Raw genomic sequence first — 56,415 nt, 5'->3', positions numbered from 1 at the left:
GTCGGCTTGGTCTTCAGCTCGCCCGCCGAGGCGATATAGGGCACCAGGGTCAGGTGCACGAAGGCGGTGTTCTTGCGGCCGGCGCGCAGGCTCAGCTGGCGTGCCGCTTCCAGGAAGGGCAGCGACTCGATATCGCCCACGGTGCCGCCGATTTCGCACAGGGCCACGTCGTAGCCTTCCGCGCCGCGGCGGATGTAGTCCTGGATTTCATTGGTGATATGCGGGATCACCTGCACGGTCTTGCCCAGGTACTCGCCGCGGCGCTCCTTGCGGATCACCGATTCGTAGATCTGGCCGGTGGTGAAGTTGTTCACCTTTTTCATGCGGGTGGAGATGAAGCGCTCGTAGTGGCCGAGGTCGAGGTCGGTCTCTGCGCCGTCATCGGTAACAAAGACTTCACCGTGCTGCATCGGGCTCATCGTGCCGGGATCGACGTTGATGTAAGGGTCCAGCTTGAGCATGGTGACTTTGAGGCCGCGCGATTCGAGGATCGCGGCGAGGGAGGCGGCGGCTATCCCTTTACCAAGGGAAGACACAACGCCACCGGTGACGAAGACATATTTGGTCATTGCGGGTCGGTGCCGAACGGCACGTGCGGGAAATTGAAATTATAGCGCAAATTGCGCGTTTCTTCATCAGTAAGGCTGGAAATACCCTGATATGGCTACCATCGGCCGGGCCCGCCTGAATAAAACTGCAATATTGCTTTCAGTGTGGGTCAGCGTACAGAGCCGGCCCGGTCGCGGCCGGACAATGGTATTTTTTCAACGGGAGGTCAAAATGAGCTACGAAGAACGCGATGCCTACGGCATGTATGTGGACCGGGGCCACAAGGGCCCCGGCCCTGAACTGATGGGCGCCGATACGCTGATCGGCGACCATGTGCACAACCTGAAGAACGAACACCTGGGCGAGATCAAGGAGATCATGCTGGACATGCGCAGCGGCAAAATCGCCTACGCGGTGATGTCGAGCGGCGGCGTGTTCTCGCTGGGCGAGCGGCTGTTCGCCGTACCTTGGGAGGCCTTGACGCTGGACACCGTGAACAAGCGCTTCACGCTCAACATCGACAAGGAGCGCATCGACAACGCGCCCGGCTTCGACACCGAGCACTGGCCCAACATGGCCAACCAGGCCTGGGCCACCGAAATCCACAGCTACTACGGCACCAGCGCGCGCTAACGGCGCCGCCCTGCCGCCCCCGCCTGCGCGCCCGCCTTGCCGGGCGCGTTGTCATGTGGCCGGCGGCGCCAGCCGCATCGGCACATAAGCGATGCCATGCTGCTCGACGCGCGGGCCGGTGGCGGCAAAGCCGAAGTGTTCGTACATCGGCACGCCGTAGATGGACGCGTTGACCGTCATGGGCTGCCCCGCCGCCGCCGCGCGCGCGGTGTCCCACAGTTGCCGCGCCAGGCCCCGGCCGTGATAGCGCTGCGCCACGTACAGATGGAACAGGTGCGTGCCGTGGCGCAGGGCCACCACGCCGGCCAGGTCGCCGTCCAGCCAGCCGGTCCAGTACTGGTATTGCTCGCCGATCACATAGCGTTCGATGGCGCCCTGCGACATGCTCATCATGAACTGCTCCGCGCCGGCGCCGTCCGGCGCCAGGGTCATGAACGGCATCAGCCCGTTAATCAGCGCGCTGATGGCTACCGCATCTTCCCGCAGCGCTTTTCGCATGAACATTTTTCCCATGCCGCATTGTGCCAGAATCGGTATAGTGAAGGCATCCACACAGCGACCAGGAGGAAGCATGCAGAACGACTACAGCGTCATTGCGCAGTTCCTGATTCCGACCGAGGCGCACCTGGTGTGTGGCTGCCTGGTGGCGGCGGGCGTGCCGGCCGTGGTGTGCGACGACCAGCTGGTGCAGGCCAATCTGCTGTGGGCGCCGGCCATCGGCGGCGCGCGCATCCTGGTGCCGGAGGAATTCATGTACAAGGCGCGCGCGGCGCTGGCTGCGTATGAACGCGGCGAGTACGCGCTGGCCGAAGATGCGGACGTGGGCGCGCCGCGCTAGGCTGCGCGGCTAGCAGAAGTCGCGGCTGACGGTGGGCAGGCTGCCCAGCAGGTGGCTCATGTCCACCAGCCGCTTGGCCACCAGGTGGCGCACGATACCTTCCTGCTGCCACACGCCGTACACACCCAGCAATTGCGCGCCCAACACTTCCTTGCGCTGCTGCTCCACCAGCGACGGCCAGATGATCACGTTCACATTGCCCGTCTCGTCCTCTATCGTGATGAACAGCACGCCCTTGGCCGTGCCTGGCCGCTGCCGCACGGTGACGATACCGCAGCCGCGCGCCAGTTGGCCGTTGCGGTAGGTGTTCAGCGTGGATGCCGGCATGAAGCGGTGCTCGAGCAAGGTGGCGCGCAGCAGCGCCAGCGGGTGGCGGCGCAGGGTCAGTCCCTGCGCGCGGTAGTCGCCGACGATGTCGTCGCCTTCGCTGGGCGGGCGCAGCTGCGGGGTTTCCTCGTCCGGCTCGGTGGGCCGCAGCAAGTCCTTGTCGGGCACGGCGCCGGCCGCTTCCCACAAGGCCTGGCGCCGGTTGCCGGCCAGGCCTTCGAGCGCATTGGCGCCGGCCAGCACTTGCAGGTCGTGCCGGTCCAGGTCGGCGCGCCGGGCCAGGTCGGCCACGCCGGCAAAGGCGCGCACGGCACGGGCCTGCTCGATGCGCTCGGCGCTGTCGGGGCGCATGCCGCGCAACACGGAAAAGCCCAGCCGCACCGCCGGCTGGCCGCGCGCACCGGCAGCCTCTTCCAGGGCCGAGTCCCAGCAACTGACGGCGACGTCAACCGGGCGCACGACCACGCCGTGGCGCCGGGCGTCCTGCACCAGCTGCGACGGACCGTAAAAGCCCAGCGGCTGACTGTTGAGCAAGGCGCACAGGAAGGCGGCCGGTTCGTGGCACTTGACCCAGGAACTGGCATAGGTCAGCAGTGCGAAACTGGCCGCGTGCGATTCGGGGAAGCCGTATTCGCCGAAGCCCTGGATCTGCTGGCAGATGGCTTCGGCGAACGCCTTGTCGTATTTATTGTGCACCATGCCTTCGACGATCTTCTTCTGGTATTTTTCGATGTCGCCCTTGCGCTTCCAGGCCGCCATGGCGCGCCGCAGCTGGTCGGCCTCGCCCGGCGTGAAGTCGGCGGCGATCATGGCAATCTGCATCACCTGCTCCTGGAAGATGGGCACGCCCAAGGTGCGCTCCAGCGCCTCCTTCAGGCGCGGCTGGTATTCGACCAGGCCGGGATCCATGCGGCGCTGCAGATAGGGATGGACCATGCCGCCCTGGATCGGCCCCGGCCGCACCAGCGCCACCTCCACCACCAGGTCGTAAAACTTGCGCGGCTTCAGGCGCGGCAGCATGCTCATCTGCGCGCGCGACTCGATCTGGAACACGCCGACCGTGTCGGCCTCGCACATCATGTCGTAGGTCTGCGGGTCTTCGCGCGGGATGTCCTGCAGGCGGAACGGCATGCCGCGCCGCTCGCCGATCAAGTCCAGCGAACGGCGCAAGGCGGACAGCATGCCCAGCGCCAGCACATCCACCTTCAGCAGGCCCAGTTCCTCCAGGTCGTCCTTGTCCCACTGGATCACGCTGCGGTCCTCCATGCTGGCGTTTTCGATGGGCACCAGGCGCGACAGCTTGTCCTGCGCGATGACGAAACCGCCCACGTGCTGCGACAGGTGGCGCGGCATGCCGAGGAACTGGTAGGCCAGTGTGGCCCACTGGTGCGCCAGCTTCGATGCCGGGTCCAGCCCGCTTTCCCCCAGCCGCCCCAGCAAGTCCTGCTTGCTGTCGAACCAGCGGTGCGACTTGGCCACTTTCTCGACGATGGCCAGGTCCACGCCCAGCGCTTTGCCGGCATCGCGCAGCGCACTTTTCGGCCGGTAGCAGATCACCGTGGCGGCCAGCGCGGCGCGGTGGCGGCCGTACTTGGCATAGATGTACTGGATCACTTCCTCGCGCCGCTGGTGCTCGAAGTCCACGTCGATGTCGGGCGGCTCGGCGCGTTCGCGCGAAATGAAGCGCCCCATCAGCAGCTTGCTGTGCGCGGGATCGACCTCGGTCACCCCCAGGCAGTAGCACACCGCAGAATTGGCGGCCGAGCCGCGCCCCTGGCACAGGATGCCCAGCGCACGGGCATGGCGCACGATGTCGTACACGGTGAGGAAATAGAACTCGTAGCCCAGCTCGGCGATCAGTTCCAGCTCGTCCTCGACCTGCTTTTGCACCGCTTCCGGCATGCCTTGCGGGTAGCGGTTCTGCGCGCTGATATAGGTTTCCTGGCGCAGGTAGCTGGCCGGCGTATGGCCATCAGGCACCAGCTCGTTCGGGTATTCGTAGCGCAGTTCGTTCAGGGAAAAGGTGCACTGCGCGGCAATGCGCACGGTCTCGTCCAGCGCGGCGCGCGGATACAGGTTGGCCAGCCGCAGCCGCGAGCGCAGATGCTGCTCGGCGTTCTGCGCCAGCTCGTAGCCGCACTCCCCCACCGGGCGGCCCACGCGCACCGCCGTCAGCGTGTCGAGCAGCGGCTTGCGCGAGCGCACGTGCATGCGCACATTGCCCACCGCGGTGACCGGCAAACCATGCTGCCAGGCCACCTCGCCTATGCTCATGCGGTGCGCCTCGTCGAAGGCATGCTGCAGCAGAGTCAGGCCGATCCAGGCGCGGCCGGGAAACTGGGCCGCCATCCAGGCCGCCTGGAGGTGCAGCGTGTCCACGTCCTCCGGCTGGTCGGACGGGTAGCGCGGCAGCAGGATCAGCAGGCAGTCGGGCAAGCCCTGCAGGTGCGCCTGGGCCGGCGGCGGCGCGGCGATGTCGTCCAGGTAGAGTTTGTAGCTGCCTTTGGCCACGCCTTCCCGCATGCGCGCGAGGGTAATCAGCTCGGACAGGTTGCCGTAGCCGTCGCGGTTGCTTGCCAGCGCCAGCAGCGACAAGCCCGGCGCGCCATCGGCCTTGCTCAAATGGAAATGGCTGCCGATCAGCAGCGGGAATGGCGGCTCGCCCTCCGGCATGGCCCGCCTGGCCGCCCCGTGCGCCCGCACCACGCCCGCCAGCGAGCACTCGTCGGTGATCGCCAGCGCGGCATAGTCCAGCTGCAAGGCGCGCTCGACCAGCTCCTCGGCATGGGAAGCGCCTTGCAAGAATGAAAAGTTCGTCAGGCAAAACAACTCCGCATAGGCTGGCAAGCTGCTGGCTGGCGACGGATTAGGGGGCGGCATGATTAAAATGATACTGTATATAAACACAGTATTGTACGCGCATCGTGCAGGCATGGACAGGGTCGGCTATGCTATCCGGCCCTGCAACTTTCCGGCTACCCCATGCGTACCGTTTACGAACTGAAATGCTTCGGCAGCCGCCCCGGCGAGGGCAACGCGGCGCTGGTAGTGCTGGGCGATGCGTCCAGCGTAGCCGAACGGCAGGCGTTTGCACGCGCACAGAACCGCAGCGCGTGCGTGTTCGTCGATGCGCTCGACGCAAACGCGGCCGGGCCGGCCGATGACGCCGAGTATGTGCTGGACTATTTCTACCCGCACATGCGCAGCCCGCTGTGCCTGCATGCCACGCTGGCGGCGGCGCGCGTGCTGCTGCGCCAGCACGGCAGGCCACTGGCGGTGCGCACCGCCCTGCGCGGGCAACTGCTGCGCTTGTCCGAAGGCGCGCCGGGCGCGGCAAGCGGGCGCGCGACCGGCGTGTTCGTGCGCCTGCAGCGCCAGGGCGCTCCGGACGTGGCCATCGCACCGGAGTTGCCGGGCGCCCTGCTCGGCCAAGCGGCGCCGGGCGTGCCGCTGAAGCTGGCATCGGCCCCGGCCATTGCCTCGGTCGGCAGCCCCAAGCTCCTGCTGGAGATGAGCAGCACGACGGCCCTGCAGTCGCTGCGCCCGGACCTGGCGCGCATTGCGGCCTGGGGCAAGGAGCACGGAGTGAGCGGTTGCTACGCCTGGGCGCGGCGCGCCGACGGCACGTTCGAAGGGCGCAACTTCAACCATCTGGACCCGGCCCTGGAAGACAGCGCCACCGGCGTGGCGGCCGGCGCGCTGACGGTACACCTGGGCCGCGCCATCACCCTGCACCAGGGCGCCCACCTGGGCCAGCCCTGCTTGCTGCGCACCGAACTGGATGGCGAACACATACTAATCGGCGGCGGCGCCGAATTTTTGCCGCCCATCTGAGCAAAAACACTGTCGCATACACCATTTTTTGCCGAGCACAATAGAAAATAGTGTATGTGTGCAAAATTGAAACAACTTACAGTTCGTAACTTTCAGATGGCTGCGCCGACCTATAAAATCAGCGAAAACTTTCATCTGGAGAAACACGTGCCTACTATTTCCGCACTCCGCCGCGCCGTCCTCGTCAGCTTGTACGGCACCGCCGCGCTGGCGGCCATGGCGCCGGCCGCCTACGCCCAGACCGCCGACGCCAGCGCCGCCCCGATCCAGTCCGTCAACGTGGTCGGTTCGCGCCGCGCCACCAGTTCCGCCACCGACACCGTGGTGCCGGTCGACGTGATCCCGATGAACAAGGTGGCCGAACAGGGCGCCCAGTTTGACCTGTCGCAAACGCTGACCTATATCTCGCCCTCGTTCAACTCCACCCGCCAGACCGGCGCGGACGGCGCCGACCTGGTCGATTCGGCCGCGCTGCGCGGCCTGAGCTCGGACCAGACCCTGGTGCTGATCAACGGCAAGCGCCGCCACACGGCCGCGCTGGTGAACATCTTCGGCGCACGCAACCGCGGCGCCACCGGCACCGACATGAACACCATCCCCACCATGGCCATCAAGGACGTGCAGATCCTGCGCGACGGCGCCGCCGCCCAGTACGGCTCGGACGCGATCGCCGGTGTGATGGACATCGGACTGAAGAAGAGCCTCGGCTGCGAATCGTCGGTCGGCTACAGCCAGTATTCGAAAGGCGACGGCAAGAACTACATGGCCTCGGCCTACTGCGGCTTCGCCATGGCCGGCGGCTCGGTCGGCATCACCGGCGAATACCTGGACCGCGGCCGCTCCAACCGCGCCGAACCAGGCAATCCGCGCACCATCGGCGATTCCAAGTCCGAGAACCAGACCGTGCTGCTGAACGGCGAAATCCCGGCCGGCGCGGGTGGCAAGCTCTACTTCACGGCCGGCCTGCAGCAGCGCGACGCCTCCAGCGGCGCCTGGGCGCGCGACGGCGTCGACGACGTGCCGACCCGCAACTCTGCCGCCATGTACCCGAACGGCTTCGTGCCCTTCATCAACGGCGACCTGGATGACCGCTACGGCATCCTCGGCTACCGCAGCAAGGTCGGCGAGTGGACCACCGACATCTCGCAGACCTACGGCTACAACCGCCTGAAGTACAACATCAGCAACACCCTGAACGCCTCGATCGCCAACCTGCCGGCCAACAAGGGCATCAGCGCCAGCCAGTTCGACGCGGGCGGCTTCTCCTTCCAGCAACTGACCACCAACGCCGACGCCAGCCGCTACTTCGACGGCGTGATGGGCGACGGCATGAACGTCGCTTTCGGCGCCGAGTACCGCCGCGAGACCTACAAGATCTTCGCCGGCGAGCCGGGTTCCTACATCGACGCCGACGGCGCCGGCGGCGGCAATGCCGGCAGCCAGGGCTTCCCCGGCTTCCAGCCGTCCGACGCCACCAACGCCAGCCGCCATAGCAGCGCGCTGTACCTGGACCTGGAAGCGGACCTGAACAAGAAGACCAAGCTGCAAGGCGCGGTGCGCTACGAGAAGTTCAGCGACTTCGGCTCCACCGTCACCGGCAAGCTGGCCGGCTCCTACAGCCTGGCCGACGGCATGCTGCTGCGCGGTTCGGCCAGCACCGGCTTCCGCGCGCCGTCGCTGCAGCAGGCGCACTTCTCGTCCACCTACACCGACTTCGTGGGCGGCAAGCCGACCGACATCTCGATCACCCCGGCCGTGGGCGCGGTGGGCCAGCTGGCCGGCCTGCCGCCGCTGAAGGAAGAGAAGTCGCGCAGCTTCACGCTGGGCGCGACCTGGACCCCGAGCGATGCGCTGTCGGTGACGGCCGACCTGTACCACATCAAGATCAAGGACCGCATCGTGCTGTCCGGCCTGTTCGACGAGAGCAACTATCCTGCCCTGGCCGCCAAGCTGGCCACCTTGGGCGTGGGCGGCGCGCAATTCTTCGTCAACTCGGTCGACACCAAGACCCAGGGCCTGGACCTGACCGCGTCGCACCGCGGCGCCATCGCCGGCAACAAGCTGACCACCTTCCTGGCCATGAACTTCGGCAAGACCGAAGTGGACGCCATCCACGCCCCGGCCGCGCTGTCGGGCTACGAGGACGTGCTGCTGTCCGAGCGCGAGCGCCTGTTCCTGGAACAGGGCGGCCCGCGCCGCAAGGCCACCCTGGGCTTCAACCTGAGCACCGGCCCGCTGGAGACGGACTTCAAGATCATCCACTTCGGTCCGCAGACCCTGGGCACCTGGAGCGGCACCGCCTCCGGCGTGGCCAACCAGCGCTACGCCGCCAAGACCTCGGCCGACCTGGGCTTCACCTACAGCTTCAACAAGAACACCAAGCTGACCTTCGGCGCGAGCAACATCTTCAACGTGCATCCGAGCGAACAGGACCCGAACGAAACCGACAACGGCTTCAAGTACGAAAGCGTGCAGTTCGGCCTGAACGGCACCTCCTACTTCGGCCGCCTGTGGGTCAAATTCTAAGCTGACTCCGCTTAGCCGAAACGCCCGCCGCAGCCATGCGCCGGGCGTTTTTTTGCGCCTTGCGCTTGATCCAGCGCAGCATCGCGGCACATAGGCCGGTGCTACAATCAAAGCTCCACGCAGGAGGCTATATGGCTACCCTCACCCTCGACATCCCGGATGATTTGCATACGGAACTGCTCAACGCAGCACGGGAACGCGACATTCCACTGCGCGACTTCCTGTTGACCGCGATTGGCGAAGAAATCGACCGTGAAAAAAACCGCCAAGAGGCGGAGCAATGTTATGCGGAGTACGTTCGCACTGGCAAAGTAAGTTCGCTGGCTGAAGTAAAAGAACACTTTGCTAGGCGAATAGCTGAACTGACGAAAAAAACCGGTACGCAAAGACTGTAGGCCCAACATGGCTCAGGTCGTTCTCATGCCAACGGCGGAGAGCAACGTGGAGCAGATCTTTGAATATTTCGCCAGTTCCAGCGTACAGCGCTCCGCCCACAAGATCACGGAACTCACAAACAAGCTAAGCATTCTTGAACATGCCCCGCTGCTAGGCCGCCCGTTACCCACTGGGCAACGAGAGCTATTGATTGGCGATCGCCGCCACACTTATGCCGTTCGATATCAATATGACCAGGCGCGCGATACAGTATTTGTCCTTAGCATTCGCAGCAGCAGCCAAAATGTAAGCTGAATTACAGCGCTGAAATCTCGTCGCTCATGTTGACGATGGCCTGGGCGTTGTACTGGTCGGCGAAGAAGGGGTCGCCGAACAGGGTGCCGGCTTCGGCCTTGTGGCGCAGGTAGGTCAGCACCTGGCCGCGCTGCAGCGCGTAGCGGTCGTCCGAGATGTGGCGGTATTCGGCGCGGATGCCTTGCGTGTAGTGGCGGTACACCTCGTCCGCCTGGCCCAGGATCGCCAGGTCCACGCTGAGCATGGTTTCCTTCAGCGGGTGCGCCACGCCGGCGCTCTGGAAGTGGTCGGTGGCGCGTATCAGCGCGGCCACGTCGTCCGCGATGTCCGGCCCCAGGCCGCTGGCCAGCCATTGCCGGGCGCTGGCCTCCTCGTTCGATACGCCGGACCCGGCATGGTCGTACACCGCGTCGTGGAACCAGAAGGCGGCGCGCACGATGTCGGCGTCGCGCTTCGAGGGGCCGACGTTGGCGCTCCAGGTGCGGATCTCGGCCAGGCCGTGCACCAGGTGGTCCAGGTTGTGGTAGGCGCGGCCGGGGCCGCCGTACGCGCCGGGTCCGGTCAGCCGCTCGAACCACGCGTCGGCGTTGGCGGCGGCGGCCGGGCCGGCGGCAGCGCCCTGCCACAGCGCGTCCCACTCCTTGCGCAGCCAGCTGATGATCCAGGCCTTGTAGGCCGGCGCCGGCACGAAATTCTTCATGGTCCAGTTCCAGCCCACCGGCCCCTCCAGCGCTTTCACAAAGCTGGAGCTGACCGAGCCGAGGTCGCGCGGCGGCATCACGAACAGCGTCTTGGCGCCGCCGATCACGTCCACATTGGTTTGCTGGATCAGGTTTTCATAGTCGAAGTCGGCGGTGGTGCGGATGCCGCGCATGAGGTAGTCGATGCCGTGCTTCTTGGCCACGCGCGCGGTGTAGTCGCTTTTCACGATCTGCACCTGCACGTTGTCCCAGCCGCGCTCGGCGCAGCTCTCGGCGATGATGGCCTTGCGTTGCTCGGCCGAGAACTTGGGCTGCTTGGTGGAGTTCTCCGACAGGAACACCACCACCTCGTCCGCGATGGCGCGCGCCTCCCCGATCACCCACATATGTCCGTTGGTGATCGGGTCCAGGGTGCCCGAAAAGCCGATTTTCTTCATGCGCCGCTCCACTGCCGAGGTAAAACGACATTCTAGCCGGGCGCGGCCTTTCCGGCTGAGGGAAACTAAACTTTTGGAAACTCAACTTTTACTTGCAGCCCGCCCAGGCGCTCGGATTGCCCCAGCACCAGCGCGGCTCCGTGGCGCTCGGCGATGGCCTTGATGATGGCCAGCCCCAGCCCGCTGCCGCCGGCCGAGCTGCCGGGCACGCGGTAGAAGCGGCTGAACACGCGCTCGCGCTCCTCGGGCGAAATGCCGGGGCCGCTGTCCTCGACGCACAGCACCGGCCCGCGCCCGGGTTCGGATGGCCGGATCACTTCCAGGTCCACCGTGCCGCCGGGCGGCGTGTACTTGATGGCGTTGTCGATCAGGTTGCGCAGCAGGATCAGCAGCGCGTCGCCCTGCCCCGCCACGCTGACCTCGTCGGCGCGCGGCAAGCCCAGGTCGATCTCGCGCGCCTGCGCCGCGCCGGCCAGGTCGCCCATGGTGCGCTTGGCCAGGTCGGCCAGGTTGACATTGTCGAACTTCTGCTCGGCGCCGCCGGACTCCTGCCGCGCCAGCACCAGCAATTGCTCCACCAGCCGCGTGGCGCGCTCGATGCCGGCCGTCAGCCGCCCCACCGCCACGGCGCGCGCGGCGGCGTCCTCGGCGCGGTCCAGGCTCAGCACCTGCAGCTTGAGCGCGGCCAGCGGCGAACGCAGCTCGTGCGCGGCATCCGCCACGAAGTGCTGCTGCGCGTCGAAGGCGGTGCGCACGCGGCCGAACAGCAGGTTCAGCTCGTGCACCAGCGGTTTCACCTCGTCCGGCAAGTCGTTCTCGGACACCGGCGACAAGTCGTCGGCCTGGCGCGCCGCCACCTGCTTGCGCACGCGCGACACCGGCGCCAGCGAGCCGCTGACCACCCACCACACCACCAGCATCAGCAGCGGCGCCATCAGCGCGATGGGCGCCACGGTGCGCAGCGCCAGCGCGCCGGCCATGCGCTGGCGCACCGCCATGTCCTGCGCGATCTGCACGGTCTGGTTGCTGGTCTGCACCGAAAAGATGCGGTAGGTGGCGCCGCGCACGCGCACATTGGAAAAGCCCAGCACGGCGCGCTGCGGCAGCTCGGCGCGCGACAGCGAACGGAATACCTGCACGCCGTCCGGGGTCCACACTTGCACCACCATGTCGTCGTTGCCGGGGTCGGCAGCCGGGCCGTTGGCGTGGTTGGCCAGCGGCGCGCCGGAGCGCAGCGACAGCGCCATCTGCTGCATGTGGTAGTCGAAGATCTCGTCGGCGTCGCTGCGCGCGCTGCGGTAGGCGATCAGCGCCTGCGCCATGGCCGCCAGCACGATGGCCGCCAGCAGGAACCACAGCAGCCGCGCCCGCAGCGAGTGCGACACGGAGCGCGTGACGGTCTTCGTCACCGACTGCGACATCGATGAAACCGAGACCTTCATGCCTTGGGCACCATATAGCCGAGGCCGCGCACGTTCTGGATCAGCTCGCTGCCCAGCTTCTTGCGCAAGCCGTGGATATACACTTCCACCGCGTTGCTGTTCACTTCATCCTTCCAGCTGTACAGCTTTTCCTCCAGCTGGGCGCGCGACAGCACGATGCCGGGACGCGCGATCAGCGCCTCCAGCACCGCCCATTCGCGCGCCGACAGGCTCACGTTCTGGCCATTGGCGATCACTTCGCGGGTTTGCGGGTTGATCATCACATCCTTGTGCTCGAACACCGGGTCGGCGCGGCCTGCCGAACGGCGCAGCAGCGCGCGGATGCGCGCCAGCAGCTCGTCCAGGTCGTAGGGTTTCAGCACGTAGTCGTCGGCGCCGGCGTCCAGGCCGGCGATGCGCTGGTCCACCGCGTCGCGCGCGGTGGCCACCAGCACCGGCGTGATCTCCTTGCGCGCGCGCATCGAGCGCAGCACTTCCAGGCCGTCCTTGCGCGGCAAGCCCAGGTCCAGCAGCACCAGGTCGTAGGTCTGGGTCTGCAGGGCGGTGTCGGCCATGTCGCCGTCCTTGACCCAGTCGACCGCGTAGTGCTCGGCCCGCAGCAGGTCGAGCACTACCTCGCCGATCATCGTGTCGTCTTCCACCAGCAGCAGGCGCATGGCATGTCCTTTTTGTTGATTGTTGATTATTTAGCCGATCCGCACCGGAATGAAGATCTTCTCATCCCCGCGCTGGATCAGCAAGGCCACCGACTTGTCGGACTTGGCCATCACGTCGCGCACCTGCTCGACGGTGTTGACCGCGCGCCCGTTTACCGACAGCAGCACGTCGCCCGGCTGCACGCCGGCGTAAGCCGCCGCGCCGCCCGCGCCTTCGATCAGCAGGCCGGAGCCGATGCCGGACTGGCGCTTCTCGACCGGGTCCAGCGGGCGCAGCTGCAGGCCCAGCCGGACCTTGCTGCTGGCGCCGTCATCGGCGCGGGCCACATCGGCGACCTTGTCAGCCGCGTTGCCCAGTTTGCCGGTCAGTTCAATGGCCTTGCCCTGGCGCCACACCTCCAGCGTCACTTTATCGCCCGGCAGCGCCACGCCCACCACCGCAGGCAGGTCGCCCGAGGCGATGATCTTCTGGCCGTTGATCTTGCGGATCACGTCGCCCGACTTCAGGCCGGCCTTGTCGGCGGGGCCGCCCGGCTCCACGTTGGCCACCAGCGCGCCTTCCGGCGTGTCGAGCTTGAAGGAGTCGGCGAAGGCCTGGTCCACCTCCTGCACCGTCACGCCCAGCTTGGCATGCGCCACCTTGCCGGTGGTGACGATCTGGTCTTTGATCTTGGTCGCCACGTCGATCGGAATCGCGAACGACAGGCCCTGGTAGCCGCCGGTCTGGCTGTAGATCTGCGAGTTAATCCCGATCACCTCGCCGCGCGTGTTGAACAGCGGGCCGCCCGAATTGCCGGGGTTGACCGCCACGTCGGTCTGGATGAAGGGCACGTAGCTGTCTTCCGGACCCAGCGAGCGGCCTTTGGCGCTGACCACGCCGGCCGTGACCGTGCTTTCCAGGCCGTACGGCGAACCGATGGCCAGCACCCACTCGCCCACCTTCAGCTCCTTGGTGCGGCCCAGCGGCACCACCGGCAGATTCTTGCCCTCGATTTTCAGCACCGCCACGTCGGTCTTCGGATCCGAGCCGAGCACCTTGGCGCGGTATTCGCGGCGGTCGGTCATTTTCACCGTCACTTCGCTGGCGTCGCGCACCACGTGGGCGTTGGTCAGGATCAGGCCGTCCGGACTGATGATGAAGCCGGAACCCACGCCATGGGTCGGCGACGGGCGCTCGCCGCGCTGCTGGCCGGGCTGCTGGAAGCGGCGGAAGAATTCAAAGAAGGGGTCGTCGCCGAAGGGATCGCGGCCGCGCGCCTGGCCGCCGTCGTAGCCGGTCTTGGTGCTGCCGGTGACGCTGATGTTGACCACGGCGGGGCCGTTGCGTTCGGCGATCACGCTGAAGTCCGGCATGGAGATCATGGGCGCGGCCACCGGCACGGCGGACGCGGCGGCGGCAGGCGCGGCCGCTTGGGGCGCCTGGCTGGCGACTGCATTGGCATTGTTCTGTTGCACCACCACCGCACCGCCGGCGCCCAGTGCGCCCAGAACGGCCAAGGCAGCGACGCCACGCTTCATGGTTACGGAAACAGGTTGTTTTTGCATTTCTGCACTCCCGATGGAATGGTTTGTCGATGTATGCAATATGGGGGATGAGTCTTAGGCGCCGCTTAATGGCCCGGACCGTTACTTCCGGTTACAACCGCACGCCAGACGTGCAACTGGCCGGATTGCCCGGCCAGTGGTGCTACTTGCTCGCTGTCACAGCTTAAGCGGCTTGACGCTGCTCCAGCGCGGCGACGTTGTCAGTGCCGTCGATCGCGATCTTGCGCGGCTTCAGCGCTTCCGGCACTTCGCGCACCAGTTCGATGGTGAGCATGCCGTTGTCGAAGGACGCGCCGGTCACTTTCACGTGGTTGGCCAGCTGGAAGCGCTGCTCGAAATCACGCGCCGCGATGCCGCGGTGCAGATAGGTGCGCTCCACGCCGTCGCGCTGCTTGCGGCCGACAATGTGCAGGCTGTCGCGCTCGCTGGTGATATCGATTTCCGAACGGCTGAAGCCGGCCAGCGCCATCACGATACGGTACTGGTCCTCGGAGACCAGCTCGATGTTGTACGGCGGGTAGCTGGGCTGGGCGTCGCCGCGCTGGGCGTCGTTCAGCAGCTGGGCCAGGCGGTCGAAACCGATAGCGGAACGATACAGTGGGGTCAGGTCAAAAGTACGCATGATGTATATCCTTTCAAAGTTAAGCGATATGGTGTTCCGGTCCCCTTCTGGGCAACCGGTGCATCCGATATACGGTTGCCGCCAGGACCTTTCAAGAGCCAGGCCACAAAAATTTTCGCGGTACATTTCGAAACAAAGCGATGTTTCCTGCGTGCTACACTCGGCCTCTTTAGCCCTCCACTTTCCGCTCCATGACTGCTATGCGCACTACCCTGCTGGCCCTGCTGCTCAGCGCCGCCCTGACCGCCCACGCCGATCCGATACCCGCGCCGGTCGACCAGCCCTACCCCGGCACCATCGTGCTGAAGGTGGACGCGTCCAACACCGCCCAGCAGATTTTCCGCATCACCGAAACCATTCCCGCCAAGCCCGGCAAGCTGACCCTGCTGTATCCGCAGTGGGTGCCGGCCAACCACGGCCCCAGCGGTCCGCTGAACCAGTTCGCCGGCCTCAAGCTCACGGCCAACGGCAAGCCGCTGGCCTGGAAGCGCGACACCGTCAACGTGCACGCCTTCCACATCGAGGTGCCGCGCGACGCCAAGGCGGTGGAGGTGGAATACCAGTACCTGTCGCCCACCGAACCCAACCAGGGCCGCACCACCATCACCAGCGAAATCCTGGGCATCCAGTGGCATTCGATGGTGCTGTACCCGGCCGGCCACACCACGCGCCGCATCACCGTGCAGCCCAGCCTGACCCTGCCGGAAGGCTGGCAATACGGCAGCGCGCTGGAAACCGTGGAACGCAAGGGCGACACGGTGCAGTTCAAGGCGCTGGACCTGGAAACCATGGTCGACTCGCCGCTGTTCGCGGGCCGCCACTTCAAGCGCTACGACCTCGACCCGGGCGCGAAAATCCCGGTGCACCTGAACGTGGTGGCCGACACCGCCGACGCGGTGGAAGCCAAGCCGGAGCAGATCGAACTGCACCGCGCCATGGTGCAGCAGGCCTACAAGCTGTTCAACTCCTACCACTACCAGCACTACGATTTCCTGCTGGCCCTGAGCGAGGAATTCGGCGGCGTGGGCCGCGAGCACCACCAGTCCAGCGAGAACGGCGTCAAGCTCGACTACTTCACCGACTGGAACAAGGCCGAGTCCGTGCGCGGCCTGCTGCCGCATGAATTCACGCACTCGTGGAACGGCAAGTTCCGCCGCCCGGCCGACCAGAACGTGCCCAACTTCAACACCCCGCTGCAGAACAGCCTGCTGTGGGTGTACGAAGGCCAGACCCAGTACTGGGGCCAGGTGCTGTCGGCGCGCTCGGGCATGCTCAAGACCGACAGCGTGCGCGACATCATGGCCGCCAACGCGGCCCGCTACGACAACCAGCAGGGCCGCAGCTGGCGCCCGGTGCAGGACACCACCAACGATCCCATCATCAACGGCCGCCGCCCGCTGGGCTGGAGCAACTGGCAGCGCAGCGAGGACTACTACAACGAAGGCGCGCTGATCTGGCTGGACGTGGACACCAAGATCCGCGAAATGTCGAACGACACCAAGTCGCTGGACCACTTCGCGCGCAATTTCTTCGGCATCGACAACGGCGCCTATGTGGCCAACCACTACACCTTCGAGGACGTGGTGAAAGCGCTCAACGCGATCCAGCCGCACGACTGGGCCGCGTTCCTGCGCGCCCGCCTGGACGGCACCGGCGCCGCGCCGCTGGACGGCTACGCGCGCGCCGGCTGGAAGCTGGTCTACACCGACACCCAGACGCCGTTCCTGAAGGCGGTGGAAGAGCGCAGCAAGTCGGCCGACTTCCAGTACTCGCTGGGCTTCTCGCTGAACAGCGAAGGCAAGGTCGAAGCGCTGCAATGGGAAGGCCCGGGCTTCAAGGCCGGCATCGGCGGCGGCACCACGGTGCTGGCCGTCAACGGCACGGCCTACAAGGCCGACGTGCTGCGCGCAGCCGTCACCGCCGCCAAGAGCAGCGCCAATCCGATCGAACTGCTGGTCAAGAAGGGCGCGAAATACCGCACCATCCTGCTCGACTACCATGGCGGCCTGAGGTACCCGCGCCTGGAACGCATCCCTGGCACGCCGGACCGCCTGCACACCATCCTGTCGCCGCTGAAATAGCCGCCGGCACCAGCCGTCCGGCCTTTGTCCGGGACAGCTTCCTGGCTGTCCCGGACTGCGGTTATACTGGGCTTCTCCCGATAGCCTGGAAACCGTCCATGGACGACCCCGTCAGCATCGCTGCCCTGCTGGAAGAAAACGCCCGCCTGCGGCAGGAAGTGGCCGCGCTGCGCGGCCGGGACCGCATCTTCCGCTCCCTGCTCGACCACGCTCCACTGCTGATCTCCACCAAGGACCTGGAAGGCTGCGTCACCATGGCCAACCGGTATTTCGAGGTACTCGACGGCTACGATGAAAGCCGCTTCGTGGGCCGCAAGGTGTTCGACCTGTTCCCGCCCGAGATCGCCGAGCAGCTGTGGCGCAACGACCGCCGCGCGGCGCAGGAGCAGCGCGCCGTGCAGGAAGAGGAAGCGGTGTACCACCGCGACAAGACGCTGCACACCTACATGACGGTGAAATTCCCGCTGTACGACGAGCATGGCCAGGTCAACGCCACCTGCGCCGTGTCCACCGACATCACGCAAACCCGCGCCGCCGAGGACAGCAGCGTGACCGACGAGCTGACCGGCCTGAAGAACCGGCGCTACTTCAACATGCGCTTTTGCGAGGAGCAGAAACGCGCCCGCCGCGACCGCCGCCTGCTGACCTTGCTGCTGCTGGATGTGGACCGCTTCAAGCAATACAACGACCACTACGGCCACCCGGAAGGCGACAGCGTGCTGATGGCCGTGGCCCACAGCATGCGCGCGGCGCTGCACCGCGCCGGCGACCTGAGCTTCCGCATCGGCGGCGACGAGTTCGCCTGCCTGTACACCAGCAGCGGCACCGAGGAAAGCCTGGCGCTGGCCGACGAAATCCGCGCCGCAATGGCTGCGCACGCCATTCCGCACAGCGCCAACCCGCCCGGCGGCAAGGTCACGCTATCGATCGGCGCCGCTTTCCTGGCGGCCGACGCGGAACTGGGGCGGGACGAACTGTACCTGCTGGCGGACCAGGCGCTGTACCGCGCCAAGCACCTGGGCCGCGACCGCGTGGCGACGTAGCCGCTGCGACGATCTGATCGATTTGGTGTATGCTGCGGGCATGAACCAAGACACCGACATCCAGCTCAGCGGCCCGTTCAAGGCCACCGACGGCGCCGGCCGCGCCATCGACATCAAAGCCATCCGCATGTTCGACGAAGGCTATAGCGTCGTCGACCTGTACGTGGACCTGGCCGCCCCCGCGTCCGACGGCCTGCACAAGGACAAGAAACTGATCGCCGAGATCAGCGCCCGCCTGCGCAGCCTGGGCTACACGGGACCGGACCTGGCCCCGGGCGACCCGGTGGTCCAGGAAAAGAAACTGATCGTGCTCGACACGCCGGACGAGTTCCTGCCTTTCGCCGTGCGCAAGGGATTCAAGGACCTGTCGTCGGAATTCGACGAGTAATCAACGCATAATCACCGTCTACAGATAGCGGCTGCTCCAGGCCGCGATCAGGTCGGCCACGTACGCGGCGTCCTCGCGCCGCGTCAGCAGGTGGTCGGCGTCATCCAGCGAAACGAAACTTTTCGGGTGGCGCGCCGCCATGAAAATGTCCATCGCATTGCGCACCGCCACCGTATCGTCGCCCGGCGCGTGCATCACCAGCAAAGCCTTGCGCAGCCCGGCGATATGCTCGCGCAGGCTGTGCCCGCCCACGTCCTCCACGAACTGCTGCTTGATGCGGAACGGCCGCCCCGCCAGCTGCACCTGGGCCTCGCCGTCGGCGGCGATCTGCTCCAGGTGGGCACTGAACATGCTGGTCACGTAGGACGGCTCGCCCGGCGCGGCGATGGTCACCACCGCCCTGGCTTCGGGCACGCTGGCGGCAGCGGCCAGCACCGCCGCGCCGCCCAGGCTATGGCCTATCAGGATGTGCGGGGCGGAAAACTTCTCGCGCAGAAAATCAGCCGCCTCCACCAGGTCAGCCACGTTGGACGAGAAATTGGTGTTCTCGAACTCGCCCTCGCTGCCGCCCAGGCCGGTGAAATCGAAACGCAGCACGGCGATGCCGTGCCCGGTGAGTGCCTGCGCGATGCGGCTGGCGGCGATCACGTCCTTGCCGCAGGTAAAGCAGTGGGCGAACAGCGCATAGGCCTTGATGGCGCCGTCCGGCGCGTCCAGGCGCGCCGCCAGCTGGTGGCCGCTGGCGCCGGTGAATTCGTGTCGTTCTGCACGCATGATGTGTTCCGTAAAAAGAGCCGTACCCGCAGTCTAGCCGAACAAGCCGTGCAGATACCAGCGCGGTTCGGCTTCGCCCTCCTGGGCCCCCAGCCGTTCCCGGAATACCCAATAGTGCGCGTGGTCGCCGCCCTCGGCAATGAAGTAGTCGCGCGTTTGCCCCTCGCTCCACCAGCCGGCCTCGATGCGCTCGGCGTTCGACACCATGCGCAGCGGCGACATGTAGAACGGCCGGTGGTCGCGCATCAGCAGCGCAACCGGCTTGGGCAGCAGCCAGGCCGGGCGCGGCAGGCTTTGCGGCGGCATGCGCGCGCTCACGTCGGCCGGACGCAGCTTGTCGTGCACCGGCACCCAGGCGTTGGCCAGTTCGGGGCGGTAATCCGCCTGGGGCGACGCTTTCAGCACATTGTCCGCCCCCAGCCGCGCCACCAGCAGCTCGAACAGGCGCTCGCGGTCTTCCTTGCTGCCGCCCGGCTCGGGGAACAGCGAGTCGGTCGGCGGCAGCATGGGCCGCACCTGCGCCGCCTCCAGGCACAGGCCGATCACCGGCGCCGCCAGGTCGGTCTTGGCCAGGCGCTCCTTGAGCAGGCGCAGCAGGTGCTCGTCGCGCCACACCGGTTCGGCCAGCGCGATCTCGATGGCCGTCGGCGGGCGCGCCACCTTGCCCCGCTCATGCTCGAGCAACAGCTTCACGCGCTCCACCGCGAACTGGCGCGCACACAGCCAGCCCACCATCTGCTGCAGCAGGCGCTGGGCGCCGTGCAGCAGCGTGTCCGCATGCTCGATGCGGTCGAACAGCTCCAGCCTGGCGCTGAAGGTGGGCGGCGCCTCCACCCACTGGTACAGCTCGGGCGCCTCGCCGTGCGCCTCGTCCAGCATGTCCAGCAGCGCGCGGCCGCAGCGGCGCTGCAGGCCGGGGCGCGGCAGCCGCCGCAAGTCCGCCAGCGTCAAACAGCCCATCCCCTCGAACCAGTTGAGGAAGGGCCGCGCCGGCGGCGGCAGGCTGCTGGGCAGCGGCGCCAGGCGCCGCGCCATGCTGTCGATTTTTAAACAGCGCCCGCCGCCGCTGCGCGCCAGCAACCAGGCGCCACGCGCGGTGGGCGCGCAGCTCAAGACGGCGCTAAAGCCCAGCGCCCGCATGCTGCCGCGCACCAGCGCGCACAGCTTGCGGACACCGCCGAACAGGCGCAGGCTGGCGCCGATGTCGATCAGCAGCGTGGCTTCCTCGGCCTCGGCCACCAGCGGCGTATAGCGCAGCAGCGCCATGGCCACCGCGTGCGCGGCCTCCTGCTCGCGCAGCGGCGCGCGCTCGTGCAGCTGGGCATCGGGCGCCATCAGCAGCACGCCGCCGCGCCGCATGCCCATCCGCACGCCGGCGGCATGCGCCAGCGGCGACAGCGCCAGCACGCCGTCCTGCTCCAGCACCACGCTGCAGTTATCCTCCGACCAGCTGGGGCAGAATACTTCGAGCGGGAGCCGTGGCAGGTAGAGGCCGATCCAGAGACGCATGACGCTGTAGCAAAGAAGGTGGCAAGGGCAGGAACAGCGGCGCGTCGCGCTGCGGCCCCCGGCGTTTTACGAATTCGATGTTGATGCCGCCCGGCGCCGAGCGCAGCGCCAGGCGCAGCGGCGCGGGCGAGGCGTCCTGCGCGGCGGCCAGCGGGCGCATCAGGCAAAACAGCGTGTCCCCGCTTTGCGCCGCCAGGTGCAGGCGGCGCAGGTTTTCGCTGCGCATCTGCGTCTGCCACAGCAGCAACGCGCCGCAGCAGCCGCTGCGCAGTACCTGTTCAGCAGCCCACAGCGCGTCCCCGCTTTTTCCCGTGCTGCGTATCCACACCATTTGCCCCGGGGGCAGGCCCAGCGCGGCCAGCGCCAGCCCCTGCGGGATCTGCGGCGGCGCCAGCAGCACCACCGGGCGCTTTGAGGCCGCCACCAGTGCCGGTCGCAGCAAACGGATTTCGCCGATGCCCTGCTGCTGCAGCATCAGCTCAGTCAGCGTGCCCAGCGGCCAGCCGCCGCCCGGCAACTGGGCCGACAGCGCCGCGTAACCGGTGTCCACGCAGCGCGTGGCCGCATGCGCCAGCTGCGAGGCCAGCCACAGCGACGGGTGCAGGCTTTCAGGGGTGGCAATAGTGGCGTTGCTAGACATGGGGGAATCAAGTAAATACTGTACAAATACACAGTACTATTTACTCCCGGTTTTGGCAAGGACTACTTGCGGTCTGTGCCTCCGGGAAAGCTTGCGCATGCTGTAAGATGAGCATTAAAACCATTCTCCATGGACATCAATGACCACCATCCAGCTTATCGGCGCCATCCTGTTCGGACTGGCGCTGGTCCACACCTTCGCCGCCAAATCCATTGAAATCCTGGCCCACCGCTACCCGCGCCACGCCGGCCTGCTGCACCTGCTGGGTGAAGTGGAGGTGGTGTTCGGTTTCTGGGCCACCATCCTGATCGTGGCGATCGCCATCGTGGCCGGCGGCGAGAACGCCATCGCCTATGCCGAATCGCGCCAGTACACCGAGCCCCTGTTCGTGTTCGTGGTGATGGTGGTGGCCGCGTCCTGGCCGGTGCTGAACGCGGTGCAGCGCGCCCTGCAGGCGCTGGCGCGGCTGGCGCCGATGCGCAATGAACTGGCGCTGGCCTGGCTGGGCCTGGCGCTGGTGCCGCTGGCCGGGTCCCTGATCACCGAGCCGGCCGCCATGACCCTGGCCGCGCTGACCCTGGCGCCGCTGGTGTTTCGCGACGGCATGCCCGAGCGGCTCAAGTACGCGGCGCTGGGCGTGCTGTTCGTCAACGTATCGATCGGCGGCACCCTCACCTCCTACGCCGCGCCGCCGGTGCTGATGGTGGCCGCCACCTGGGGCTGGGACAGCGCCTTCATGGCCGCCCAGTTCGGCTGGAAAGCCACGCTGGCGGTGCTGGTCAACGCCACCGCCGTCTGCTTCGTGCTCAAGCGCCACCTGCGCCCGGCCGGCGCGTCTGCCGAGAGCGGCGGCGCGGCGCAGGTGCCGCTGCTGGTGTCGCTGATCCACCTGGGCTTTTTGGCGGGCGTGGTGCTGCTGGCCCACCATCCGGTGATGTTCCTCGGCCTGTTCCTGCTGTTCCTCGGCTTCACGCAAGCCTACCAGCGCTACCAGCAGCCGCTGATCCTGAAGGAAGGCTTGCTGGTGGGCTTCTTCCTGGCCGGGCTGGTGGTGCTGGGCGGCATGCAGCAATGGTGGCTGCAGCCCATCGTCTCCAGCCTGGCGCCGGTGGCGCTGTTCTTCGGCGCGCTGGGCCTGACCGCCATCACCGACAACGCCGCACTGACCTACCTCGGTTCGCTGATCGACGGCATGTCGCCGCAAGCGCAATACATGCTGGTGGCGGGCGCCGTCGCAGGCGGCGGCCTGACGGTGATCGCCAACGCGCCCAACCCGGCCGGGGTGTCGCTGCTGCGGCGCGGCTTCCAGGACGAATCGATCGGCGCCGTCGGCCTGCTGCTGGGCGCCCTGCCGCCCACCGCCGTGGCCGCCGCCGGGTTCTTCCTCTAGGAGCCGAATATGGATCCGCATCGTCGACGCAGCGCCTGGCGCCTGCAAGCAAGCCTGCTGGCGGCGAGCCTGCTCGCTTGCTTGCAGGCGGCAGCGCAGACCTCCTTCGACTGCAGCAAAGCGCAACCCGGCACCATCGCCGGCAGGGTCTGCCGCGACCCCGCGCTGGCCAAGCTGGACCGCGCGCTGGGCCAGACCTACGGCGCCGCGCTGAAGGCTGCCGCCGGCGAACGCCCGCCGCTGCTCCAGGCGGAACAGCGCGGCTGGATCAAGGGGCTGGAAGAATGCCGCAAAGAGGCCGACGCGCGCGCCTGCGCCGAACAGTCCTACCGGCGCCGCAACGCCGAGCTGCAGGCGCGCTACCGCCTGGCGCCCGGCAACGGCCCGGTCAGCTACGTCTGCGACGGCATGCCCGCCGACGCAGTGCGCGCCACCTACTACCGAACCGAGCCGGCAACGCTGATCGCCGAACGCGGCGGCGCCGTTTCCGTCATGTTCCGGCAGCCCGCCGCCTCCGGCGCCAGATACGAAGGCCGCAACGAGATGCTATGGGAACACCAGGGCAACGCCACCATCCGCTGGGGTTACGGCGCCAAGGAAATGCAGTGCGTGCGCATAGCCCCCGAATAACATCGCAGCAGGACCTGGCCATTTGCCGACCGTGCGAACACTGTCATCTTTTCACGGATAAAGTGGCGCACCAAGCCATTCTCAATGTGATGGCAGTGGATGAAGAGCCGCCATAAGTTCAAGCCGCGGCATCAAACGCCTCCTGCAGCTTGGCGGCCAACTGCCTCGCATCGAACAGCACACTATCGGCGTCCGCCACCTTGTTAAATTCCAGCAGCGCTTGCTACAGCGTAGCGCCGTACGCAATAGACATTGGGTGCCATGATTGCTTCCGAACCTCCTGCCCTGCGTCATATCCCGGCCCGCGCAAGCCGGCATTCGGAACAATCTGGATGCTTATTTGATAAATTTCTTGACTCCAACTCGAAGTGATCCTAAAGTGATATCACTTTGATGTCACAACCAACAGGGAGTCCAGCATGAATGCAGCACATATTCGCCGCGAAACGGCGTTTTCCTCGGTCAGCGGCTATACGGCGGCGGTGGCCGCCCTGGCGCTGATCGCACTGGCCGGGCTCGGCGTGCGGGGCGGCCTGCACCCGGTCCTGTGCATCATCGCCGCCCTGCTTGGCCTGGTGAGCTTTGCCGGGCTGTACATGCTGCAGCCGAATGAAAGCGCCATCCTCACGCTGTTCGGCAAGTACATCGGCACCGACCGCAGCGAAGGCCTGCGCTGGGCATTCCCGCTGTACATCAAGCGTAAGCTGTCGGTGCGCGCCCGCAATTTCAACGCGCCCACGCTGAAGGTCAACGACAAGCGCGGCAACCCGGTCGAGATCAGCGCCGCCATCGTCTGGCGCGTGCGCGATACGGCCCAGGCGGTGTTCGAGGTGGATGATTTCGAGCGCTATGTGTCGATCCAGGCCGAAGCGGCCTTGCGCCACCTGGCTTCGCAGTACGCCTACGACGAGGGCGAGGACTTGCCGAACGGCGAGACCACGCTGCGCGCCGGCATGGACGTGGTGGCCGAAGCGCTGAAGGTGGAGCTGCAGGCGCGCTTCGACGCGGCCGGCGTCGAGGTACTGGACGCCAAGCTGACGCACCTGGCCTATGCCGCCGAAATCGCGCAGGTGATGCTGCGCCGCCAGCAGGCCGAAGCCATCATCAGCGCCCGCGCCAAGATCGTGCACGGCGCCGTGAGCATGGTGGAGGCCGCGCTGAAGGGCCTGGCCGAACGCGATATCGTGGAGCTCGATGCCGAGCGCAAGGCAGCCATGGTGAGCAACCTGCTGGTGGTGCTGTGCTCGGACAAGGAAACCCAGCCCATCATCAACACGGGCACCCTGTACAACTAGCGGCAGAACAGCATGGCAAGCCCAGGTAAAAAAGCCTACCCCTTGCGGATCGATCCGGCGCTGTGGGACGAAATCCAGCGCCTGGCGGCGCGCGACCTGCGCAGCGTGAATGCGGAAATCGAATTCCTGCTGCGCGAGGGCCTGGCGCGCCGGGGCGTGAAGCTCAAGGACGATGGCAACGGCGGCGGCAGCGAGCCGGCGGCGGAATAAGCCGGGCCGGCGCGCTCATGAGACCACGCGCCGGTGCTTGGCGAAGAAGTCCAGCATCATCTTGCTGGCGTCCGGGCCAGCCTTGGCGTTGAAGGACAGCGCCGGATCGCCGCCGCTCCAGGCGTGCTCCAGGTCGGCGATGCGCGCCACGCGCAGCAGCACCCTCCCCTTCGCGCTGTAGTCGCGTATCTCGTGCGCGTTGCGCGTGTGGCCGCGCCGCGCGCGCTCCACCACTGTCACCTCGGTCCCCGCCGGCAGCCGGTTCAGCAGCAGGCTTTGCTGCACCAGCTGCGCCTGGTTGACGGGACGCACGATCTTGTCGCCCTCGCCCTGGATCAGGATGGTGGGCATGAGCGGGAAGCCGGGCCGCCGCAGCAGCACCTGCCGGATCGCGGCGGAGGCCTGCAGGCCGGCGCCGTGCTGCATCACGCTCAAGGCGCCGACGGTACTGTGCCCGCCGCCGTAGGCCGGCCCCGAATGCAGCCCGACTGCGGCGATCAATTCCGGATGGTTCAGCGCCAGGATGTTGGCCATGCCAGCCCCGGCGGAAATGCCGCACACGTAGATGCGCTTGCGGTCGATGGGGTAGTCGCTGCAGACCTTGCCGATCACGGCGGCGATCAGCGCGGTGTCGCCGCCGCCTTCCTGCGTAGACTTGTCATACCAGCGCCAGCAGCGGTGCGCCTGCGTGCTGGCCGCCTGCTGCGGATACAGCACGGCATAGCCTTTCTGCTCGGCCAGCCGGTTCATGCGCGTACCCTGGGCGAACTGGGTCGCAGTCTGGTGGCAGCCGTGCAGCATGACGATCAGCGGCAAGCCATGGCGCACGGCAGCCTGGGGAACCTGGTGCGGCAGATACAGCCAGTAACTCATCGGCTGGGCCGGCACCTGGCCGGGTTGCGGCATTGCCGCATAGTGCGATGCTAGCCAGCGGCCGGGCAGCACGGACACGTCCGGCCGCGCGTGCTGGCGGATCGGCATGCCGTCCGGCGCCGACAGGGCGGCACGGGGCGCCGCGGCGGGCCGGGACGGTGCGGCGCCGCGCCGCGCCGGGACGGCGGGCTTGGCCAACGCCGCCACCTTGGCCACCTTGGCCACCTTCACCACCTTCGCCGCCTTGGCTTTCGGCTTGGCCTTCACGGCGGGCACGCCGAACAGCTGGGTCATTAATTTCTGCTGCGACTTCCCCGCGCGGGTAATGCTGCGCAGCAATCGTGCGCCAAAGATGGGCTTGGCCATGCGACACTCCTGATTCACTATGTTGCAGTGCAATATAGCGGAGCGAGCGGTCTCCATCGGTGCGCCAGCGCACGGGATCGCAGATTAAACTTCCTCACCGAATGCAGCAGTAACCGCCATGCGCGGACAAGACAGGGTGGCCGGCAGGTGGGACTGCGTTGGCCGCCCTGCCGCGCACCCTTTACCCATGCCGGCGCCTAGCGCTGCATGGATTCCCATACCTTCTGCAAGCGCTTGGCCGACACCGGCATCGGCGTGCGCAGTTCCTGCGCGAACAGCGACACGCGCAATTCCTCCAGCATCCAGCGGAACTCCACCAGCTTGGGATCGGTGTTGCGGCCGGCGGCCTTGTCGCGCATCAGGCGCTGGTACGGCGCGGCGGCGGTCTGCCACTCGGCCATCAGCTTGGCGTCGCGCGCGGGATCGGCGCGCAGCTTCTCCAGGCGCACATTCATCGCCTTCAGATAGCGCGGGAAATGCGCCAGCTGCGCATAATCGCTCTCGAGCAGGAAGCGCTTGTGCACCAGGCCCTGCAGTTGTGCCTGCATGTCGGCCGCCACCTGCGCGTTGATGCCTTGCAGGCGTTTCGGCAGGCCGTGGAACTCGGTCAGCACCTGCGACAGCAGGCGCGCCACCTCGTTCACCAGCAACACCAGGCGCGACTTGCCTTCGTCCTTGCGCTTGGTAAAGGTGGCGGCGTCGGTCGGCAGCGGGTCCTGCAGGCAGGCGATGTCGAGCGCCTTGTTGATGATCTGGTCGCGCAGTTCCTCCTGCGTGCCCATGGACATGAACTGCATGCCCATCTGCTGCAGGTTGGGAATGCTCTTTTCCACGAACTTGATCTGGTCCTTCATCTGCAGCGCAAACAGGCGGCGCAGGCCGACCCGGTGCGTGCGCGCCGCCACGGTGGGGTCGTCGAACACTTCCAGGTCGCAGTGCGTGCCCTTGTCCACCAGCGCCGGGAAGCCGATCAGGGTCAGCTTGCCCTGCACGATTTCCAGCAGCTCAGGCAGCTCGCCGAAGGTCCAGGCGCTGATGCCGGTGGTGGCCGATTGCGCGGCCGGCGCACTTGCGGCGGCGCGCGCGGCGGCGGCCGGCTGGGCGCCAGACTTGCCGCCCCTGCCGCCGCCGGCAGTGTCCGGCGCCGCGCCGCGCGCCGCGTCCGCAGCGATGCCGCCGTGCGCGAGCTTGCCCGCGCCGGCCGCGGCGGCGCCGGCGCCAACCGTGCCGGCGCGCAGCTGGGTGCCGGCCGGCGCGGTGGCCTCGGCCATCTTCTGGAAACTCTGGCGCGCCTGCATGCCGTACTCGGCCTGCAGGGTGGCCAGGTTGCGGCCCATGTCCAGCTGGCGGCCGTGCTCGTCGATCACCTTGAAGTTCATGAAATGGTGCGCAGGCAGCGTTTCCGGCTTGAAGTCCGTGGTCAGCACGCCGATGGTGATCTCCTTGCGGATATCGGCAATGATGGCGTCGATCAGGTCGCCGTGTCCGAAAGCCAGCGCGGCATGCACGCGCTCGCAGAACCTGGCCGCGTACTCCGGCAGCGGCACGCAATGGCGGCGCAGCTTTTGCGGCAGGGACTTCAGCAACAGGTGCACCTTCTCCTTCAGCATGCCCGGCACCAGCCACTCGCAGCGCTCGCGCGAGAGCTGGTTCAGCGCATACAGCGGCACCGCCAGGGTCACGCCGTCGCGCACGCTGCCCGGCTCGAAGTGGTAGGTCAGCGCCATTTCCAGGCCGGCCGCCATCATCGTTTTCGGGAACAGGTCGGTGGTCACGCCGGCCGCCTCGTGGCGCATCAGCTCGTCGCGGTTCAGGTACAGCAGCGTCGGTTCGGCGGCAGTCGCCTCCTTGTGCCACTTCTCGAAACCGGCGCCGTTCACCACGTCGGCCGGGACCAGCTTGTCGTAGAAGGCGGCGATCAGTTCGTCGTCCACCAGCACGTCCAGGCGGCGCGACTTGTGCTCCAGGTTCTCGATCTCCTTGATCAGCTTGTGGTTGTGCGCGAAGAACGGCGCGCGGGTGTCGTAGTCGCCGCCCACCAGCGCGTCGCGGATGAAGATCTCGCGCGCTTCCTGCGGATTGAAGGCGCCGTAGTTGATGCGGCGCTGGCTGTACACCACCAGGCCGTACAAGGTGGCACGCTCGGACGCCGTCACTTGCGCGCTGCGTTTTTCCCAGCGCGGCTCGCCCCACGATTTCTTCAGCAGGTGCCCGCCCACCTTCTCCAGCCATTCCGGCTCGATCTTGGCCACGCAGCGCGCGTACAGGCGCGTGGTTTCCACCAGCTCGGCGGCCATGATCCACTTGCCCGGCTTCTTCAGCAGGTTAGAGCCCGGCCAGATATGGAACTTGATGCCGCGCGCGCCGAGGAAGCCGGCGCCCGGTTCGTCCTCGCCCTTGAAGCCCACGTTGCCCAGCAAGCCGGTCAGCAGCGCCAGGTGCAGGTTCTCGTAGGTGGCCGGGGCCTCGTTCATGCGCCAGCCCTGCTCCTTGACGATGGTGAGCAGCTGCGAGTGCACGTCGCGCCATTCGCGCAGGCGCACTTGCGACAGGAAGTTGCTGCGGCAGTTTTCCTGCAGCTGGCGGTTGGTCTTCTTGTGTTCAATCGCGTTTTCGAACCAGCGCCAGATCTTGATGTAGCTGAGGAACTCGGACTTCTCGTCGGCGAACTTCTTGTGCGCCTCATCGGCCGCCTGCTGGTGCTCCACCGGGCGGTCGCGCGGGTCCTGCACCGACAGCGCGGCCGCCACGATCAGCACTTCCGTCAGCGAGGCGTTGTCGTGCGCAGCCAGGATCATGCGGCCCACGCGCGGGTCCAGCGGCAGCTTGGCCAGCTTGCGGCCCAGGGGCGTGAGCTGGTTGTACTCGTCGACCGCGCCCAGTTCCTGCAGCAGCTGGTAGCCGTCCGCAATCGCGCGCGCCAGCGGCGGCTCGATAAAGGGGAAGGTTTCCACGTCCGCCAGGTGCAGCGACTTCATGCGCAGGATGACGGCGGCCAGCGAGGAACGCAGGATCTCGGGATCGGTAAACTTCGGGCGCTGCAGATAGTCCTGCTCGTCGTACAGGCGGATGCAGACGCCGTCGGCCACGCGGCCGCAGCGGCCGGCACGCTGGTTGGCGGCCGATTGCGCAATCGGCTCCACCTGCAGCTGCTCGACCTTGTTGCGGTAGCTGTAGCGCTTCACGCGCGCCAGGCCGGCGTCCACCACGTAGCGGATACCGGGCACGGTCAGCGACGTCTCGGCCACGTTGGTGGCCAGCACGATGCGGCGCGCGTTGGAGGTGCGGAACACCCGCTCCTGCTCCTCCACCGAAAGGCGGGCGAACAGCGGCAGGATCTCCACGTGCGGCGGATGGTGCTTGCGCAGCGCCTCGGCCGCGTCGCGGATCTCGCGTTCGCCGGGCAGGAACACCAGCACGTCGCCCGAGCCGATGCGGCACACTTCGTCCACGCCGTCGATCACCGCGTCCATCAGGTCGCGCTTTTCGCGCGCGGCGGCAGCCTTGCCCTGCTGCGGGGAAGGATTGGCGGCGTTCGGGCCGCCCATGGCCACCTGGTCGCGCTCCACCGGGCGATAGCGCACTTCCACCGCGTACAGGCGGCCCGACACCTCGATCACCGGCGCCGGCTTTTCAAGCGTGCCGAAGTGGCGCGAGAAGCGGTCGGCGTCGATGGTTGCCGATGTGATGATGATCTTCAGGTCCGGGCGGCGCGGCAGCAGCTGCTTCAGGTAGCCGAGCAGGAAGTCGATGTTCAGGCTGCGTTCGTGGGCTTCGTCGATGATGATCGTGTCGTAGCCCTTGAGCAGCGGGTCGGTCTGGGTTTCGGCCAGCAGGATACCGTCCGTCATCAGCTTGACGGAGGCGCCGCGCATCAGGGTGTCGGCGAAGCGCACCTTGAAGCCGACATTCTCGCCCAGCGGCGTGCCCAGTTCCTGCGCGATGCGCTTGGCGGTGGACGAAGCGGCGATACGGCGCGGCTGCGTGTGGCCGATGATGCCGTTGCGGCCGCGCCCGAGCTCCAGGCAGATCTTCGGCAGCTGGGTGGTCTTGCCCGAGCCGGTTTCGCCGGACACGATGATGACCTGGTTCTTCATCAGCGCCTCGGCGATCTCGGCGCGGCGGCCGGAAACCGGCAGGTCTTCAGGGAAGGTGATCGGCGGGATCGGATTGCGGAACGCCGCCTCGGTCGCGCGCGCGGCCGCTTCCTCCGGCGTCAGGCGCGGGCCGCGGCCAGCGCGTTCCCCCTCGGCGCGCAACGGACGCGCGGCGCCTTCCGGGCGCGGCTCGCCGGCGCCGCGAGGCTGGCGCGGCTCAGCGGCCACACGCGGCGGACGCGGTTCGCCGGCGCCACGGGACTGGCGCGCATCGCCGTCCGCACGCGGTGCCCGGCCCTGGCCGGCCTGCCCGGTGCGCGGCTGGCCGGGCGTGCCGGCGCCGGACTCCGCGCCGGGAGCGCGCGCAGCGCGGCCGTCCGGCCCACGCTGGCCGCGCTGATCGCGGCGCTGCCCATCCCGGCCGCTCTGGCCATCCTGGCGCCCTTGTGGTGCGCGCGTCACAGCGGGCGCAGCGCCCTGCGGGGCGGCGGCGACGGTGGCGGGAGCGTTGGATGGCTGCTGCGGGGTGGAAACTGGTGGCTTCTTGCTGGCTTCTGACATGTTTTTTACTAGTATTTGGCGCGAAAACCGCGCACCGAATTATAATGCGGCAAATGGAAAATCCTACCCAATTCGTCCAATGGCTGCGCTCAGTCGCGCCCTACGTCCACGCTTTCCGCGGCAAGACCTTCGTGGTCGCCTTCCCCGGCGAACTCGTATCGGCTGGCGCCCTGCCGGTGCTGGCCCATGATTTGTCGCTGCTGCAGGCACTCGACATCAACGTGACCGTGGTCTACGGCTCGCGCCCGCAAGTGGCCGAGCAGCTCGCGCTGCGCAACGTGGAAGGCCGTTTCCACAACGGTGTGCGGATTACCGACACCGCCGCCATGGAATGCGCCAAGGAAGCGGCCGGCGAGCTGCGCCTGGACATCGAGGCCGCGTTCAGCCAGGGTTTGCCGAACACGCCGATGTCCAACGCGGCCATCCGCATCATCTCCGGCAACTTCATCACCGCCCGCCCGCTCGGCGTGATCGACGGCGTGGACCTGGAGCTGACCGGCATCACGCGGAAGGTGGACGCCGAAACCATCCACTCCATCCTCGGTTCGGACGGCCTGGTGCTGCTGTCGCCGCTGGGCTTCTCGCCCACCGGCGAAACCTTCAACCTGACCATGGAAGACGTGGCCTGCAGCGCCGCCATCGCCCTGCACGCCGACAAGCTGATCTTCATCACCGAAACCGACATGATGACGGACGCCGGCGGCACCGAGATCCGCGAACTGTCCTCGCACCAGGCCGAAGCCGTGCTGCAAGCCGGTTTCCTGCCCGACGCCACCGCATTCTACTTGAAGCACTGCGTCAAGGCCTGCAACAACGGCGTGGACCGCTCCCACATCGTGCCGTTCGCCATGGACGGCTCGGCGCTGCTGGAACTGTTCACCCACGATGGCGTGGGCACCATGATCTCGCACGAGAACCTCGAATCGCTGCGCCAGGCCACGATTGAAGACGTGGGCGGCATCATCAAGCTGATCGAACCGCTGGAAGCGGACGGCACGCTGGTCAAGCGCGGCCGCGAGCTGATCGAACGCGAAATCGACCTGTTCTCGGTGATCGAACACGACGGCGTGATCTTCGGCTGCGCCGCGCTGTATCCGTTCCCGGAACAAAAAATGGCCGAAATGGCATGCCTGACCGTCAACCCCGACGTGCAAGCCCAGGGCGACGGCGAACGCATCCTCAAGCACATGGAGAACCGCGCCCGCGCGCTGGGCCTGAGCAAGCTGTTCGTGCTGACCACCCGCACCGCGCACTGGTTCATCAAGCGCGGCTTCGTGCCGGCCACCGTGGACGCCCTGCCGAAGGACCGCCAGCGCATGTATAACTGGCAGCGCAAATCCCAGGTTCTGGTTAAAACCTTATAATCACGCTTTCACCACCGCATTTAGGAGCACCAAAGATGGCCCGCACCGTCCATTGCATCAAACTGAACAAGGAAGCCGAAGGCCTGGATTTCCCACCGTATCCGGGTGAACTGGGCAAGAAGATCTACCTGTCCGTATCGAAAGAAGCGTGGGCCGCCTGGCTCAAGCACCAGACCATGCTGGTCAACGAAAACCGCCTGAACCTGGCCGACCAGCGCGCGCGCAAATACCTGGCCACGCAGATGGAGAAACACTTCTTCGGCGACGGCGCCGACGCCGCAGCCGGCTACGTGCCGCCGGCGGACTAAAAAAAGGCGCCGATGGCGCCTTTTTTTATCGCTGCTTTATCGCTGCTTTATCGCTGCAACGGCTTGCACTGGCGCAGTTCGCACTTGGCAAGATAGGCCTTGCCGTCGCCGCAGGCCATGCGGTATACCTCGACCGGTCCGGGTTCGGACACCAGCCCCGCACCGGGGCCGCCGTTGCCGTCGCAGCCAGCCTTGCGGGCCATGCGTTCCACCGTGGCCGACGACATGCCGGCCCGGAACGCCACCTTCTCGATCTCCACCCCGTCCGCCATGACGCGCTTGCTGCCGTCGCTGGCCAGTTCGGACACCACCGGCTTGCGCACCGTTGCCGCGCGGCGTGCCGCTTCCGCTTCCTGGTCCTTGTCCTTGCCGAACGGCAGATAGGAACAGGCACTCAACATCACAACGTTCAGCAACAGCAACGGCAACAGCAAGCGTTTCATAAGTGTCCTGGGGGGGAAGAATTAGTAGGCCAGCGTGCGCACGCCGTCCGGCGTGCCCAGCAGGCAGACGTCGGCGCCGCGTGCGGCGAACAGGCCGACGGCAATCACGCCGACGATCTGGTTGATCTGCGCTTCCAGCCCTTTCGGATCGGTAATCGCCAGGCCGGCCACGTCCAGGATGTTGCCGCCATTGTCAGTGACGAAAGCCTCGTCGCTGCCCGGCTTGACACGCAGCTTGGGCTGGCCGCCCAGCGCGGCCAGCTGGCGCGCCACGGCGTTGCGCGCCATCGGCAGCACTTCCACCGGCAGCGGGAACTTGCCCATCACGTCCACCAGCTTGGAACCGTCGGCGATGCAGACGAACTTCTTCGATACCGACGCGACAATCTTCTCGCGCGTGAGCGCCGCGCCGCCGCCCTTGATCATGGCGCCCTGCTCGGTGATCTCGTCGGCGCCATCGATGTAGACGGCGATCTCGGCCACGTCGTTCAGGTCCAGCACGGGAATGCCGTGGCCGGCCAGCCGCGCGGCGGTCGCCTCGGAGGACGCAACGGTACCCTTGATCTGGTGCTTGATCTTGGCCAGCTCATCAATGAAGAAATTGGCGGTCGAGCCGGTGCCGACGCCGATGATGTCGCCTTCCACGTAGGCGATGGCGGCGCGGGCTACTGCTTGTTTCAGTTCGTCTTGGGTCATGGTAAAAGTATTAAGAAGGGAAGATCGGATTGCCGCTATTTTAGCGGATCGCCACCGACAACACTCGCAGAACCCCGGTCGGTATGCGAAAATGGCATCCCAGACAATAGCCCGCAGGATCGCTCATGGAGTCCGTCCAACAGATACTGATCGTCGACGACAGCCGCGTTTCGCGCCTGATGGCACGCCAATACATCCTCAGCATGCATGCCGACTGGATCGTCGAGGAAGCCGCCTCGGGTGAAGAAGCGCTGCAGAAAGTGGCCAGCTTCACCCCTGCCCTGGTGCTAATGGACGTCAATATGCCCGGCATGGGCGGCCTGGCCGCCGCCGAGCAGCTGCGCGCCCTGCTGCCACTGGCCCACATTTCGCTGCTGACCGCGAACGTGCAAAGCGCTACCCGCAACCGCGCGGCCGAAATCGGCGTCGGCTTCATGGAAAAGCCCATCACCGAGGCCCGCATCGCCCAGCTGATCGCGCCGCTGGAGGCATGAAGATGCCCTTTTCCCTGTCCGAACTGGAACACGACGCGCTGGTGGAGATCTTCAACATCGGCGTCGGCCAGGCTGCCGCCGCCATGAGCGGCATCGTCAACGAAGCCGTGACGATGTCGGTGCCTTCGATCAGCTTCCTGAACCGGGCCGACGCGGCCGCCCTGCTGGGCCACCGCGACGAACAGCGCGAGCGCATCTGCGGCGTCAGCCAGCACTATGCGGGCGCCTTCCAGACCGAAGCCATCCTCATGTTCCCCGAGGACAAGAGCCTGGAAATCGTGCGCCTGATGGTCGGCGAGCTGGTGCCGCTGTCCGAGCTGACCGAGATGGAACAGGAGGCCATGAGCGAGATCGGCAACATCATCCTGAACTCCTGCATCGGCACGCTGGCCAACATCTTCGAGCAGGAGCTGCAAGGCTCGCTGCCGGTGTACCACGTCGGCACCAGCGAAGACATCCTGAACGCCTCCGGCACGGCAGCCGCATCGGTGGTGATGATGCTGCACATCGACTTCATCCTTGAAATGCACCAGATCCACGGCTACGTCGCGTTCATCCTCGACGTGTCCGCGCTGCACGACCTGAAGCAGCAAATCAACCTGTACCTGCGTCGCGTGACGGGCCAAGGCTGACGATGGCAGTGGAAGCAAACCGTCTCAGCCTGCTGGAAAGCGTGCTGGCCGCCGTGCACGTCGGCGCGATTGTCCTGGACGGTGCCGGCCGCATTGTGCTGTGGAACCGCTGGATGGAGCAGTACTCCGCCATGCCCGCCAGCGAAGTGCTGTGCCGCGAGTTCTACGCGCTGTTCCCGGAAATGCGCAGCCAGCGCATCGGCATGGCGATCCAGCAGGCGCTGGCCAGCAACTTCCCGTCGCTGCTGTCGCAAACACTGAACAAGTCGCCCTTCCCGCTGCACGCCGACCGCGCCGCGGCCGAGCGCGGCGAGCGCCTGCAGCAGGCCATCGCGGTCACGCCGGTGGCGGTGGCCGGCGCCGAGCGCCACTGCCTGATACAGGTCACCGACGTCAGCATTGCCGTCAACCGCGAAAAAGTGCTGCGCGAGCAGGCCATGGTGCTGCGCTCGCAGACCTTCTCGGATGGCCTGACCGGAGTGGCCAACCGGCGCCATTTCGACGTCGCCATCGACAAGGAACAGCGGCGCGCCAAGCGCAACGGCGCCAACCTGTCGCTGCTGATGATCGATATCGACTGCTTCAAGGCCTATAACGACCACTACGGCCACCAGCAAGGCGACCAGTGCCTGATCCAGGTATCGAACGCGCTGGCGGCCATGCTGCACCGCTCAACCGACCTGCTGGCGCGCTACGGGGGCGAGGAATTCGCCATCATCCTGCCGGACACAGACCCCGACCAGGCCATGATGATGGCCGAGGCATTGCGCCAGCGTGTCCTGGCGCTGGGCATCGAACACCGCTGCGCGGCCGAAGGGCGCCGGCACGTCACGGTCAGCGTCGGCCTGGCCACGCACAGCCCGGCCCAGCCGTTCGACGTCCCCGCCCTGATCGGCGCCGCCGACCGCGCGCTGTACGCCGCCAAGCACGCCGGCCGCAACCGCGTCGCCGCGCACGAGCAACAGGCACTCGGCCGTTGACACACGCCGGGCTGGCCGATTCCAGCGACCACCGGTATCTGGCAAGACGCTAACGCTATGCCATCATGGCATGCTCAAATCCAAACCGAACATTTTGCCAAAGACCAGGGTGACAAACCCCAGGCCCAGGAGCAAGAGCAGGAAGACTGCGGCCACCATGCCGCTGGTGCGCAGCACCGCGCGCCTCTCCATCGCCTTCTCCTTCTCCTTCGCCCCTTGATCGTAATGCCACTTGATGGCGAAGAACATGCCCGTGCCGAGCACGAGCACCTTGAAGGTAACCAAGACTACAGGGATCCAATCCATCATTTTGCGTATTTCCAGGCTATGTGCGGTTGCTGCACGCTCTGCGTCATACTACACAAAAGCAATTTCCATACATTGAGACAAAATGTCCCAGTTGAAAACCACACAAGATGAGAACGGGCCGGGCTGGCGGCTGCGATAGGCCGTGCGGGGCGATGGCCCTGCCCGGACCAGCTGGTCCGGGCAGGGCCATCGGGCAGCCTTAGCGCAGTGCGCTGGCGGCTGTGGCCAGGGCGGTGATGCCGGCCCAGTCGCCGGCTTGCATCAGCTCTTTCGGGGTCAGCCAGGAGCCGCCCACGCAAGCCACGTTCTTCAGTTTCAGGAACTGCGGCGCGGTCTCGATGGAGATGCCGCCGGTCGGGCAGAAGGTGATGTCGCCCAGCGGACCGGCCAGCGCGTTGAGCATGCCCACGCCGCCCGCCGGCACGGCCGGGAACAGTTTCAGCTGCTGGAAGCCCTGCTCGCGCGCGGCCATCACTTCGGACGGCGTCATCACCCCCGGCAGCAGCGGCAGGCCGCTGCTCCTGGCGGCGGCGATCAGCGCCGGGGTCAGGCCCGGCGACACGCCGAACACCGCGCCGGCGTCGCGCGCGGCGGCAAATTCTTCCGGCTGCGTCAGCGTGCCGACGCCGACAATCGCGCCCTCCACCGCCGACATGGCCTTGATCGCGCCCAAGCCGTGCTTGGTGCGCAAAGTGACTTCCAGCACGCGGATGCCGCCCGCCACCAGCGCCTTGGCCAGCGGCACGGCGTGCTCGGGATCGTCGATCGCAATCACGGGGATCACGGCGGAGGTGCGCATAATGTCCAGCAGGGTCATGGTCAGTCCTTCTTCATCGAGAAATCTTCATCGGAGCCGGGCACGGTGTTGCCCACCGTGTTGCCGTCATGCAGGGAGACAGTAGTCGGAATCGGCGACGGCAGCGAGAACGTGGTGGCACCCTTCTCTGCTTCGCATACGCTGTTGCGGAACATGGCGAACAGCTCGCGGCCCATGCCCACGCCGTTCGGCGACAAGTCGGCCGTGGCCAGCGAGCGCGCATGCCACACGTCGCTCGGCACCAGCGCTTCCAGCGTGCCGGTGAAGGCGTCCACGCGGATGATGTCGCCGTCGCGCACCAGGCCGAGCGGTCCGCCGGCCAGGATCTCGGGCGACACGTGGATGGCCGCCGGCACCTTGCCGGACGCGCCCGACATGCGGCCGTCCGTCACCAGCGCCACCTTGCGGCCGGCATCCTGCAAATTGGCCAGCGCCGGGGTCAACGCGTGCAGTTCCGGCATGCCGTTGGCGCGCGGGCCCTGGAAGCGCAGCACGGCCACGAAGTCGCGGTCCAGGCTGCCGGCCTTGTAGGCGGCCATGAAGTCTTCCTGCGAATTGAACACCAGCGCCGGCGCTTCCACCGTGCGGTGCTCTTCCTTCACGGCCGACACCTTCATCACGGCGCGGCCCAGGTTGCCCTGCACCAGCACCATGCCGCCGTCCGGCGAGAACGGGTTGCTGTGCTTGCGCAGCACCTTCTCGTCGCCCGATTCGGCCACGGCGTCTTTCCACACCACACCGTCGTTGCTCTGGTTCAGGAAAGGCTCGGTGCAGTGCGCGCGCAGGCCATTGCCCAGGATGGTGGTCACGTCGTCGTGCAGCAGGCCCGCGTCCAGCAGTTCGCGGATCACGAAGCCGGTGCCGCCGGCGGCGTGGAAGTGGTTCACGTCGGCGTCGCCGTTCGGGTAGATGCGCGTGAGCAGCGGCACCACGGCCGACAACTCGTCGAAGTCATTCCAGTCGATCACGATGCCGGCCGCCTTGGCGATGGCCACCAGGTGCAGCGTGTGGTTGGTGGAGCCGCCGGTGGCCAGCAGGCCCACCACGGCGTTGACGATACATTTCTCATCGACGATGCGGCCCACCGGCAGGTACTCGCCCTGCTCGGTGATTTGCGCGGCGCGCTGGGCCGCGGCGGCGGTGAGCGCGTCGCGCAGCGGCGTGTTCGGCGTGATGAAAGCGGCGCCAGGCAGGTGCAGGCCCATTACTTCCATCAGCATCTGGTTGCTGTTGGCGGTGCCGTAGAAGGTACAGGTGCCGGCGCCGTGGTAGGACTGGGACTCGCCTTCCAGCAGTTCGTCGCGGGTGGCCTTGCCTTGCGCGTAGCGCTGGCGGATGGCGGCCTTTTCCTTGTTGGACAGGCCGGTGGTCATCGGACCGGCCGGCACGAACACCGCCGGCAGGTGGCCGAAGTGCAGCGCGCCGATCAGCAGGCCAGGCACGATCTTGTCGCACACGCCCAGGTAGACGGCGGAGTCGAACATATTATGCGACAGGGCGATGCCGGTCGACATGGCGATGGCGTCGCGCGAGAACAGCGACAGTTCCATGCCGGGCTGGCCCTGGGTCACGCCGTCGCACATGGCGGGCACACCACCGGCGAACTGCGCCACCGCGCCGACCTTGCGCACGGCATCCTTGATGATGGCCGGGAAGCCTTCGAACGGCTGGTGCGCCGACAGCATGTCGTTGTAGGCCGAAACGATGGCCACGCTGGGCTTCTTCAGCTCTTTCAGCGCCAGCTTGTCGTTGGGTGGAAAAGCGGCGAATCCGTGCGCCAGGTTGGTACACGCCAGCACGCCGCGCTGCGGGCCTTTGACGCGCGCCGCCTCCAGGTGGGCCAGGTAAGCGCCGCGCGAAGGCCGGGAGCGCTGGATTATCCGTGCTGTTACGGTTTCAAGTACAGGATGCACCGCCATGATCGTTCCTTATGAAGTAATTGCATGAAATTTTACTACAAAATTAGCAGAACGCACGCCCTTTCTTATCAATACAGGTCTGCCGCGCCCCCGATTCCCGGCCGTGGAATACGCTCCGTAGCCCGTCCAATTGAACATTTGTAGTGAATTTACCTGTTTTTCCTGTATTATGGACAATATCCCCCAAACCAGAGCCGACACATTATGCGCCAGCCCGCCCTCACCACCACCGCCGCCTACCAGGCCCTCGCCGCCCACCACATCGACATCCAGGACAAGACGCTGCGCCAACTGTTCGCCGCCGATCCCAAGCGCTTCGAACGCATGTCGCTGGACGCCGCCGGCCTGTACCTGGACTATTCGAAAAACCGCCTGACGGCCGACACCATCGCCCTGCTGGCCAACCTGGCCCGCACGCGCGGCGTGGAGCAGCGCCGCGACGCCATGTTCGCCGGGGAAAAAATCAATACTACCGAAGGCCGCGCCGTGCTGCATACGGCGCTGCGTATGCCGCGCGGCAAGGCATTGAATGTGGCGGGCCAGGACGTGGCGGCCGACGTGCACGCGGTGCTGGACCGCATCCGCGTGTTCAGCGACAAGGTGCGCAACGGCTCCTGGCTGGGCCACAACGGCAAGGCCATCACCGACATCGTCAACATCGGCATCGGCGGCTCGGACCTGGGCCCGAAAATGGCCTGCCTGGCGCTGCGCTCCTACTCGCACCCGCGCCTGAAGATGCACTTCGTTTCCAACGTGGACGGCCACGACATGGAAGCCACGCTGGCGCAGGTGAACCCGGACAGCACGCTGTTTATCGTCGCCTCCAAGACCTTCACCACCGCCGAGACCATGCTCAACGCCCAGACCGCGCGCAGCTGGTTCCTGCAGCACGGCACCGAGGCCGCGCTGGCCAAGCACTTCGTGGCCGTGTCCACCAACACGCAGGCAGTCACCGCCTTCGGCATCGACCCCGACAACATGTTCCCGTTCTGGGACTGGGTCGGCGGCCGCTACTCGGTGTGGTCGGCCATCGGCCTGCCGGTGGCGCTGGCGGTGGGCTTCGGCTACTTCAGCGACTTCCTGGCCGGCGCGCACGAGTTGGACGAGCACTTCCGCAGCGCGCCGCTGGAGCAGAACCTGCCGGTGCTGCTGGCCATGATCGGCTTCTGGAACCGCCAGTTCCTGGGTTGCGCTTCCCTTTCCATCGCCCCCTACCACCAGGACCTGAACCGCTTCCCGGCCTACCTGCAGCAGCTCGACATGGAAAGCAACGGCAAGCGCGTCACGCGCAACGGCGCCGCGCTGGACACGCCGACCTGCCCGGTGGTCTGGGGCGAATGCGGCACCAACGCGCAGCACGCCTACTTCCAGCTGCTGCACCAAGGCACCGACATCGTGCCGATGGACTTCATCGCTGCGCTGCGCCCGACCCACGACCTGCCCGACCACCATGACGCGCTGCTGGCCAACTGCTTCGCGCAGTCGGAAGCGTTCATGACCGGCAAGACCGAGGATGAAGTGCGCGCCGAACTGAAAGCGCAAGGCCTGGCGCCCGAGCAGATCGACCAGCTGGCGCCGCACAAGACCTTCCCCGGCAACCGCCCGTCCAACACCATCCTGGTGGACGTGCTGAGCCCCGCCGCGCTGGGCGCGCTGATCGCGCTGTACGAGCACAAGACTTTTGTGCAAGGCGTGCTGTGGGACGTGAACAGCTTCGACCAGTGGGGCGTGGAGCTGGGCAAGGTGCTGGCCAAGAACATCCAGTCCGAGCTGACGGGCGAAGCGCAGCCCGCGCGCCACGACAGCTCCACCAACGGCCTGATCGCGCTGGCCAAGGCCGCGCAGAACCTGCGCTAAGGACAGCGACATGAGCTATCACGTGGAAGCATTCAGCGCCGGCGCCATGCTGGTGGGCGAGAGCCCGCTGTGGCATCACGCCGAACAGACCCTGTACTGGGTGGACATCGAAGGCTTCGCCATCCACAGCCTGAAGCCGGCCACCGAGGAGCACCGCAAGTGGCCAATGGCCAGCGAGCCCTCGGCACTGGCGATTGCCGGCGGCGGCGGCCTGGCCGTATCCACCCGCGCCGGCTTCATGCACCTGAACACCGGCGACGGCAGCTTGACCGCCATCGCGCCGGCGCCGTACGACACCGCCACCACCCGCTTCAACGACGGCAAGGTGGACGCGGCCGGCCGCTTCTGGGTCGGCACCATCTACGAGCCGCGCGACAAGCAGGCCGCCGAGATGTTCGTGCTGGAACGCGGCGTGGTGCGCACCGCCTGGTCGGGCGGCATGACCAACTCCAACGGCCTGGCCTTCAGCCCGGACGGCCGCGCCATGTACCACGCCGACACTGCCGCGCACCGCGTCACGCGCTACGACTACGACCTGGCCAGCGGCACGCCATCCAACCCGCAAGTGCTGCACCAGTTCTCGGCCGACAAGGCCAGCAACTACGGCGGCCGCCCGGACGGCGCGGCGGTCGATAGCGAAGGCAATTACTGGGTGGCGATGTTCGAAGGCGGCCGCATCGCCAAGCTGTCGCCCTCGGGCCAGCTGCTGGGCGAGATTGCGCTGCCGGTGCGCTGCCCGACCATGGTGGCCTTCGGCGGCGCCGACCTGAAGACACTGTACATCACCAGCGCCAGCAAGCGCCCCGCTGAAGAACTGGCCCAGCACCCGCTCAGCGGCCATGTGCTGCAAGTGCGCATGCAAGTCCCAGGAATGCCGGCTCCAGCCTACATCGGGTAGGCAAGGTAGGCCGAACAGCAGCCACTCCCCGCCGCAATGTAGTAAATTTTCTTGATTTATCGATTTTTGTGTAGTAAATTTTCACAACCTGCAGCACAACTTTTGCGATCCCACACATATTATGGCTCTTACCGATTTTGATCTGGTTCTGTTTGGCGGCAGCGGCGACCTGTCGATGCGTAAACTCCTGCCCGCGATGTACTCCCGCGACGTCTGCGGCGACCTGCCCCCGACTGCGCGCATCATCTGCGTCGGCCGCCAGGAGTCCAGCCAGGAAGAGTTCATCAATGTGGTCAACACCACGTCCAAGCCGCTGATCAAGTCGCCCGAGGTCACGCCGGAAGCGTGGGCCCGCTTCACAGCGCGCATCGTCTACGTGTCGCTCAACGCCACCGACGCCGGCACTTACGGCGCGCTGGTGGACTCGCTGCGCGAAGACCCGGCCATCACCCGCGTGTACTACCTGGCCACGCCGCCGGCCATCTTCTCGCAGATCTGCGACAACCTGAAGGATAACGGCCTGGTCACCAAGAACTCGCGCGTGGTGCTGGAAAAGCCGCTCGGCCGCGACCTGGCCTCGGCCAAGCAGATCAACGCCGAAGTAGGCCAGGTGTTCGAGGAATCGCAGATCTACCGTATCGACCACTACCTGGGCAAGGAAACCGTGCAGAACCTGCTGGCCCTGCGCTTCGGCAACATCCTGTTCGAGCCGCTGTGGCGCCGCGAATGGATTTCGGACGTGCAGATCACCATTGCCGAGAAGCTGGGCGTCGGCAACCGCATCGGCTACTACGACACCTCGGGCGCGCTGCGCGACATGCTGCAGAACCACCTGCTGCAGCTGCTGTGCATCGTGGCCATGGAGCCGCCGACCTCGATCGCGCCCGACGCCGTGCGCGACGAGAAGCTGCAGGTGCTGCGTTCGCTGAAGAAGTTCACCCCCGCCACGCTGGCGCAGAACATCGTGCGCGGCCAGTACCGCGCCGGCCACGTGGACGGCCAGGCCGTGCCGGGCTACCGCGACGAGCCGGACGCGCCGCAGAAATCGCGCACCGAGACCTTTGTCGCCATGAAGGCTGAAATCGACACCTGGCGCTGGGCCGGCGTGCCGTTCTACCTGCGCACCGGCAAGCGCATGGCCGATTCGCTGGCCGAGATCGTGGTGCGCTTCAAGCAGATTCCGCACTCCATCTTCAACCAGCCGACCAACAGCTTCCAGCCCAACTGCCTGGTGATCCGCTTGCAGCCGGACGAAGGCCTGCGCATGAACCTGATGGCCAAGACGCCGGGCGAAGGTATGCGCCTCAAGCCTGCCGAGCTGGAACTGGACTTCCGCGAAACCTTCAAGTCGCCGCGCATGGACGCCTACGAGCGCTTGCTGCTCGACGTGCTGCGTGGCCAGCTGACGCTGTTCATGCGCGGCGACGAACTGGAAGCGGCGTGGGAGTGGGTGGAGCCTATCCTGAACCACTGGGAGCAGGACGAGGGCGCGCCAACGCCGTACGCGTCCGGCACCTGGGGCCCGGCCGCCGCCAGCGCACTGATCGGACGCGACGGCCTGCAGTGGCGCGAAGAAGCCCTGCCTGAAGACTAAAAAAGTGCAGCGCAAGGAGTCTGGCCCTGCAGGGCCAGACCGTTCCGCAGGCGCGGTGCAGTGCACCGCGAAACCCCTGCTTCACCATTGCCTGAAGACTAAGGAAGACCAAGCCGTGCTACTCGATTCCATCCGCACCCAGCTCGACTCGCTCTCCAAATCGGAGCGCAAGGTCGCGCTGGCGGTGCTGGACCACCCGGACCTGATCGTCGACCAGAACATCACTGCGCTGGCGCGCGCCGCGCAGGTGTCCGAACCGACCGTGGTGCGCTTTTGCCGCACCCTGGGCTACGACGGCTGGCACGAGTTCAAGCTGAAGCTGGCGCAGGGCCTGGCCCTGGCACTGCCCGGCCTGAACGAGCAGCCGGCCCAGGACGACCTGGCGGCGGACCTGGTCAACAAGATTTGCAGCCGCTCCATCAACACCCTGCTGGACCTGCGCAACAACCTCAAGCCGGAAGCGATCCAGCAGGCGCTCGACATCCTCAAGCGCGCCAACAAGATCGAATTCTACGGCCAGGGCACGTCGGGCATCGTGGCGGCGGACGCGCAGCACAAATTCTTCCGCTCCGGCGTGCCGACCGTGGCCTACGCCGACCCGTCGATCCACAGCATTGCCGCCGCCCTGCTGCGCACCGGCGACGCGGTGGTGGCCATTTCGCAGCGCGGCAACAGCCCGGCGCTGGTACGCTCGGTGAAGCTGGCGCGGCGCGGCGGCGCCGACGTGATCGTGCTGGCGCCGTCCGGCACGCCGCTGGCCGAACTGGCGACGGTGCTGATCCCGATCGACCTGATCTTCAACATCGACCCCTACACGCCGATTTCGGCGCGCCTGGCCTACCTGGTGGTGATCGACGTGCTGGCGGTCGGCCTGGCCCTGCAGCGCGGCCCGGAATTCCGCAAGAAGATGCAGAACGCGCAGAAAGCGCTGCAGGAATTCGACCTGCAGTTCGACTCGTTTATCGGCTGAGCCTTCAGAAGTGGTTGCGCAGCAGTACGCCCAGCAGCAAGCCGCTGTTGGCCATGATGTAGCCGATGATCCAACGCCGCTCGCGGCCCATTTCGTAGATCAGGGCGTCTAGGCGTTCGGTCTGTTTGCTTAGACCCTGCTGGAAATCCGTGTGCTGCTCCTGCAACGCCTGATGAAACTCGCTGCGCTGCTCCTGCAACGCCTGATAAAACTCGCTGCGCTGCTCCTGCAGCGCCTGATGGAATTCGCTACGCTGGTCCTGCAAACCTTGGCGAACCTCGGCACGCAGGCCGTCGAGCGCCTGCGTGAATTCAATGCGCATCGCATCCACCGAACGCTGCAACGGGCCCAGCGCCATGACGACATTGTCCATATTGACCTTCAGCCTCACGATACGGCTCTCTGGTCCATGTTCGTCACCGGTGCTAACTCTGTCAAGCGGCGGGGAATTCATTTTGCGCTCCTGTCCGGCAGATCCCTCCATCGTGCCCTCCATGCGGAAAACGATTTTGACAAGGCGCAAACACGTGCAATTCAGCCGCCGCCTATGCCTTCCGTGATCCTGCCGCTGCCGCCGCACTCGGAACAAGGCTGGCCGCCGGCCAGCTTGCCGGTGCCACGGCAGGCAGGGCATACGTCCTCGCCGGTGCCTGGGGTGCCCGGCGCGGCGTCGTCGCCGGGCTCGATGTCGGGTTTGTCGTTGTTGACGTTGCTCATGGCCGCCTCCTTGCGCGTGTGATCGGACGTCCAGCCTACCGCCGGCGGCGCGCGCCATCTGCGCGCCAGTTCACACAGGCCACACGGGTGGCGGCCATGATCAGCAGCATTCCCCGCGCGTCTTGTAGGTCAGTACCGGCCGGCTCTTTGCCATCACCCGCACCAGCCCGGCGCCCTCCAGGCTGGCCAGCACCGAACCGGCATCCTTGTACGCTTGCGGCGCCTCCTCGTAAATCAGCGCGCGGTCGGCGCAAATCACGCGGCCACCGAACGACGTGCGCGCCAGCTGCGCCGGAGTGGCCTTGCGCACCAGCCGGTCCTTGCAATCGCCGCGCGCCCACTTGCGGCCGGCGCCGTGGGCCAGCGACTGCAGGCTGACGCTGTCGGCCACCGGCAGCGGCCGGATCAGGTAGCTGTGGTCGTCGCGCGAGCCCGGCAACAGCACCGGCCCCGCGTCGGCCGGGTTGGCGCCCTTGCGGTGCAGCCAGCCCTGCTCGCCTTCGATCACGTCCGCCGCGATCAAGTTGTGGTGCACGTCCAGCACCGGCAAGGCCTGGCAGCGCAGCCGCTGCCGCACGCGCAGCGCTATCATTTTCCGGTTCAGGCGGGCGAACGCCAGCGCCGCGTCGTGCTGCAGCAGGTAAGCCTGCGCGGCCGGCGTATCCTGCTCCAGGCCGGCATGGCCGTGCGCGTCCACGTGCGCGCGCAGCACCGCGCCGCCCAAGCCGCGCGAACCGCTGTGCACCACCAGCTGCAAGGCCCGGCCCACCAGCCCGGCGCCTTCGAACAGCGCCGGTTCGTCCACCTGCACCACCGCCTGCAGCTCGACGAAATGGTTGCCCAGGCCGATGGTGCCCAGCGCGCGCATGCAGGCCGGGTCCAGGCCCGCCAGCCGCAGCCGGCCCGCCAGCGCAGCCAGTTCAGCGACCAGCCAGGGCGCCACCACCTGCAGCCGGTCCAGCTCGTCCGCAGCGGGCGGCGCGTCCAGGCTGCCGATCTGCTTGTCGAGCTTGTCGAGGCTGACCTTGCCGACCGCCAGATCGGTCTGCCACAGCCCCACACCGCAGCCGATGTCGCCGCCGCACAAGGCAGGATAAAACCGTCCCACCGAGAAAAATGCCGCGCCGACCGGGTAACCGCGCCCCGGATGCAGGTCAGGCAGGCCCACTGCGCGGCGCATGCCGGGCAGCTGGGAAGTGATGGCCAGCTGCTGCAGTGCAGCATCCTCCAGCCACAGTTTGTCCGACGCGACCACGGCGGCGCGGTCGGATACCACACGAATGTATTTGCCCATTCTGTATTTCCATAAAAGATGCTCAGGAAATGGGCTGCTGGCGATGACTAGCGCGTGACGCGGAGGGATGCCAGGCCCATCGGGAAAGTATCGAGTTGTGCATGAATCATAAAAACTCCTTTCTGGGGGATAAGGGCACTGGTTGAAGGGAAGTCAATATTACCCTAGCCACATGTGTTTGACACACCGCAGCAAAAATATTTAACAGTGTTTCATTTCCTGCCTGCCCTGACATTTTTACAAAGTTGCCCTTGTGAGTGCCGGTTTTTCTTACACTGACGCCGCGAAGTTTTCCCCCGATGAACTTAACTTGATGATTATCAACATCAATTTATTTCTGGCACGGCGATTGCATAGAGTTCCGTACTCCCAACAACTGTTAATGGAACGGAACATGAAAAAACTACTCACCACCAGTGTATTGGCCGCCATCGGTTTGTTGGCTGCCCTGCCCGCATCGGCCACGACGATCGCCTACACCAGCACGGTCACTGCGACCAACACGACTTACGCGAAGACCCTGACCTTCGACATCAACAACCACGCCTTCCTCGGCAGCGGCGTGCTGGACTGGACTTTCCTGTTCAATCCAAGCTTCAGCCTGCTGGGCACCAGCATCAGTGAAGCCAAACTGTACGTCTCGGCGCGCCAGGCCACCGGCGCCAACGACTTCATGTCGGTCAACAGTTCGCCGCTGGTCGGCGCGCTGCTGGCAGGAAACGGCAACAATCCGATCGAGACCGAATACAACTTGCTCTCGCTGTTCAACACCAACAATACCTGGTCCGCCGGCAACCCGCTGTCGCTGGCGATGCAGCTGAACTATGCCCAGCCGGCCTCGCCGAACAACAAGGCGATGACGCTGGAATATGCGCGCGTCAGCCTGAAGTTCGCCGACATCACCAACAACACCAATAACAACGGCGGTGGAGGCGGCAGCGGCAACGCCGTGCCGGAACCCGGCACCGCCGCCCTGTTCGGCCTGGGCCTGGCCGGCGCCCTGCTGGCACAGCGCCGCCGCCGTCAGGCATAAGCACCTCAAGCTTGAGCGCCAAGGCCAGGCACCAGGCCTGGCACGCAGCGCTGCTGCCGCGGGAGAGGATTGTGTACAATATGCTACCCAAGTCCTCAACCTCAGCAGCAGCCCTGCGCGCAACCATGAACCAACTCGAACAGCTCAAGCAATACACCACCGTTGTTGCCGATACCGGCGATTTCCAGTCGATCAAGGCCTACACCCCGCGCGACGCCACCACCAATCCGTCGCTGATCCTGAAAGCCGTTCAGAAAGACGAGTACAAGCCGCTGCTGCAAAAAGCGGTGCAGGACAATCCGAACGCTGCCACCGGCGACATCATCGACCACCTGCTGATCGCCTTCGGCACCGAAATCCTGAAGATCATCCCGGGCCGCGTCTCCACCGAGATCGACGCCAAGCTGTCCTTCGACACCGAAGGCAATGTGGCCAAGGGCCGCGAGCTGATCGCGCTGTACGAGAAGGCCGGCATCCCGCGCGAGCGCGTGCTGATCAAGATCGCCTCCACCTGGGAAGGCATCCAGGCCGCCCGCATCCTGGAACAGGAAGGCATCCGCTGCAACATGACGCTGCTGTTCTCGCTGAGCCAGGCCATCGCCTGTGCCGAAGCGGGCGCCCAGCTGATTTCGCCTTTCGTCGGCCGTATCTACGACTGGTACAAGAAGAGCACCGGCATCGACTACGCGGGCGCGGAAGACCCGGGCGTGCAATCGGTCAAGCGCATCTACAACTACTACCGCAAGTTCGGCTACGACACCGAAGTGATGGGCGCGAGCTTCCGCAACACCGGCCAGATCCTGGAACTGGCCGGCTGCGACCTGCTGACCATCAGCCCGGACCTGCTGCAAGCGCTGGCCGACGCCAATGCACCGGTGGAGCGCAAGCTGAGCGCGGACGCCAGCGCCAATGCCACCGTCGGCAAGATCGCCGTCGATGAAAAGACCTTCCGCTTCATGATGAACGAAGACGCGATGGCCACCGAGAAGCTGGCAGAAGGCATCCGCGCCTTCTGCGCCGACTCGGGCAAACTGAAGCAGATCATTTCCGGCATGCGCTGATCGCGCGCGGCGCAATACGGCGAAAAAAGGCCAGGCCCACCGACGTGCGCCTGGCCTTTTGTATCTTTCAACGCGGAAATTTGTACAAAACGTTACATTTGACACTGTTATACAATGGCCGGCACTGCCTTTGTAAATAGAACAAGCTAAGGGCAAGCACCTAGAAAACCTCAACATTACCTCCAGAGACATCTATGAGATCAGTCCCACGCTGCACTCCCGTCGCCGCCGCCATCATCACTCTCTCCATGCTGGCTGCCTGCGGAAAGAAAGATGACAAAGCCGGCGCCGCCCCACCGCCACCGCAAGTCGCCGTCTACACAGTCGCCCCCGCCACCCTCACCCTCTCCACCGAACTGCCAGGCCGCCTCGAAGCATCGCGCGTGGCGCAGGTGCGCGCGCGCACGCCCGGCATCGTGCTGCAGCGCGTGTACAAGGAGGGTTCGGACGTGAAGGCCGGCGAGATCCTGTTCCGCATCGACCCGGCGCAATTCCAGGCGTCCTACGACAGCGCTCAAGCGGCCGTGGCCAAAGCCGAAGCCAACCTGGCGCAGGCCGAGCTGAAAGTGAAACGCTACAAGCCGCTGCTGGCCGCGCAGGCCGTCAGCAACCAGGAATACGACGACGCGGTCACGGCGCAGAAACAGGCCGCCGCCGACCTGGCCACCACGCGCGCCGCCCGCACCACCGCCGGCCTGACGCTGGGCTACGCCACCGTGACCTCGCCGATCTCCGGCCGCGTGGGCCGCGCGCTGGTGACCGAGGGCGCGCTGGTGGGCCAGGGTGAAGCGACGCCGATGGCGACCGTACAGACGCTCGATCCGATCTACGTGACCATCACCCAGTCGTCCACCGAAGTGCTGCGCCTGCAGCGCGCGCTGGCGGCCGGCAAGCTCAAAGGCGCAGGCAACGGCGCCGCCAAAGTGACCCTGGTGACCGAGGACGGCCAGCCTTATCCGCAGTCGGGCAAGCTGCTGTTCTCGGACGTGGCGGTGGACGAAACCACCGGTTCGGTGGCCATGCGCGCCGAGTTCCCGAACCCCAACCGCACCCTGCTGCCGGGCATGTACGTGCGCGCGCGCCTGGAACAGGCGGTCAACGAAGCCGCGCTGCAAGTGCCGCAGCAGGCCGTGGTGCGCGGCCCGGAAGGCGCCACCGTGATGGTGGTCGGTGCGGACAACAAGGTCACCGCCGTGCCGGTCAAAGCCGATGCGGCGCAGAACGGCAGCTGGATCGTCAGCTCCGGCCTGAAAGGCGGCGAGCGCGTGATCGTGGAAGGCTTCCAGAAGACCAAGCCGGGCGGCACCGTTACGCCGGCGCCGTGGCAAGGCCCGGTTGCCGCCACGCCGGGCGGCGCGCCTGCGGCGCCAGCGCCGGCATCCGCGCCGGCCGCAGCAGCGCCGGCCGCCGGCAAGTAACCGGGAGCTCAGATGGCAAAATTCTTCATCGACCGCCCCGTCTTCGCGTGGGTGATCGCCCTGTTCATCCTGCTGGGTGGCGCACTGGCGATTACCATGCTGCCGGTGGCGCAGTACCCCACCATCGCGCCGCCGTCCATCGTCATCAGCGCCAACTACCCGGGCGCCACCGCCCAGGTGCTGGACGACGCGGTCACCAGCGTGATCGAGCAGGAAATGAACGGCGCCGACGGCTTGCAATACGTCGAATCGCAGAGCGAAGCCAATGGCTCGGTCTCGATCACCGTCACCTTCCTGCCCGGCACCAACCCCGACCTGGCCGCCGTGGACGTGCAGAACCGCATCAAGCGCGTCGAATCGCGCCTGCCGCAGGCAGTCACCCAGCAGGGCGTGCAGGTCAACAAGTCGCGCTCCAACATCCTGATGTTCGTGGGCGCCTCGTCCAGCGACGGCAAGATGGATACCGCCGCCATCGGCGACTACCTGGCGCGCAACGTGGTCAACGAGATCAAGCGCCTGCCCGGCGTGGGCCAGGCCCAGCTGTTCGGCACCGAGCGCGCCATGCGCGTGTGGGTCGATCCGGCCAAGCTGGTGGGCTACAAGCTGACCATGGCCGACGTCACCGCCGCCATCCGCGCGCAGAACGCGCAGGTCGCCGCCGGTACCTTGGGCGACCTGCCTGCGCCGCGCTTCCAGACCTACTCCGCGCCCGTGGTGGTGCAGGGCCAGCTCACCTCGCCCGAGGAATTCGGCAAGGTGGTGCTGCGCGCCAGCGGCACCGGCGCCACCGTGCGCCTGTCGGACGTGGCCCGCATCGAAATGGCCGGCGCCAACTTCAACATCAGCGCGCGCCTGAACGGCAAGCCCTTCGTCGCCATCGCCGTGCAGCAGTCGCTGACCGGCAACGCGCTGGCCACTGCGGAACTGGTGCGCAACAAGATGGAAGAGCTGTCCAAGTTCTTCCCGCCCGGCCTGACCTACACCGTGCCGTACGACACCTCGCTGTTCGTCAAGATCTCGATCGAGGAAGTGGTCAAGACGCTGCTGGAAGCGGTGCTGCTGGTGTTCATCGTGATGTACGTGTTCCTGCAGAACTTCCGCTACACCCTGATCCCCACCATCGTGGTGCCGGTGGCCCTGCTGGGCACCTTCGCCGTGATGCAGCTGGCCGGCTTCTCCATCAACGTGCTGACCATGTTCGGCATGGTGCTGGCGATCGGCATCCTGGTCGATGACGCCATCGTGGTGGTCGAGAACGTGGAACGCATCATGAGCGAGGAAGGCCTGTCGCCGCGCGACGCCACGCGCAAGGCCATGTCGCAGATCACCGGCGCCATCATCGGCATCACGCTGGTGCTGATCGCCGTGTTCATCCCGATGGCCTTCTTCGGCGGCGCCGTGGGCGCGATCTACCGCCAGTTCTCGCTGTCCATGGTGTCGTCCATGGTGTTCTCGGCGCTGATGGCGCTGACGCTCACGCCGGCGCTGTGCGCCACCATCCTGAAACCGGTGGAAGCGGGCCACCACCACGAGAAGAAAGGCTTCTTCGGCTGGTTCAACCGCGGCTTCGCCAGGACCGCCACCGGCTACCAGGGCGTGATCGCGCGCATGCTGGGCCGCACCGGCCGCTACATGGTGATCTTCCTGCTGATCTGCGGCGTGGTGGGCTGGCTGTACGCGCGCCTGCCGTCGTCCTTCCTGCCGAACGAAGACCAGGGCTACATCATCACCAACGTGCAGCTGCCGCCTGGCGCTTCCAAGAGCCGCACCGAGGCGGTGCTGGCCAAGGTGGAAGAGTACATGGCCAAGCAGCCCGGCGTGGCGCGCACCATCGCCGTGGCAGGTTTCAGCTTCTCGGGCAACGGCCAGAACGCCGGCCTGGTGTTCGTGCCGCTGAAGGACTGGAGCGAGCGCGGCGCGGAAGACTCGGCCGACAAGATCGCCGGCCGCGCCTTCGGCGCGCTGTCCGGCATCGCCGACGCCATTGTCTTCCCGCTCAGCCCTCCGCCGATCCGCGAACTGGGCAACGCCACCGGCATCACGGCGCGCCTGCAGGACCGCAGTTCGCAAGGCCACGCGGCGCTGGTGGCCGCGCGCAACCAGCTGCTCGGCCTGGCCGGCAAGAGCCCCATCCTGGCCGGGGTGCGCCCCGAGGGCCTGGAAGACGCCCCGCAGCTGCAGGTGGACGTCGACCGCGACAAGGCCAACGCCCTCGGCGTGGCCTTCGCCGACATCAATAGCGCGCTGTCGGTGGCCTTCGGCTCCAGCTACGTCAACGATTTCACCAGCAGCGGGCGCCAGCAGCGCGTGGTGGTGCAGGCCGACGCGCCGCAGCGCCTGCAGCCGGAAGACTTGCTGCGCCTGAACGTGCGCTCGGCGTCCGGCTCCATGGTGCCGCTGTCCTCGTTCGCCACCTCGCGCTGGATCAACGGTCCGGTGCAGCTGGTGCGCTACAACGGCTATCCCGCCATCAAGCTGACCGGCAACGCGGCTCCCGGCCGCAGCACCGGCGAGGCGATGGACGAGCTGGAACGCCTGGCGCAGCAGCTGCCGCCCGGCTTCGGCATCGAATGGACCGGCCAGTCGCTGGAGGAAAAAACCTCCGGCTCGCAGGCGCCGGCGCTGTTCGCGCTGTCCATGCTGGCGGCCTTCCTGGTGCTGGCCGCGCTGTACGAGAGCGAATCGATCCCGGTGGCGGTGCTGCTGGTGGTGCCGCTGGGCGTGCTGGGCGCGCTGCTGGGCGCCACCATCCGCGACCTGCCGAACGACGTGTACTTCAAGGTGGGCCTGATCGCGATTATCGGGCTCTCGGCCAAGAACGCGATCCTGATCATCGAGTTCGCCAAGGACCTGCAGGCGCAGGGCAAGGGCCTGGTGGAAGCGACGCTGGAAGCGGTGCACCTGCGCTTCCGTCCCATCATCATGACCTCGCTGGCCTTCATCCTCGGCGTGCTGCCGCTGGTGGTGGCCTCCGGCGCCGGTTCGGCCAGCCAGCGCGCCATCGGCACCGGCGTGATGGGCGGCATGATCACCGCCACGGTGCTGGCGGTGTTCCTGGTGCCGGTGTTCTTCGTCGTGGTGCGCAAGATATTCAAGGGAAGCGAACGCCAGCGCCGCCTGGCCGCGCATGAACTCGACCTTCCGGAGAAAAAAGCATGATGAAAACCAAACACAAGCAAAGCGTCCTGGCTGCCGCAGCCGCGCTGCTGCTGTCGGGCTGCTCGCTGGCGCCCACCTACCAGCGCCCCGCGGCGCCGGTAGCGGCGGCCTACCCTGCCGTGCCGGCGGCCGCCGGCGCCACGGCCAACGCAGCCGCGCCGGCCAGCGCGGGCAAGCCCGCCGCCGACACCGGCTGGCGCGAGTACTTCCCCGACCAGCGCCTGCAGCAGCTGATCGCTACCGCGCTGGAATACAACCGCGACCTGCGCACGGCCGCGCTGCGCATCGAAGAGGCGCGCGCAGCCTACAATATCCAGTCGGCCGACCGCCTGCCCACCCTGAACGGCACGCTGGGCGGCACCCGCGCCCGCACCCCGCGCTCGGTGTCCGCCACCGGCCAGGACATCACCAGCAGCCGCTTCGACGCCGGCCTGGGCATTTCCGCCTTCGAGCTGGACTTCTTCGGCCGCGTGAAAAGCCTGAACGACGCCGCCCTGGCCAGCTACCTGGCCAGCGACGAAGCGCGCCAGGCGGCGCAGATCAGCGTGGTGGCCGAAGTGGCGAAGGCCTACTTCACCGAGCGCGCCTTCGCCGAGCAGTACCGGCTGGCACAGCAGACCTATGAAGCGCGCGCCCGCACCTACAAGCTCACCCAGCAGCGCATGGAAGTGGGCGCGTCCTCGCGCCTGGACCTGCGTTCGAACGAAACGCTGATGGAAACGGCGCGCGTGGCCGCGCTCACCTTGGCGCGCCAGCGCGCGCAGGCTCAAAACGCGCTGACGCTGCTGGTGGGCCGGGCCCCTGCCGCCGATGCCACCGCTGCCGGCGCCATGGCCAGCGACGCCGACATCGACGCCATGAGCGCGGTGCCGGAAGGCCTGCCGTCCGAGCTGGTGGCGCGCCGTCCCGACATCCGCGCCGCCGAGCAGCGCCTGCTGGCGGCCAACGCCAACATCGGCGCGGCGCGCGCGGCCTTCTTCCCGCGCATCAGCCTGACCGCCGCCATCGGCAGCAGCAGCCCGGACATCTCCGGCCTGTTCGACAGCGGCACCGGCAGCTGGTCCTTCGTGCCGCAGCTGGTGCTGCCCATCTTCGACGCCGGCCGCAACCGCGCCAACCTGAACCTGAGCGAAGTGCGCAAGAACATCGCCGTGGCCGACTACGAGAAGACCATCCAGACCGCCTTCCGCGAAGTGGCCGACGCGCTGGCCGCGCGCAGCTACCTGGGCGACCAGGTGGCGGCGCAGCGCGCCGTGCAGGATGCGCAGGCGGACCGCCTGAAGCTGCTGCAGCTGCGCTTCGAGAACGGCGTGGCCAGTTCGCTCGACGTGCTCGACGCGCAGCGCGAACTGTTCAGCGCCGAGCAGTCGCTGGTGCAGGCGCGCCTGCTGCGCACCACCAGCGCCATCGACCTGTACCGCGCGCTGGGAGGCGGGTTGAAATAATGGCGTCGCCCATCATCATCCGCCTCGGCGGGCGGGCGCGCCTGCGCATCGCCGCCGAAGGCATGCAGGCGGCCGACGTGGCCATCGTCCCGGCGGCGGCGGGCGGGCCGAAAGGCCTGATCCTGCACGGCCTGGACCGCTGGCTGTTCGGCGACTTCCTGAAACGGGCGCCGCGCCAGCGCCGCCTGATCGGCGCCTCCATCGGCGCCTGGCGCATGGCCGCCGCCGCCTTCGACGATCCGGACACGGCGCACAAGCGCCTGGCCCATCTGTATGCGCACCAGCGCTACCCGGCCAAGGTGGATGCGGCCTACGTCAGCAACACCTGCCGCGCCCTGCTTGACGAACTGCTGGACGGGCGCGGCGCCGAAGCGCTCGACAGCCCGCGCTACTCGCTGTCCATCATCACCGCGCGCGGCGCCGGACCGCTGGCGCAGGCGGCCGGCAGCCGCTGGCGCGAGCTGGCCGGCTTCCTGCGCGCCGCCGCCGGCAACGCCGTCTCGCGCAGCCGCCTGGCCAGCGCCATGGAACGCGTGATCTTCCACGACGCGCGCGACGGCCAGGACTGGCTGCGCCAGCGATTCGACGCCTTCGCCAACCACTTCGTCGGCCTGTCCGAACACAACCTGCGCGACGCGCTGCTGGCCTCGGGCTCGATTCCCATGGTGCTGCAGGCGGTCGCCGGCATCGCCGGCGCACCGGCGGGCGCCTACTGGGACGGCGGCCTGATCGACTACCACCTGCACCTGCCCTACCAGCGCGACCCCGGCCTGGTGCTGTACCCGCACTTCAGCGACTACATCGTGCCCGGCTGGCTGGACAAGTCGATGCCGTGGCGCCGCGCCCGCGACGCCGCGCTGGAGAACGTGATCCTGGTCTCGCCATCGCCGGCCTTCCTGGCCACACTGCCGAACCGGAAAATGCCGGACCGCGCCGACTTCAAGTTCTACGGCCAGAACCACGACACCCGCATCCGCGACTGGACCCGCTCCATCGGCGAAAGCGAACGCATGGCCGAAGCGTTCGCGCGCTGGAGCGAGAAGCCGGACTTGTCGCAAACGTCAGCATTCTAAAAAGGCCACCCGCGCTGTTGTAAAAAGCGGCTGCGCCAGTGCGCAACAGTTGCCCCCGGCGCGGCTATCGGCGCATACTCGTCGGTGCCGGTTGGCAAGAGACACGAGGGAGCGTCCAATGAATTTCCTGACCAATATGCGTATTGCCACCCGGCTCGCGGCCGGCTTCACCATCGTGCTGGCGCTGTCGGTGGTGGCCACCGGCTACGCCCTGGTGCACGCCCGCGCCAACGCCGAGGCGACCAAGCAGATGATGGCCAACCCGCTGGCCACCGAGCGCCTGGTATCGGACTGGTACGTGCTGATCTACTCGGCCATCGCGCGCACCGCGCTGTTTTCCCGCACCACCGACGAGCAGTTGCCCGTGGTGTTCGCCGACGTGGTGGCCGACAGCACCAAGCGCGGCTCGGCACTGATCAAGAAAATCGAAGAGCTCCTCGACACCGACGAGGAACGCGAAATCATGAAGACCATCGTCGGCCTGCGCAATCAGTACCAGGACGCCAAGAACAAGGTGATGGACGCCAAGAAGGCCGGCAACGCCGCCGAGTCCGAGCGCGCCTTCAAGGAAGTGTTCTCGCCGGCGGCCGATGCCTACCAGAAGCGCGTGCTGTTCCTGCTGGAGCACCAGCGCAAGGACATCGACGACACCGCCAAGGCCATCGACGCGGCCAACAGCCGCAGCACCATGCTGATGTCCCTGATGGGCGTGCTGCTGGTGGCGGCCGGCGCCGTGGCCGCCTACATCATCTCGCGCAGCATCACCCAGCCGCTGCGCTCGGCGCTGGCGGTGGCCTCGACCGTGGCGCAGGGCGACCTGACCACCAGCTTCAGCCAGGACAAGGCGCGCGACGAAATCGGCGAGCTGATGACGGCGCTGCACACCATGAACGACGCGCTGCGCAACGTGGTCAGCCAGGTGCAGACCGGCACCAACGCCATCGCCAGCGCCTCCAGCGAGATCGCCTCCGGCAATATGGACCTGTCGACCCGCACCGAAGAACAAGCCAGCTCGCTGGAGGAAACCGCGTCGTCGATGGAGCAACTGACCGCCACCGTGCGCCAGAACGCCGACAGCGCGCGCCAGGCCAACCAGCTGGCGCAGGCCGCCTCCGAAGTGGCGGTGAAAAGCGGCGTCATCGTCGGCCAGGTGGTCGACACCATGGGCGCCATCGACGCTTCGGCGCGCAAGATCGTCGACATCATCGGCGTCATCGACGGCATCGCCTTCCAGACCAACATCCTGGCCCTGAACGCGGCGGTGGAGGCGGCGCGCG

50 protein-coding genes (1 of these 50 only partly in view) are annotated in these 56,415 nt (G+C 66.6%); 29 read left to right on the top strand and 21 right to left on the bottom strand.

What is annotated here, in order from left to right; genetic code table 11:
- Positions 1-569 carry the beginning of a CTP synthase gene (gene pyrG / locus AC6H42_RS13320; RefSeq protein WP_057157634.1) on the bottom strand. The gene continues 1,108 nt to the left of window position 1, outside the view, so only the first 569 of its 1,677 coding nucleotides appear in the window; the start codon lies at positions 567-569; the stop codon falls past the left edge of the window.
- A gap of 211 nt (positions 570-780) precedes the next feature.
- Here pyrG and AC6H42_RS13315 point away from each other — a divergent pair, with 211 nt between their 5' ends.
- Positions 781-1,182 (top strand): PRC-barrel domain-containing protein, encoded by a 402-nt coding sequence (locus AC6H42_RS13315; RefSeq protein ID WP_057157633.1) that lies wholly within the window; start codon positions 781-783, stop codon positions 1,180-1,182.
- A 51-nt stretch (positions 1,183-1,233) separates the two neighbouring features.
- Here AC6H42_RS13315 and AC6H42_RS13310 read toward each other — a convergent pair whose 3' ends face one another.
- The gene (locus AC6H42_RS13310) at positions 1,234-1,680 is read right to left on the bottom strand and encodes a GNAT family N-acetyltransferase (RefSeq protein ID WP_497548244.1); all 447 of its coding nucleotides are present in this window, start codon (positions 1,678-1,680) and stop codon (positions 1,234-1,236) included.
- Between the two features lie 73 nt (positions 1,681-1,753).
- On the opposite strand from AC6H42_RS13310, the gene AC6H42_RS13305 reads away from it, so the two are divergent.
- Positions 1,754-2,020 (top strand): hypothetical protein, encoded by a 267-nt coding sequence (locus AC6H42_RS13305; RefSeq protein ID WP_057157632.1) that lies wholly within the window; start codon positions 1,754-1,756, stop codon positions 2,018-2,020.
- 9 nt (positions 2,021-2,029) lie between these two features.
- On the opposite strand, the gene AC6H42_RS13300 is transcribed toward AC6H42_RS13305, so the two are convergent.
- Positions 2,030-5,227, bottom strand: a complete 3,198-nt coding sequence (locus AC6H42_RS13300) for an error-prone DNA polymerase (protein WP_497548243.1) — start codon at positions 5,225-5,227, stop codon at positions 2,030-2,032.
- A 102-nt stretch (positions 5,228-5,329) separates the two neighbouring features.
- Here AC6H42_RS13300 and AC6H42_RS13295 point away from each other — a divergent pair, with 102 nt between their 5' ends.
- The 4 genes from AC6H42_RS13295 (at position 5,330) to AC6H42_RS13280 (ending at position 9,397) form a co-directional block, all read left to right on the top strand.
- Positions 5,330-6,181 carry a PhzF family phenazine biosynthesis protein gene (locus AC6H42_RS13295; RefSeq protein ID WP_057157630.1) on the top strand — a complete coding sequence of 284 codons (852 nt, stop codon included), beginning with the start codon at positions 5,330-5,332 and terminating at the stop codon, positions 6,179-6,181.
- Positions 6,182-6,328: 147 nt separating this feature from the next.
- Positions 6,329-8,707: a TonB-dependent receptor plug domain-containing protein gene (locus AC6H42_RS13290; protein ID WP_057157748.1), complete on the top strand. Its 2,379-nt coding sequence runs from the start codon at positions 6,329-6,331 to the stop codon at positions 8,705-8,707.
- 131 nt (positions 8,708-8,838) lie between these two features.
- A complete protein-coding gene (locus AC6H42_RS13285) occupies positions 8,839-9,102 on the top strand; it encodes a hypothetical protein (protein ID WP_157201133.1) in 264 nt (87 codons plus the stop codon).
- A 7-nt stretch (positions 9,103-9,109) separates the two neighbouring features.
- Complete coding sequence (locus AC6H42_RS13280) at positions 9,110-9,397, top strand: type II toxin-antitoxin system RelE/ParE family toxin (protein ID WP_057157628.1); 288 nt, start codon at positions 9,110-9,112, stop codon at positions 9,395-9,397.
- Between the two features lies 1 nt (position 9,398).
- Here the strand turns inward: AC6H42_RS13280 and coaD are convergent, their stop codons facing one another.
- The 5 genes from coaD to AC6H42_RS13255 form a co-directional block, all read right to left on the bottom strand.
- The gene (gene coaD / locus AC6H42_RS13275) at positions 9,399-10,535 is read right to left on the bottom strand and encodes a pantetheine-phosphate adenylyltransferase (RefSeq protein WP_057157627.1); all 1,137 of its coding nucleotides are present in this window, start codon (positions 10,533-10,535) and stop codon (positions 9,399-9,401) included.
- Between the two features lie 65 nt (positions 10,536-10,600).
- A complete protein-coding gene (locus AC6H42_RS13270; RefSeq protein ID WP_497548242.1) occupies positions 10,601-11,977 on the bottom strand; it encodes an ATP-binding protein in 1,377 nt (458 codons plus the stop codon).
- Positions 11,974-12,633, bottom strand: a complete 660-nt coding sequence (locus AC6H42_RS13265) for a response regulator (RefSeq protein ID WP_057157625.1) — start codon at positions 12,631-12,633, stop codon at positions 11,974-11,976. The genes AC6H42_RS13270 and AC6H42_RS13265 overlap by 4 nt, the downstream gene beginning before the upstream one ends.
- A gap of 30 nt (positions 12,634-12,663) precedes the next feature.
- A complete protein-coding gene (locus tag AC6H42_RS13260) occupies positions 12,664-14,178 on the bottom strand; it encodes a Do family serine endopeptidase (protein WP_057157624.1) in 1,515 nt (504 codons plus the stop codon).
- Between the two features lie 163 nt (positions 14,179-14,341).
- Positions 14,342-14,800, bottom strand: a complete 459-nt coding sequence (locus AC6H42_RS13255) for an Hsp20 family protein (RefSeq protein WP_057157623.1) — start codon at positions 14,798-14,800, stop codon at positions 14,342-14,344.
- 200 nt (positions 14,801-15,000) lie between these two features.
- Here AC6H42_RS13255 and AC6H42_RS13250 point away from each other — a divergent pair, with 200 nt between their 5' ends.
- From AC6H42_RS13250 to AC6H42_RS13240, 3 genes are all read left to right on the top strand, one after another.
- On the top strand, positions 15,001-16,881 hold the full coding sequence (locus AC6H42_RS13250) for a M61 family metallopeptidase (protein ID WP_057157622.1): 1,881 nt from the start codon (positions 15,001-15,003) through the stop codon (positions 16,879-16,881).
- Positions 16,882-16,979: 98 nt separating this feature from the next.
- Complete coding sequence (locus AC6H42_RS13245; RefSeq protein WP_057157621.1) at positions 16,980-17,924, top strand: sensor domain-containing diguanylate cyclase; 945 nt, start codon at positions 16,980-16,982, stop codon at positions 17,922-17,924.
- A 40-nt stretch (positions 17,925-17,964) separates the two neighbouring features.
- On the top strand, positions 17,965-18,312 hold the full coding sequence (locus AC6H42_RS13240; protein WP_057157747.1) for a hypothetical protein: 348 nt from the start codon (positions 17,965-17,967) through the stop codon (positions 18,310-18,312).
- 18 nt (positions 18,313-18,330) lie between these two features.
- Here the strand turns inward: AC6H42_RS13240 and AC6H42_RS13235 are convergent, their stop codons facing one another.
- The 3 genes from AC6H42_RS13235 to imuA are packed head-to-tail and all read right to left on the bottom strand — an operon-like array spanning position 18,331 to position 21,235.
- Entirely contained in the window at positions 18,331-19,086 is a 756-nt protein-coding gene (locus AC6H42_RS13235; RefSeq protein ID WP_057157620.1) for an alpha/beta hydrolase family protein, read from the bottom strand.
- A gap of 33 nt (positions 19,087-19,119) precedes the next feature.
- A complete protein-coding gene (locus tag AC6H42_RS13230; RefSeq protein ID WP_497548241.1) occupies positions 19,120-20,595 on the bottom strand; it encodes a Y-family DNA polymerase in 1,476 nt (491 codons plus the stop codon).
- Complete coding sequence (gene imuA / locus AC6H42_RS13225) at positions 20,522-21,235, bottom strand: translesion DNA synthesis-associated protein ImuA (protein WP_057157618.1); 714 nt, start codon at positions 21,233-21,235, stop codon at positions 20,522-20,524. Before imuA ends, AC6H42_RS13230 begins: the two co-directional genes overlap by 74 nt.
- A gap of 139 nt (positions 21,236-21,374) precedes the next feature.
- Between imuA and AC6H42_RS13220 the strand changes: the two genes are divergently transcribed.
- The 4 genes from AC6H42_RS13220 (at position 21,375) to AC6H42_RS13205 (ending at position 24,760) form a co-directional block, all read left to right on the top strand.
- Positions 21,375-22,625 (top strand): putative Na+/H+ antiporter, encoded by a 1,251-nt coding sequence (locus AC6H42_RS13220; protein ID WP_497548240.1) that lies wholly within the window; start codon positions 21,375-21,377, stop codon positions 22,623-22,625.
- A 9-nt stretch (positions 22,626-22,634) separates the two neighbouring features.
- A complete protein-coding gene (locus AC6H42_RS13215; protein ID WP_497548239.1) occupies positions 22,635-23,255 on the top strand; it encodes an MliC family protein in 621 nt (206 codons plus the stop codon).
- A 419-nt stretch (positions 23,256-23,674) separates the two neighbouring features.
- Entirely contained in the window at positions 23,675-24,550 is an 876-nt protein-coding gene (locus tag AC6H42_RS13210; protein ID WP_057157615.1) for an SPFH domain-containing protein, read from the top strand.
- Between the two features lie 12 nt (positions 24,551-24,562).
- Positions 24,563-24,760: a type II toxin-antitoxin system antitoxin gene (locus AC6H42_RS13205; protein ID WP_057157614.1), complete on the top strand. Its 198-nt coding sequence runs from the start codon at positions 24,563-24,565 to the stop codon at positions 24,758-24,760.
- Between the two features lie 15 nt (positions 24,761-24,775).
- On the opposite strand, the gene AC6H42_RS13200 is transcribed toward AC6H42_RS13205, so the two are convergent.
- Together AC6H42_RS13200 and hrpA are read right to left on the bottom strand one after the other, a co-directional pair.
- A complete protein-coding gene (locus tag AC6H42_RS13200) occupies positions 24,776-25,999 on the bottom strand; it encodes an extracellular catalytic domain type 1 short-chain-length polyhydroxyalkanoate depolymerase (RefSeq protein ID WP_057157613.1) in 1,224 nt (407 codons plus the stop codon).
- Between the two features lie 197 nt (positions 26,000-26,196).
- A complete protein-coding gene (gene hrpA, locus AC6H42_RS13195) occupies positions 26,197-30,657 on the bottom strand; it encodes an ATP-dependent RNA helicase HrpA (RefSeq protein WP_497548238.1) in 4,461 nt (1,486 codons plus the stop codon).
- A gap of 53 nt (positions 30,658-30,710) precedes the next feature.
- Here hrpA and argA point away from each other — a divergent pair, with 53 nt between their 5' ends.
- Together argA and AC6H42_RS13185 are read left to right on the top strand one after the other, a co-directional pair.
- Positions 30,711-32,021 (top strand): amino-acid N-acetyltransferase, encoded by a 1,311-nt coding sequence (argA, locus tag AC6H42_RS13190; protein ID WP_057157612.1) that lies wholly within the window; start codon positions 30,711-30,713, stop codon positions 32,019-32,021.
- 35 nt (positions 32,022-32,056) lie between these two features.
- A complete protein-coding gene (locus tag AC6H42_RS13185; RefSeq protein WP_057157611.1) occupies positions 32,057-32,329 on the top strand; it encodes an oxidative damage protection protein in 273 nt (90 codons plus the stop codon).
- A 47-nt stretch (positions 32,330-32,376) separates the two neighbouring features.
- Here AC6H42_RS13185 and AC6H42_RS13180 read toward each other — a convergent pair whose 3' ends face one another.
- Both AC6H42_RS13180 and rpiA read right to left on the bottom strand, forming a co-directional pair.
- Positions 32,377-32,772 carry a hypothetical protein gene (locus tag AC6H42_RS13180; RefSeq protein WP_057157610.1) on the bottom strand — a complete coding sequence of 132 codons (396 nt, stop codon included), beginning with the start codon at positions 32,770-32,772 and terminating at the stop codon, positions 32,377-32,379.
- A 21-nt stretch (positions 32,773-32,793) separates the two neighbouring features.
- Positions 32,794-33,468, bottom strand: coding sequence for a ribose-5-phosphate isomerase RpiA (rpiA, locus tag AC6H42_RS13175; RefSeq protein WP_057157609.1), 675 nt, complete (start codon positions 33,466-33,468; stop codon positions 32,794-32,796).
- Positions 33,469-33,593: 125 nt separating this feature from the next.
- Here rpiA and AC6H42_RS13170 point away from each other — a divergent pair, with 125 nt between their 5' ends.
- Genes AC6H42_RS13170 through AC6H42_RS13160 form a run of 3 tightly spaced genes read left to right on the top strand, consistent with a single transcriptional unit; the run spans position 33,594 to position 35,574 of the window.
- Positions 33,594-33,962 (top strand): response regulator, encoded by a 369-nt coding sequence (locus tag AC6H42_RS13170; RefSeq protein WP_057157608.1) that lies wholly within the window; start codon positions 33,594-33,596, stop codon positions 33,960-33,962.
- Positions 33,959-34,594, top strand: a complete 636-nt coding sequence (locus AC6H42_RS13165; RefSeq protein WP_057157607.1) for a chemotaxis protein CheX — start codon at positions 33,959-33,961, stop codon at positions 34,592-34,594. The genes AC6H42_RS13170 and AC6H42_RS13165 overlap by 4 nt, the downstream gene beginning before the upstream one ends.
- A 2-nt stretch (positions 34,595-34,596) precedes the next feature.
- On the top strand, positions 34,597-35,574 hold the full coding sequence (locus tag AC6H42_RS13160; RefSeq protein WP_057157606.1) for a sensor domain-containing diguanylate cyclase: 978 nt from the start codon (positions 34,597-34,599) through the stop codon (positions 35,572-35,574).
- A gap of 63 nt (positions 35,575-35,637) precedes the next feature.
- On the opposite strand, the gene AC6H42_RS13155 is transcribed toward AC6H42_RS13160, so the two are convergent.
- The 3 genes from AC6H42_RS13155 to edd all read right to left on the bottom strand — a co-directional run bounded on the left by AC6H42_RS13155 (position 35,638) and on the right by edd (position 38,619).
- Positions 35,638-35,883, bottom strand: coding sequence for a hypothetical protein (locus AC6H42_RS13155; protein ID WP_497548237.1), 246 nt, complete (start codon positions 35,881-35,883; stop codon positions 35,638-35,640).
- A 199-nt stretch (positions 35,884-36,082) separates the two neighbouring features.
- Complete coding sequence (gene eda / locus AC6H42_RS13150) at positions 36,083-36,700, bottom strand: bifunctional 4-hydroxy-2-oxoglutarate aldolase/2-dehydro-3-deoxy-phosphogluconate aldolase (protein ID WP_497548236.1); 618 nt, start codon at positions 36,698-36,700, stop codon at positions 36,083-36,085.
- 2 nt (positions 36,701-36,702) lie between these two features.
- The gene (gene edd / locus AC6H42_RS13145; protein WP_497548235.1) at positions 36,703-38,619 is read right to left on the bottom strand and encodes a phosphogluconate dehydratase; all 1,917 of its coding nucleotides are present in this window, start codon (positions 38,617-38,619) and stop codon (positions 36,703-36,705) included.
- A gap of 204 nt (positions 38,620-38,823) precedes the next feature.
- Between edd and pgi the strand changes: the two genes are divergently transcribed.
- The 4 genes from pgi to AC6H42_RS13125 all read left to right on the top strand — a co-directional run bounded on the left by pgi (position 38,824) and on the right by AC6H42_RS13125 (position 43,938).
- Positions 38,824-40,476, top strand: a complete 1,653-nt coding sequence (pgi, locus tag AC6H42_RS13140) for a glucose-6-phosphate isomerase (RefSeq protein ID WP_497548234.1) — start codon at positions 38,824-38,826, stop codon at positions 40,474-40,476.
- Between the two features lie 10 nt (positions 40,477-40,486).
- Positions 40,487-41,374 carry an SMP-30/gluconolactonase/LRE family protein gene (locus tag AC6H42_RS13135; protein WP_497548233.1) on the top strand — a complete coding sequence of 296 codons (888 nt, stop codon included), beginning with the start codon at positions 40,487-40,489 and terminating at the stop codon, positions 41,372-41,374.
- A gap of 121 nt (positions 41,375-41,495) precedes the next feature.
- Positions 41,496-42,968, top strand: a complete 1,473-nt coding sequence (gene zwf, locus AC6H42_RS13130) for a glucose-6-phosphate dehydrogenase (RefSeq protein ID WP_057157600.1) — start codon at positions 41,496-41,498, stop codon at positions 42,966-42,968.
- A gap of 115 nt (positions 42,969-43,083) precedes the next feature.
- Positions 43,084-43,938: an SIS domain-containing protein gene (locus AC6H42_RS13125; protein WP_057157599.1), complete on the top strand. Its 855-nt coding sequence runs from the start codon at positions 43,084-43,086 to the stop codon at positions 43,936-43,938.
- Positions 43,939-43,942: 4 nt separating this feature from the next.
- On the opposite strand, the gene AC6H42_RS13120 is transcribed toward AC6H42_RS13125, so the two are convergent.
- The 3 genes from AC6H42_RS13120 to AC6H42_RS13110 all read right to left on the bottom strand — a co-directional run bounded on the left by AC6H42_RS13120 (position 43,943) and on the right by AC6H42_RS13110 (position 45,949).
- Positions 43,943-44,392: a hypothetical protein gene (locus AC6H42_RS13120; RefSeq protein ID WP_497548232.1), complete on the bottom strand. Its 450-nt coding sequence runs from the start codon at positions 44,390-44,392 to the stop codon at positions 43,943-43,945.
- An 80-nt stretch (positions 44,393-44,472) separates the two neighbouring features.
- On the bottom strand, positions 44,473-44,655 hold the full coding sequence (locus AC6H42_RS13115; protein ID WP_057157597.1) for a hypothetical protein: 183 nt from the start codon (positions 44,653-44,655) through the stop codon (positions 44,473-44,475).
- A 100-nt stretch (positions 44,656-44,755) separates the two neighbouring features.
- On the bottom strand, positions 44,756-45,949 hold the full coding sequence (locus AC6H42_RS13110; RefSeq protein WP_497548231.1) for an RNA ligase RtcB family protein: 1,194 nt from the start codon (positions 45,947-45,949) through the stop codon (positions 44,756-44,758).
- Between the two features lie 394 nt (positions 45,950-46,343).
- Here AC6H42_RS13110 and AC6H42_RS13105 point away from each other — a divergent pair, with 394 nt between their 5' ends.
- From AC6H42_RS13105 to AC6H42_RS13075, 7 genes are all read left to right on the top strand, one after another.
- Positions 46,344-46,982: a PEP-CTERM sorting domain-containing protein gene (locus AC6H42_RS13105; RefSeq protein WP_497548230.1), complete on the top strand. Its 639-nt coding sequence runs from the start codon at positions 46,344-46,346 to the stop codon at positions 46,980-46,982.
- Positions 46,983-47,107: 125 nt separating this feature from the next.
- A complete protein-coding gene (gene tal, locus AC6H42_RS13100; RefSeq protein WP_057157594.1) occupies positions 47,108-48,043 on the top strand; it encodes a transaldolase in 936 nt (311 codons plus the stop codon).
- A 194-nt stretch (positions 48,044-48,237) separates the two neighbouring features.
- Positions 48,238-49,461: an efflux RND transporter periplasmic adaptor subunit gene (locus AC6H42_RS13095; protein WP_497548229.1), complete on the top strand. Its 1,224-nt coding sequence runs from the start codon at positions 48,238-48,240 to the stop codon at positions 49,459-49,461.
- Between the two features lie 12 nt (positions 49,462-49,473).
- Positions 49,474-52,620: an efflux RND transporter permease subunit gene (locus AC6H42_RS13090; protein WP_497548228.1), complete on the top strand. Its 3,147-nt coding sequence runs from the start codon at positions 49,474-49,476 to the stop codon at positions 52,618-52,620.
- Positions 52,617-54,065, top strand: a complete 1,449-nt coding sequence (locus AC6H42_RS13085) for an efflux transporter outer membrane subunit (RefSeq protein ID WP_057157591.1) — start codon at positions 52,617-52,619, stop codon at positions 54,063-54,065. The genes AC6H42_RS13090 and AC6H42_RS13085 overlap by 4 nt, the downstream gene beginning before the upstream one ends.
- On the top strand, positions 54,065-55,138 hold the full coding sequence (locus AC6H42_RS13080; protein WP_497548227.1) for a patatin-like phospholipase family protein: 1,074 nt from the start codon (positions 54,065-54,067) through the stop codon (positions 55,136-55,138). The genes AC6H42_RS13085 and AC6H42_RS13080 overlap by 1 nt, the downstream gene beginning before the upstream one ends.
- A gap of 118 nt (positions 55,139-55,256) precedes the next feature.
- On the top strand, positions 55,257-56,415 hold a 1,159-nt coding region (locus tag AC6H42_RS13075), incomplete at its 3' end, for a methyl-accepting chemotaxis protein (protein ID WP_497548226.1).

This window comes from Massilia sp. NBRC 108631, assembly GCF_059704565.1.
Note: the sequence above shows the minus strand (reverse complement) of the source record. Positions and strands in the feature narration are given on the sequence as shown.

What these genes read in the sequence shown, in the direction of transcription:
- coaD (WP_057157627.1), bottom strand. Translation starts at nt 10,535, where the DNA reads ATGAAGAAAATCGGCTTTTCGGGCACCCTGGACCCGATCACCAACGGA.
- AC6H42_RS13185 (WP_057157611.1), top strand. Translation starts at nt 32,057, where the DNA reads ATGGCCCGCACCGTCCATTGCATCAAACTGAACAAGGAAGCCGAAGGC.
- AC6H42_RS13095 (WP_497548229.1), top strand. Translation starts at nt 48,238, where the DNA reads ATGAGATCAGTCCCACGCTGCACTCCCGTCGCCGCCGCCATCATCACT.
- AC6H42_RS13120 (WP_497548232.1), bottom strand. Translation starts at nt 44,392, where the DNA reads ATGAATTCCCCGCCGCTTGACAGAGTTAGCACCGGTGACGAACATGGA.
- AC6H42_RS13280 (WP_057157628.1), top strand. Translation starts at nt 9,110, where the DNA reads ATGGCTCAGGTCGTTCTCATGCCAACGGCGGAGAGCAACGTGGAGCAG.
- AC6H42_RS13180 (WP_057157610.1), bottom strand. Translation starts at nt 32,772, where the DNA reads ATGAAACGCTTGCTGTTGCCGTTGCTGTTGCTGAACGTTGTGATGTTG.
- AC6H42_RS13310 (WP_497548244.1), bottom strand. Translation starts at nt 1,680, where the DNA reads ATGCGAAAAGCGCTGCGGGAAGATGCGGTAGCCATCAGCGCGCTGATT.
- AC6H42_RS13080 (WP_497548227.1), top strand. Translation starts at nt 54,065, where the DNA reads ATGGCGTCGCCCATCATCATCCGCCTCGGCGGGCGGGCGCGCCTGCGC.
- hrpA (WP_497548238.1), bottom strand. Translation starts at nt 30,657, where the DNA reads ATGTCAGAAGCCAGCAAGAAGCCACCAGTTTCCACCCCGCAGCAGCCA.
- imuA (WP_057157618.1), bottom strand. Translation starts at nt 21,235, where the DNA reads ATGTCTAGCAACGCCACTATTGCCACCCCTGAAAGCCTGCACCCGTCG.
- AC6H42_RS13160 (WP_057157606.1), top strand. Translation starts at nt 34,597, where the DNA reads ATGGCAGTGGAAGCAAACCGTCTCAGCCTGCTGGAAAGCGTGCTGGCC.
- AC6H42_RS13295 (WP_057157630.1), top strand. Translation starts at nt 5,330, where the DNA reads ATGCGTACCGTTTACGAACTGAAATGCTTCGGCAGCCGCCCCGGCGAG.
- AC6H42_RS13265 (WP_057157625.1), bottom strand. Translation starts at nt 12,633, where the DNA reads ATGCGCCTGCTGCTGGTGGAAGACGACACGATGATCGGCGAGGTAGTG.
- AC6H42_RS13165 (WP_057157607.1), top strand. Translation starts at nt 33,959, where the DNA reads ATGAAGATGCCCTTTTCCCTGTCCGAACTGGAACACGACGCGCTGGTG.
- rpiA (WP_057157609.1), bottom strand. Translation starts at nt 33,468, where the DNA reads ATGACCCAAGACGAACTGAAACAAGCAGTAGCCCGCGCCGCCATCGCC.
- AC6H42_RS13205 (WP_057157614.1), top strand. Translation starts at nt 24,563, where the DNA reads ATGGCAAGCCCAGGTAAAAAAGCCTACCCCTTGCGGATCGATCCGGCG.
- AC6H42_RS13090 (WP_497548228.1), top strand. Translation starts at nt 49,474, where the DNA reads ATGGCAAAATTCTTCATCGACCGCCCCGTCTTCGCGTGGGTGATCGCC.
- AC6H42_RS13105 (WP_497548230.1), top strand. Translation starts at nt 46,344, where the DNA reads ATGAAAAAACTACTCACCACCAGTGTATTGGCCGCCATCGGTTTGTTG.
- pgi (WP_497548234.1), top strand. Translation starts at nt 38,824, where the DNA reads ATGCGCCAGCCCGCCCTCACCACCACCGCCGCCTACCAGGCCCTCGCC.
- AC6H42_RS13315 (WP_057157633.1), top strand. Translation starts at nt 781, where the DNA reads ATGAGCTACGAAGAACGCGATGCCTACGGCATGTATGTGGACCGGGGC.
- eda (WP_497548236.1), bottom strand. Translation starts at nt 36,700, where the DNA reads ATGACCCTGCTGGACATTATGCGCACCTCCGCCGTGATCCCCGTGATT.
- AC6H42_RS13200 (WP_057157613.1), bottom strand. Translation starts at nt 25,999, where the DNA reads ATGGCCAAGCCCATCTTTGGCGCACGATTGCTGCGCAGCATTACCCGC.
- AC6H42_RS13135 (WP_497548233.1), top strand. Translation starts at nt 40,487, where the DNA reads ATGAGCTATCACGTGGAAGCATTCAGCGCCGGCGCCATGCTGGTGGGC.
- AC6H42_RS13210 (WP_057157615.1), top strand. Translation starts at nt 23,675, where the DNA reads ATGAATGCAGCACATATTCGCCGCGAAACGGCGTTTTCCTCGGTCAGC.
- AC6H42_RS13240 (WP_057157747.1), top strand. Translation starts at nt 17,965, where the DNA reads ATGAACCAAGACACCGACATCCAGCTCAGCGGCCCGTTCAAGGCCACC.
- AC6H42_RS13305 (WP_057157632.1), top strand. Translation starts at nt 1,754, where the DNA reads ATGCAGAACGACTACAGCGTCATTGCGCAGTTCCTGATTCCGACCGAG.
- AC6H42_RS13170 (WP_057157608.1), top strand. Translation starts at nt 33,594, where the DNA reads ATGGAGTCCGTCCAACAGATACTGATCGTCGACGACAGCCGCGTTTCG.
- argA (WP_057157612.1), top strand. Translation starts at nt 30,711, where the DNA reads ATGGAAAATCCTACCCAATTCGTCCAATGGCTGCGCTCAGTCGCGCCC.
- AC6H42_RS13250 (WP_057157622.1), top strand. Translation starts at nt 15,001, where the DNA reads ATGCGCACTACCCTGCTGGCCCTGCTGCTCAGCGCCGCCCTGACCGCC.
- AC6H42_RS13270 (WP_497548242.1), bottom strand. Translation starts at nt 11,977, where the DNA reads ATGAAGGTCTCGGTTTCATCGATGTCGCAGTCGGTGACGAAGACCGTC.
- tal (WP_057157594.1), top strand. Translation starts at nt 47,108, where the DNA reads ATGAACCAACTCGAACAGCTCAAGCAATACACCACCGTTGTTGCCGAT.
- AC6H42_RS13230 (WP_497548241.1), bottom strand. Translation starts at nt 20,595, where the DNA reads ATGCGTCTCTGGATCGGCCTCTACCTGCCACGGCTCCCGCTCGAAGTA.
- AC6H42_RS13110 (WP_497548231.1), bottom strand. Translation starts at nt 45,949, where the DNA reads ATGGGCAAATACATTCGTGTGGTATCCGACCGCGCCGCCGTGGTCGCG.
- AC6H42_RS13215 (WP_497548239.1), top strand. Translation starts at nt 22,635, where the DNA reads ATGGATCCGCATCGTCGACGCAGCGCCTGGCGCCTGCAAGCAAGCCTG.
- AC6H42_RS13220 (WP_497548240.1), top strand. Translation starts at nt 21,375, where the DNA reads ATGACCACCATCCAGCTTATCGGCGCCATCCTGTTCGGACTGGCGCTG.
- AC6H42_RS13260 (WP_057157624.1), bottom strand. Translation starts at nt 14,178, where the DNA reads ATGCAAAAACAACCTGTTTCCGTAACCATGAAGCGTGGCGTCGCTGCC.
- AC6H42_RS13300 (WP_497548243.1), bottom strand. Translation starts at nt 5,227, where the DNA reads ATGCCGCCCCCTAATCCGTCGCCAGCCAGCAGCTTGCCAGCCTATGCG.
- zwf (WP_057157600.1), top strand. Translation starts at nt 41,496, where the DNA reads ATGGCTCTTACCGATTTTGATCTGGTTCTGTTTGGCGGCAGCGGCGAC.
- AC6H42_RS13245 (WP_057157621.1), top strand. Translation starts at nt 16,980, where the DNA reads ATGGACGACCCCGTCAGCATCGCTGCCCTGCTGGAAGAAAACGCCCGC.
- AC6H42_RS13085 (WP_057157591.1), top strand. Translation starts at nt 52,617, where the DNA reads ATGATGAAAACCAAACACAAGCAAAGCGTCCTGGCTGCCGCAGCCGCG.
- AC6H42_RS13285 (WP_157201133.1), top strand. Translation starts at nt 8,839, where the DNA reads ATGGCTACCCTCACCCTCGACATCCCGGATGATTTGCATACGGAACTG.
- AC6H42_RS13235 (WP_057157620.1), bottom strand. Translation starts at nt 19,086, where the DNA reads ATGCGTGCAGAACGACACGAATTCACCGGCGCCAGCGGCCACCAGCTG.
- edd (WP_497548235.1), bottom strand. Translation starts at nt 38,619, where the DNA reads ATGGCGGTGCATCCTGTACTTGAAACCGTAACAGCACGGATAATCCAG.
- AC6H42_RS13115 (WP_057157597.1), bottom strand. Translation starts at nt 44,655, where the DNA reads ATGAGCAACGTCAACAACGACAAACCCGACATCGAGCCCGGCGACGAC.
- AC6H42_RS13155 (WP_497548237.1), bottom strand. Translation starts at nt 35,883, where the DNA reads ATGATGGATTGGATCCCTGTAGTCTTGGTTACCTTCAAGGTGCTCGTG.
- AC6H42_RS13255 (WP_057157623.1), bottom strand. Translation starts at nt 14,800, where the DNA reads ATGCGTACTTTTGACCTGACCCCACTGTATCGTTCCGCTATCGGTTTC.